Below are 57,671 nucleotides of genomic sequence, written 5' to 3' on the forward strand. Positions count from 1 at the left end.
CCCGTTTGGTATAGTCTGGAGCTGCCCTGTTGTCTTTTCCCGGCAGAAAATATCGCTTCCCTATGTGTTGGCCAAGACGTCTATTGAGAATCTCTCGAATGTGTTCATTGTACGAATAGAGAGATGAGACATAATTATGGACTCTCCGATACACCTCATTTTCCACATCAGTTTTGTCGGCTTCTTTCGAGGTTTTCACCAGCCCTGTGGTCGCGATGTCATCACACATCTCGGCCAAGTCACGGAAATTCCCGTGGACGATGTACGCTGAGGACCGCGCACGGACCAAGTCTCTGTCTGTGATTTCTGACGAGGGTCCATCTGTATGACCCAGTAGTTGGTCAATAGTGTTTGTAGACCCAGAGCCGCTCATTGAAGAAGGATTTAGTCGTCTGCGTGGTGCCGAGGCTCCTCAGAACTCGACCGGGCCATCCGGGTAGATGCTTCCCGATCTTTCTGGAGCTGCTCTTCGGTCTGGCCAGTAATCTCTGCCAGCTCCTCAATCGAAGGGATGTCTTCCAGCACCATTCTATCTATATCCAAATCTGGGACCTACACGAATATAGCTTTCGCCAGCTTGCCACTCTGCGCTATCTCAGCTCAATCTGAGTTACGCTGAATGACGCGCATGCCAGCGATGATGAAGAGCAAACAGGCGCGACAGGAGACTCATCGGCATCCGCTCCGGGGAAGTGCTGGATGAGACAGCGCCGCCCCATTTTACCCTCCTCAATGGATTGAGGGGAAGACTCGTCGAGTGTCCACTACAGCTGGACTCGACTGTTTCCCATCTGATTCGCCATGTCCACACATACACAGTCAGAAGCGAGCCGCGAGCGAGAGAACTCCACGTCGAATTCCCGTTCGGGCGAGGATAACCACCAATCAGTTACTGCATCCATGTCGGTCCTCGACCTCCTGGACCAGGAAGCAACGCACGCGTTTGCAGGGTTGACACCGGCAGACGACGCAGTGTATCCAGACGCTGTTTCACCGGAAACGAGGTGTCTGGATCCGGATCCACAGTCGCTGAAAGACGTTCTCAGCGTCCTCCCTCAAGCGAGTTCGGGTGAACTCTGGGCCACAAACGAGTTCGTCGGTGTCGACGGGACCATCGACATCGAAGCTCTCCGCAACGTCGAGGGTCTGGATATCGATACGCTGGAGACGGCGACCGGTCAGTCACTCTCAGAGATTGCCACGGACGCGTCGTCCGACCCGTTGGTTCGTGTTCGCGATCACCAGGATATCGTCGACGAACGACGCAAAGCGCTGTGCGCACTCGGGTTCGATGTCAAGTTCCGCTGGCAGATCGCCTCTGATCGCTACTCCATCATCAATCCACAAGAGGCGTACCTCCCAATCGTGGGAGCACTCCAGCAACGAGGAGAAACCGGCGCGTTCGGCTGGGCAAGCTACCGCGACTGGGGTGGTCTCCTCAAGATGTTCGTCGTCTGTCCCGGTCTCGAACACACCGTCACGGCAAGTGAAGAACCTGAGATAGAGGAGGATATCGACGGCGTCACCAGCGTCTCTGGGACAACCGAATCAGATCTCGTCGTCTATGGGGGATTCGAGACCGGCTACGATTTCCGGGGGACACAGACGCTGTGGGCGAAACCGATCCTCTACTTCCCCAAGACCGGGACTATCGTCCCCGACACGGGCAAGCGGTACACTCGCCGTCACTACGGTCGGGCCACCGACGCCGACCACGAACGGGCGAACGACAGAGTTCCGATCAACGAGTGGTGGAAGGCGATCTACGACGACATCGCCAACCGCCTGGTGAAGGTCGATCTGGCGATACGTAGAACACGGGCCATCGCCTACGACTTCGGCGAGCTTCCGTTTGATGCGGCTACCTGCTACCGCTACTGGGGCGTCGCCAACAGATATGCCGAGGCCGCTGCTGACCGGGCCACGACGCTGGCGTCTCCATCGTCGCGACCAACCGTTTACAACCTCCAGCTCTCTCTGTTGATCGCACTCCTCGACGAATACGAAGGCTCCTGGGCATCGAATACCCACCAGGAGTACCTCGAGGTCGCTGGCGAACTGCTTCGAAAACCGGCGATGATGATTCAACTGGCGATGAAGGAACACGACCGGCAAATCGACGAACCCGAGGAACGTGTTCTGCCAGCCAGTCAGCAGACGCTCAGCGACGCGCTCGAAGACGTCATCGATATTCCTGGCATCGAGGTAGATACTGAAGCGAATCTCACTGACGGGGCCGCCCAACGACTCCACGACCGGGTTCAGCACCGCCTCGACGACATCGAAGGCTCGTCCTGAGAGCTGGGAATTTACACGAGACTATCGAGAGTAGCTAACACTCAGTAATACAAACCACTAAGAAGACATACGCTTAACCAGAGGAAAGCGATGAAGTACAGTCACCGCTATTTTGCGCTCCCAACACAAGAGATAGCGGAGAGACTGGAAAATCACATCGACATTCATCGCCAAGCGTACAACTACACACGCTATGAGTACACCCACATAGAGGCCGAAAATATTGGATCGGCCTACAAGCATCACGACCGTCTCACCGACTGGAAACACGAATTCCCTGTATTCAGAGAAGTTCATTCGAAGGCGCTTCAACGAACCGTTAAGCGATTCTATCAGAACCTCTCTAACCTCAAATCTAGAAAGGAAAAAGGAATCCAGGTCGGGAAACTCAATTGGAAATCGCCACGGGAGTTCCAGAGTATGACGTATTCGCAGTCCGGCTTCGAACTCAAAAACACGAGTGGCCGAAATGCTACTCTCTGGCTCTCCAAACTCGGAAACATCCAAATTCGATACCACCGTAAAATTCCAGATATGGCGTTGATTAAGGAGGTCACGGTCAAGAAAGAGACAACTGGAGACTGGTTCGTTTCTTTCGGACTTGAGATCGACGATAGTGAGTTTCCAGAGAAACAAGACCTAGACTCCCTCAGCACGAGCAATAGTGTCGGTATCGACCTCGGCATCCTCAACTATATCCACACCTCAGATGGCAAAGCGGTGGGTTGGCTCAACCTCGAGAACGAGTATTCACGACTTCGGCGTGAACAACAGAAACTCTCACGGAAACGAAAAGGCTCGTACAACTACGAGAAACAACGACAGAAGGTCGCGAAAATCAAGCGAAAAATTCGTCGGAAAGTGATTGATTACCAGCACAAACTCACGACATGGCTTGTCCGAGAGTACGACGCTGTGTTCGTCGAAGATCTTGATGTTTCGGGGATGCTTCAGAGCGATGGGAACGCAAAGAACAAGCAAGATGTGGCCTGGCGGCAGTTCATCACCTTACTCGAATACAAGGGAGAATTGTACGGGACGTATATCGTCCAGGTCGAAGCCAGAGGCACGACCAAAGAGTGCGCGTCGTGTAGTGTGGAAACAAAAAAGCCCCTTTGGGTACGCGAGCACTCCTGCCCAGCATGTGGGTTTCAATGTGACCGTGATGCAAACGCTTCATTGAACATCTTACAGAGAGGATTTACCGAACTAGGGCTGGGATGGCCCGAATCAACGCCTGTGGAGACTGCACTCCCTACGGACACTCATTCGGTGTCTGCAAAGCGCGTCGTGGAAACGGGAAGCTTCAAGTGCTGACTTCTTGGGGCCATTCACCAGCCCGAAAGCGGGCGATGGGACTCCGAATTTAAGTTATTGAATAGATGTTCACTCGGTCTCAGAATCTTCGGACTGATCTTCTTCATGAAGTCCTCTCATAGCCTCCTGCATTCTTGGATCAGGAAGAGGACTTAGCCGAGCCCGTATTTCGTCGACTTTGGATTCAATTTCGTACAGCTTCCGATCTGGTAACTGCTCGAAGAAGTGTTCTGCATCCCATTCTTCTCTGAGCATCTGTACGATTGACTCTGCGTATTGACGGTGTTTTTCGTAGTCTGGGTCCCGCTTATCTGGGAAACCGAACACTGCATCGAATTGGATACGTATATCGGCGGATTCGACCTGTGACGGGTTTTGAAGATTGACAGGGTGCCCCGTAGGAGGATGAGGGCCGTAGTTGCTGACAATGAACTTAATTTCGAACTCGAATACCTCCGGTTTCTCAATAAGGATTGTAGAGTCAATTGTGGTGTGAGTGATGGAAATCTCTGTCCCAGAGGGCACTGCGAAGCCGTTGTGGACGAAGTGATCCATAATATTCCGAGGATCGTGTGAGATCTCAGCGAATGGAGTATTTTCTGTAGAGCCGTCGATGTCATCGAGTTCAAGCACATCGATTTCGACGCTGTCGTCGAATTTCCACCTCCTCTTACCAGGGTATGTTTCTACATCGATAAGCCAGGAATCGGAGAACCTGTTGGCGAACTGGAGGAGGAAGCCATATATTGCAACAGTTTTGTGGAGGTTGCCTTTTGTTGGAAGGCTGAGTAAGTGGTCGTGTTCCTCAGAGCTCATATTCTGAAGTATCCTGAAAGACTCTCTCACACCTTCTGGCTGCCGAAGACTCTCTGGGTAGGCGTCTATGTGCTTTTTAGTGTTCACTCTGAACGTGGAGAACCTCTCGGAGATATCAGTGTCTAGGTCTCCTTCAGTGAACAGGATTTGGAGCTCTTGGTCAGAGACCAGCCGGGTTTCGTCTCCTGCTCTGAATCGGTATTCACGTCTTGTTATTTCGGCTCCGGAGCGGTCTACACGGGCGTGTGGTATATCGTCTCCTGGTTCGATCTCCAGTACGAACACTGACCCTTCTGAGACATCACCGCTTTCTGAGCTGTAAAATTGATGGGAAAAGCGGACTGTAGGACTGCAGTCGTCTCGAGAAATTTCTGATATTATCCCGGTAGCTCCTTCTTCTTCGATGTCTGCTCCTTCAGGTTCTCGCGTGCTGTCGTCCACGCCGATAACGAGTTTTCCCCCGTTTCGGTTGGCAAATCCAACAAGGTTTTGTGCTATTTTCTTCCGGTTATTGTGGACTGGGTTGGTCAGTAATTCACCAGATTTGAAATCTAGTTCTGAGCTTTCTGATTGCGACAGTAGTTCTGATAGTTCGTCGTTGTGAACTTCAACCATTGAGGGAGGAAATGTCGCCCAGTATTGAAAAATCTCGCCTGATCGGAAGGGATTCATCGATCTGGAACGTCTGTCATCGGTTACTATGCCAGTGTGTTGGTACTCGGCTTTTCCGGCAGCTCCTTTAGGACCATCACCGCGTGGTCAGGTTCTTTCTGTGACGGTGGGTTCACTGAGGATTCGCCGGACTCCGATGTCACAGACACCCGCACTTTTTCTGGAATGGTAGGTCAGAAAACGCTTCGCCGATTTAGCAGCCGCTAATTAGAGCGATTACGACACCTCTGTCAGTTAGGTAGAAAGTGTTGATAGAGTGGTAACCAGTAAATCCTTGGTGCATGATGTTTTGATTACTGTTTGATGAGTAAGGCCGGATCGAAACTGTCCGCAAAAGAGCGGATCGGCTATGAAGTCTTTTTCTTCACTGCTGTATATGGCCTGTACAACGTATTCTTCTCCCTACCATTGGCCATCAACACCGGTGTCTTCTCGGCCCTCTTTGGGTCGTTGTTTGTCCGGTATCATCTCGTTGTCTCTGATGAAAATCTGGATGAGTCCCGTACTGCACGATGGACTGGGACTGCTATGTTCGTCGTATCTGTGTCGATCGCTTCACATCTCGCATTCGACTCGTTGAAATCGGTGACAACTGGCTTCGGGTCCAATTTAGAGCCGTACCTTGTTCTGGTCGGAGGGGCGGTATCTGCAATGTTCCTGTTCGTGTTGTTCAATCATCCTGCGTTTCGTTATGATGAGCAGCGTCGGGCGACATTCAGGGAGAAGGCTGAGGAGGAGGGTGCGGTTGGTTTAATTGCTCGGATAGGGCTGTTTCTCGAACGTAAGTCAGAAAGCGGTAACTATGAGTTCGACGTTGAGAGTTCGATTGACTTTGAGGAATCAAGGAAGTTGATGAGGAAACAACGAGAGGGTGAGATCACGTCAAGTGAACATGATAAATTGCGTAGGGAAATTAAGGACCGTCGGGATTTCGGGAAGATCATAGTGGTCGGGTTTCACACCGCGATGTCCGTCGCTCTTCTAATAGTCTCAGTAGTTCTGTTTGAAGTATTGACCTCGGTAGAAGCAGTGGAAACACTGGGTATGATCCTTCTCGTGTTCGGGGTGTACTACTCGTTTTCTATGCTCCACACCCGATTCGGGTTGCGTAGGGAGATTTCCCGGGAACTACGGAAGATGCCAATGGAACTGCTGCTGTGCATCCTCGTCACGTTCGGAAGCCTGTCCAACGCTGATTTGATTGGCGGAGGAGGGATTATCATTACTGCCCCGTTCACACTGTACTTGTTGACGAACCGTGGTGGTTGGATCAGCCAGAAAATGGTATTGACCGTTTTGAATTACTTCGGTGATCCCCCTGACAGCGAATACAGCGATGTGATTCAGGAAGTGATGAAAGGAGAAGGATAGCCGGAATAACTGTACTCATCGATTATTATTCCGCTCATTATCCCCTGTATGAGTGTATCTCGGTATTTGACCATAGAACTTTGATTTTGTAGTTCACCTCCAGTTTATCGATGACAAATAGACTGTTAGAGGCTTGTGAGTGGAATACTCGCGTGTCTCGACTCGATTAATAGTATGCCATCAAATCCTCAGACAGACGACTGCAATGACCGTCCGGACAACCAACAAGTTCTCTCTCACCTAGTGCAGCGCCTCCTCAAGCGCGAAGGTGGGACGATCCCGGTCGAACGCGTTACGCTTCGAGTCTGCGATTACGCCGATATCGGTGAGCAAGAGGCCGCTGATCTCCTTGATACCGGAGCAGCGGATGGAACGTTCACGCTCGACCGGGGAGCTGGCGGGAGCACGACAATTATCGGCGTCTCTCCACAGGGGCCAGAACCTCCCGTGATTACGGAAGCATTCGGTGGTCCCGCTGGCACGTCTGGGGGTGACGATTTCGAAGTTCTCGATGTCGTCACGGAGAGTATTGCGACTGCACTCAGAGACACAGGCTACACGACGTTTACCGAGCTAGTCGACGCCGAAGTCGATGATATTGCGAATCTGACTGGCACGCTAACAGAGAGCCGAGCAGAGGCGATTATTCAAGCCGCTCACCGACACGTTCCGGTGGGTGTGTGGCTTTCGCGAGCTGCCGACGCTCGGTACTCCCGACGACTCGATGAAACGGGGAGGCACGGTGTCGCTCGAGTCCTCGACATTACAACTGCCAACGAACCCGTTGGGGAACCACGTTACCGCACAGATGGGTTGTCCCCTGATGCCGTCGACGCACAGTACGTGTCCGATATCGGGCGGAATGCACAGGACCCTGTCCCAACGGGTCTCCACATCCTCGATAACCCTGACCACCCTGACGTACCGAAGGCAGCGACACATCCTGACGCCGGTGATGACGCCCTCCCAGTCGACGCGGCAGGCGACGTCGTCCCGCCAGCAGTTCCGACCGAACCACGGCTTCAACTTCCGCTTGACGAGCTGCTCGCGAAGAAACTCGCTCGTGGGCTGGTTCCAGTTCGGATTGTTGGCCCTCGAGGCTCCGGGAAGAACTATCTGGTCAAGTACCTGTGTCACCGGACGAATCGCGGCTACGTCTCGGTAGACTGTGACGAAACAACCCATACGGAGGACCTCTTCGGACCGCTTACTCCCACTGAGGACGGACTGATCGTACCTCGTAACGGTCCCGCAAAGCAAGCGCTGCTGAACGGATCGGTGCTGGTACTCAACGAGTTCCCTGTGATGCGAGCCGGGGCGGCGATGTCGCTCCATCGTCTGCTCAACGAGGGGAAACTCCTCGTAAAGGCCCACGGCGAATTGGTCGAACCCCATCCGTCGGCGCGGATCGTGATCACGATGAATCCACCGACCCGGGAGTACCGTGATTCTGAGCCGATGAACTCGGCCACTCGTGGCCGGTTCCGAGCGCTGGAACAACCCTACATCCAAGACGTTGACGAGGAGGTCGCGACGCTGGACTCGCAGGTGAATGCCAGTCGCGAAGTCGTGGACCGTGGGACGCTCAGGAAAATTGTTCAGTTCGCTCATCAGACCCGGCAAAACGAGAACTGGCCAACTCTCTCGACTCGGAATCTGACGATTCTCTGTGAGCACATTGAAGACGGTGCTTCACCGAAGGCGGCGGTCAAGAACGAGGTGTGGGCGGTTGCCGAGCCGAATCAGTATCCGGAGGACACCTACGAAACGCTGAACGACTATCTGTGATTATTTCCGAAAACTGAGCCATCGTGGTCGTCGTCTATCGTCAGTCTTGAATGGAATACCAGAGCGCTACTCTGGAGGAACCCACACGTTCTGTAGAATTTCATGAGCCTCAGCCATGACTTGAGCTCGGCGGCGATTATCGGCACCCCTCGCTTCTCGAAGCATGCGCAACACTTGATCTATCTCTTCTTGACTATCTTCTGGAGCTGTACTGATCTTTTCGAGCTCCTCAATAGCGACATGGAAGCACGAATCGCGAAGTGTGAAATCAGGACCAGCGCTTCCCGGTTCATCGTAGCCGGTTGTTCCATCGGCTGGAGCACTGCCTTCTCTGGTCATATCAATGGCCTCTGCGAGATGCTCGTTATTGGTGACGTCTTCTCCCTTTACGTAGTCCATCTACACCACCTGCATTCGTGTTCGGTTGGTAGTAGTGTTAAGCACTCTGGGGATTTACCCCACGGTTTAGACTCTACCCGCTCGTGGGGTAACGCTCTATAGAGAAGTTTATCTCCCGTAAATGAACGAGGAAGCTACGAGCTTCTTGTGTTTCACAATGTTCAACATCACTTCGTCCACCGGGCCTAATGCACAGAGACTCGTCCCTGACGTAGCTGCTCAGGTTCGAACGTCATCTGGACGAACAGAGCGACTTCGTGCATTCATATGTGGGCATCTGCCACCGGGAATCGATGTCGAAGTCGTTCTCACGCCGGCTGTCGAAACCGCTGCGGTCCTTCCCGCCAATCTTGATGCGCTCGTGGCCAGTGACGCAACTGAATTCGAGCGGCAGCAGGCCGCACAATTGCTCGAAAGCGTCGACGCTGAGTTCCTCATCTTAGTGACGACTGACCCAGCATCGATCGACCGAATCCCGGTGAACGATCAGCTGACAGCTGATCACGCCCACCAATTCGGTCTCGCCTTTCACGAACTGCTTCATATTCTCAAGACGGCTATCGGTCCCATTGCAGAACTTCTCGAATCCGAGATCGAGCCCAATCATCACCGACAGGTACACGACCTCATCAATATCATCGAGGACGGTGCCATCGAACAGGAAGCAATCGAGGGAGCAAACTTCAGCGACAACGCCGAGATACGTCTCGAACTCACTCGCCGAATCCACTCGCAAGTCCCCGATGATATCCCGGACGGCGAGCAAGTCCGATTCTCATTCTGGGATGCAGTGACGAGCGCCCTCTACGAGTGGGCAATCTATCCGACGGGTATCACAGAGGTACTCCTCGACGAAGATGATGAGCGTATACTCTTTGCGTCGGAGGCGGATGCGTCGGGATTTGACGCTGTTCAGGAGGCACTCCAGACGTTAGCGAAAGATGCTCTCGCAATCCGGGGCACAGAACCCGACGATGTCACCCACAGCCACGACAAGACGGCATCAGTACGACGAGCACAGTTGGTCGTTGAGACGTGGCAGTCGGCAATCCTGCCCCTCCTAGAGACGCACTCCGAAGCATCAGCACAGTCGCCAGATCAGGACGACTCTGGGGAATCTGATGTAGACTCCGACCCTTCATCGAACTCAGAATCACCCGAAACAGCAGATTCTAACTCTGATTCAGAACAGCCAATCGACGAGGAGGCTGGCGGAGTGCATAACGGGCAGCCGCAACTCGAACGGAGTGCAACCGACGATCCATTCCAAGACGTCCTCAGCCAGCCCTCGATCACGCCAGATTCCCCCGACGCTGGTACGTCAGTACCCGATTCCGACGAGACACTAGGTTCGACCGACAGTGATGAAGACCAACCGTCGCAGACCCCAGAGTCCTCAGACTCTAGAGCGCGGGCACTTGCTCGCTCTATTGAACAACCTGGAACACACCTCGATTCCCCGCAGAGTGGACCGACCTCAACGGAGGAGAACAGGGATGACATTTCTATTAACGGACGTCAGTCGACCATTGGAGACTTCGGCGCTTCTAATAACGACCACGAAGCGGGAGAGACAACCAACTCTCACGAGAGCCTAGAGCAGGATCATGACGGACAAGAGCCACCGATCACGAGTCCCTCACCCGACGAGCAGGTAGACTCAACAGTCGACTCCGGCCCAGCGCACGCTGAGGTACTCGATCGATATCCTGCTGACGAGGCAGACACCTACAGAGGGGCACTCGAAGCGGATCGAGCGGCAGCTCACGACGAAGCAGATCGAGAAGGTATTGACACCGATGCCTTGGAGCGGGAGCTGGAAGATCTTGCCCACCGGCTAGCCCGAGATGGTTCGGACGACCAAACAGCCGGCGGCAACGCAGGAGGACCAGGGCAGCTCGACGAACTGGAGATCGTCCCAATCGCTGACGACCTCGCACCACCAGGCGTGTGGACTGACATCGAAGACGGCGCTGTCCAGGTTGCTGGCACGCTCGAGAAACAGCTCCGTCTCGACCGACAGCGTGGTGTCCGGCGAGGCTTGACCGCCGGCGGATACGATACTACTGCGGGACATCGGCTTCTGATCGGTGACCCCCGGGTCTGCAAGGTCGACACGCCGGGGCGCGAGAAACGATACGCACTGGTGTTGGTTCTCGACCGGTCTGGCTCGATGCGGAACGGCGAGCCTCCGAAGATCGAGGTTGCGACGAAGGCACTAGCGCGGTTCGCCGTCGCCGCCGAAGGGCTGGGGATCGATGTCGCGATAGTCGATTTCATCGACAGCCATGCCCGGCTCGTTAAGCCGTTCTCAGTCGAGACGCGACACATCCAGGCGACGCTACTGAACACGGACTGTGGCGGGGGCACGCCGTTGGCAGACGCGCTCGAACTCGCAAGTCAGCTCGTCGAGGACCATCGCGATGAACCGCTTATCGTGGCCGTCACCGACGGAGAGCCCAGTAGCGTCGACGACGTCATCGAACAAATCCGAGCATCCCCAGCCCCAATCTGTTCTCTCACAATCGCTACTGACACTCAGGCAGGGAATCTATCGACAGATGCCTCAGAACTCGCCACATACTACGAACGGGAAGCGACGATCTACGATGGGGACCAGCTAAACGATCGACTCGATCAGTTCGCCAGCCTTCTCATCGGGTTATAGTTTGGTGAGAAACCAATCGAGTATTTCAATTAACTTCGGTCATGGAAATTTTTGCGCGGGAAAACTGGTCCCAGAGATGCTGGCCGAAATTTGATACCAGTGGAGGATGAGGGTTAGAGTATCGTGGTTACGCAACAGATCTCCGCTGCGGATGTTCGCTCTTGGAATTCTCTCAGTGCTATTGCAGACTCACTCATCGGCCGCGGGCTCGAAAAATGCGAACAATCAGACGACGAGATCGAACTGGTGTTTAAGACTGGATCCTCGGTATTGCTGACGACCGTACCGGAGGGTGAATCACCCGAAGTCGCGTTATCATTAGATCAATTCACAGACCGACACGAGCTCGTGATTGCAGTGGCTCGAGACTGGACGCAATTTGATTTATACGCCCGACATCCAACTGAGACCGGGCTTGGAAAGCCACTAATGGTTCATTTTGGCTTTAATAGAGCAGACATCAAACCAGAGACGAGTGAAGTACGCAGAGTAGTAGAACGTTTGAATCAAATCGATGGTTATGATTCGAGCTCGCTGCCAACTCTCTTTGATGATGAGGCGCTTATTGAAAGGGTTACGACCCGCTATGAGGAGATGGTGAAAACCGTCGTGGAGGCCATTCAAGCAGACCCAGATGTCGATTCTGAAGCTCGGCAGCGATACGCGCAGCGTCTGGTTAATCGATTCTTATACCTCTATCTTCTACAAGAAGCAGAGGTGTTGCCTGACTCATTTTTAGAAAAGCAACAAGGGCAGGCGAGTTTGAAGGGAACACATGCCTACGAGGAAATCTACGCGCCGCTCTTCGCAGGGGAGCCGTCCAATGATGTGGCGAGAGACCTAGATCCGTATCTACAAAGTTTCTTGTTCCAGAAAACGCAGGCCGAAGCAGACAATCGGGTTGCTCCGCCTTCTTCAGAGTCCAATGCCAACGAGTTACTATGGAATATTGTTGGGCTGCTACGAGACTTTGATTGGGAACTTGGCGGGCCGTATGATATTCAGCATACGACAAAAGTGACGCCACGGGTGATAGGGCATGCGCTGGAACGTTATATTAATAAGCAGCATACAGCGGCGTATCATACACCAGACCAGCTTCAGGATTCTCTGGTCACACGAACGATAAGGAAATCGCTACTACATGACCTAAATGAAGAGTTTGATGCTGACTTTGAGTCACTAAGCGCGGTGTTTGGGACAGACACAAGTACATCCTCAGGGGAGCCAAGGTTAGACGCAATAGATTGTCTTTGGAACGAGGTGCTCCCAAATTTTCGGGTGGTCGATCCTGCGGTTGGGAGCGGCTCGTTCATAAGTAAGGCGCAAGAATTTCTTGCAGACATTTACACAGAGTGCCTAGAGCATCTAAATACTGATCAGAGAAATCTGCTTGAAAATACGCCATTAATGGAGCGTTCAGATTCGGATAGTTCCCAGACCCGGCTTCTAGCAGCACAACACAATTTGTACGGAGTAGATCTGAATCCAGAAGCGATCGAGTTGACACGGTTTCGCCTTCTCCTTTCGGCGTTCAAGAATCCACGTGGCGGCCGAATTGAGATGCTGCAAGCACTCGAATATCATACGGAACGTAATTTCTTCACCGGCAACAGTCTGATCGGGATCAGTCAACGACCCCATCCGAATACTGTCAAGGGTCAACAATCACTCGAAGATTTCGAACAGATTACCAATAATTATCGGAATCTGATTCAGGAATATCGCCAATCGTCACGAGACGATATTTCAGATTTGAAGGAAAATATTTTTGAACAGACTGAATTACTGAGTCGCCAACTCACATTGACTCAGTTTGAAGGGTTAGAGAGTCTTGAAGGAAGAGTCACAGCGGACTCTCAAGTTGAGCATACCATTAGTGAACTTTCACCATTTCATTGGATAGTTGAATTCCCCAATATCATGCTTGATGGTGGGTTTGATGCCGTCATCACCAATCCGCCTTGGAACACTCTGAAAGGCCAGAAACGAAAATCGTCATCGAAGAGTGGCCCCAGCGAACGTCGAGCTAACTACGAAGAACATGAATCATCGAACAGTGAGCTTTTCGAAATTCAGTGTGCGTACCTAACTGAGCACTATCAGACCGCAGCTCACGCAGATCCAAATCTGAGCGAACTGTTCGTCGAACGTGCAATGGAGATTGCTGCTCCACAGGCGATGGTCTCTATTTTAGCGCCAGGGGTCCTGTTCCAAGGGTCTAAGCATGAAATACTCCGGCGAAAAATACTGGAAGAGACCAGTCTCCATCGGATTCTGGGCTTCGAAAATCATGGAATCTTCGAAGATTTTGACCGTCGATACGAGTTTGGTATCCTCGAATTCCAAAATACTGGGCCAACAAATGAGCTACACGCTCAGTTCCGCCAAACATCACTGGATGCACTTAGCAGGACCGACACGGAGCTTCCAGTTCTTACCCGAGGTCTTCTCGATTCGTATTCACGCTCTATTCTTGCCTTCCCTCCCGTTGAAAATGAAGACGATGTAAGAGCGCTTGAGACGCTTGTAGACCACAATCATTTGGATGATAAAGAGGGCTGGCAGATCGCGCCCACGCGAGGCATCCATCAAACGCGCCAAGCAAATACCCTCTTTGATGAGCCAGGCGACTACCCAATCTACCGTGGCCGAAATATCTACCAGTACACGCATGACTCCACCTATTATGATGTTGCTCCGCCGAGCTACTGGGGCCTTGATGAATCTTCCGGCGACCAAAGTGCCAAACACGTCATCCGGGAGCGTGAACTGCGGAATCTAACAGGAAACCGCCCAATTGAAATTGATGACCATGGCCTACACTTCGAGAACGGTGAAACAATACAGCGTTCTGAAGTTCCGATGCCTTATGATGAGTACCGAATTGCATACCGTGACATCGCTGGACCATCTAACGAACGCGCCGTTATTGCAACTGTCATTCCTCCGGATGTCCTCACTGTAAACACAATTCACACGATACATCCATTCAGATGGAAAACTACCGATCCAGCAAACACCACACATACACCGGATAATCTCTTCGAACAGCGCTACACCCCTCAAGAGATATTTTGCCTTCTTGGCATCCTCAATAGCACGCCATTCGACTATTTGATGCGATCGAAAATCAAGACACATCTATCAGACTATTTAGTAAAAGAATCACAGGCACCCCATCTCTCGCCAGTCAGTGACCTAGGTGAAACTATATGGACGCTCGCAGCGCGACTAACCTGTTACGGAGACTGCTTTAATCCACTTCAAAAAGAATTGAACGTCGACCCGATTCGAGACGTCGAAAAACGGGCGGCAGCTCAAGCAGAGATAGATGCAGCGGTGTTTCTTGCATACGGGTTCGAAGATCGAGACGTTGTCTGGTCCATACTCGATTCTCTTCCTAGAGTTCGCTCTCCCCGAGTTCTCGATGAATCGTATTTTGAGCGTGTCGTCCGTGTATTCAGCCAGCAGCGGGGTGAATTCTAATGGCAGACGACGAGCCGGGGTTATCAGAATATGTGACACGTGCAATTGAGTTACTACCATCAGACGACGAACCAGTAGTTAGTACGGGGACCGACGAATACGCCCTCCTTGTTCGACGAATCTGTGCACAAAAACAGTCCAACGGAAAGCCGACCGATCTCAAGGAAGGTCATATTGCTGGTCTTGTCGATCAAGCCCTTAGCCGCGCGCAAGGAGAGTCAGATGTCTTCACTGCTTTCGAGCGGGAGTTTGGTAAATTATCGAACGCTGGTGAGGAATCTCTATATAAAATATATTTCCCACTTAACATGCGGAGTGGGCGAAATGAGTCACCACCAGCGACAATCGAAGCAAACGAAACCACTATTCGAAAAATTGAGTCTGACGACTGGGAGAGCGTTATTGAAGACGCCCAAACGGCGGTAACCCAGCAAGCGGCCACCAAGGATGTTCCAGATCTTCTGCAAAATGGTACAGAGACACAGCTATCTCAACGTGAGCATACGTTCTATCTCTTCGAGATAGAGTCGCGAGAGTCGACAGTGGCTTACTCATCACTCCAAGCAGATCTTGATATTATACTCGGGAAACTCAATTTCACAGCCTTTGATTGGGTGCTAGAGGAAACTTCGATGGATGGATTACGATCCGCTGATCGCACCCGTCAAAATGTCATCAATCGGCCAAAAATATTTTTGATTTGTCAGGATGGAGAGTATGACTCATTTAGAACACCGAATAGAGAGCTAGAGAGAACTGGCTTCCGCCTTCCACGAGGTTTCAAAACCGATTTTGAACGAATTCGTCGGTTTCCACTAGCCGGTGATACTGGTCCCTGTAATAAAGAACTGAGTCGCGGGTTTCGAGCACTTCATGCTGGTCTGACAGCAGCTCACAATGAGAGTGCGTTCCTCTACTTTTGGCGTGGTCTTGAAGAGATTACATTCCACGACCGAAGTGACAGTTCAAAAAACGCTCTTGAACGGTGTCTCCCACTCGTACATGATTATCTCCCCATTGCAATCTTGCAATATGTCATCGAGGACTTAGCTAGGAAGCGAAACGATATCGTGCATAGCGGGATTGAGTCGCCTGTTTATGAGCGAGATGTACTTCTACTTCGGCAAATGTTGTATCGATCCCTTGATGAACTCCTTGACCTCCAAAAGGAATATACCAGACCTGAGATACGTGGAGTACTGAATCACGGTCTCGATAATGGCGATAGCTTACAACAAAGCCGAGAAGATTATCAAGAGAATATCGATCAATCGAAAGGATCACTGGAGGAACTAAATGGTGCCCAGCGGTGGCGTAAGGACCGAGCGTCGTTCACTGATGTTGAACAATTGAAACAGTTCTAACCGGAACATCTTATGCCATTGTTTAGCCTCTGATATGAGTTCTCTCTAGTTACAGTTGCACGCTAAGGTCCTTGCGAGATCCATCATACCCGACTGCTAAAATGAGGGGACTACTATACAGGCGGAAGGTTATGCCATGCGTTATGAAATTCCTCAAGCCTATCGTTGATATCCTTCATATCCTGTCTATCGTTATCTTCGGGATTATCTAATATCCGCACAAGTCGTTGGTTGTCGACCCTCTCTGGGTCGTTGAACGCAGTTTGATTCCTAGGGGGCAGCGAATTGATGTCGTCTGAAAATACGAAATACTCCGCCTCTGAGTAGTCATCTAGAAGAGTGACGCAGACGAGGTGATCAAGTTTCTCTGGCTTGATTCGATCAAACCTGTATACTCCACCGAAGTCAGAGTCCCAAGTGGCTGCCTTTACTTCAACTCTATCTCCGCTCTTGAGGAGAATATCTACGTCATACTGGCCGGATTGCAAGGTTGGTGAATACCCCTGCTGAAGAAGTTGATCCATTACCAGCCATTCTCCAATAGTCGATGTAAACTCGGTTCTGGGGACCTTTATTGAATTTCTTTCTAGAAACGTGATTACACTCCGGAGTCGCTGGACTGCTTCCGCGTATTCACTCATAATATCGTCCTGAGCCTCATAATATATTAAATTGAACTGGAAAGTTGTACTGCAGTGCTGGTTGGTATCTAAAAATTACGATCACTGTCGGTAGAAGTACCGCACAGTTGCGTATCCCGCAACTACTGAAGCTATTTCCTGTCCGCTAACGTCCCTTCCTTCGATTATCGCTATGCCAGTCCTCGATAGTCGGTCTCAAGATGACGAATCTCGTCCGCCCTCCTCTCATCAGATAGGCAGTTGGCGTCGGCGTCGAGTTCTCTCGGCTGGCACAGTCACTGTACTATCGGCTCTCTCCGGCTGTCTCAATTTCATCAACCCGTCTGAGCAGGATCCATCCACTGACCGAGAGACGGGTGCGTCCTCGAATCAAGAGCTAGGGAGAGACGAGACAGCTAGCTCAGGAGATGATGGGGGAAGACCTCAGTCCGAGTCGGAGAGCGGTGATGCATCTGGTTCACCGGACACAACTCTTGGGGGTGACCTTGTTGATGGGCCCGTCGATAGTCCGGCAACGAATGAGCATCCCTGGATAGACAATCCCGAGGATGATCTCCGGTTGGCCGACGTCACTGTACACATGGGCTCGGAGTTGATTCGTGATTACCTCCAGGTCGAGGACGACGTATTAGCACTGACAGTAGCTGGCGATCAATTCACTGTCGAAGGAAATGCCCATCTCGAGTGGGAGTGCGATTCATTCGGCCTGAAACACGTCTTCGTGAACGGCCGGGTGGGAGAGATCTATCTCGAACCCGTCGCGAACGATGCTTGCCGCACGAATGAGAACAAAGCTGGACGAGGTCCGTGGCTCGCACCGTTCTCAGTCACAGGCGGCTTCGACGGTGGACGTCCTGACGCGCTGGAGGTCCATCTCGAGGGACAATTCATACGAGGCGATGGACCTCGTGGTGGTGCCTATACCCGCCAGGAATTCTGATTCGACTGGAGACCAAATGACCGGATCAAGGCTCGGATCTGCGCTGGTTTATCGATCCAAACAGAGTGGAGGAGTCGGACAGGATCTGGCTTCTCCACAAAGTCATGGCAACCGAAGAAGAAACTCAGAACGAATCAGTTCGAGCGGACAGGCGGTCGACACTGAAGCGAACAGTCTCTCGGCAGGCAGTGTTCGGTAACGGTGGAATCGCCGTCGACGAGAGCCCGGTCGAATCAACCCTCTCAGATCACGGAATCGAACTCGCACCGTCTCGACCAAGTCGTATCGATATACCTCGCTGCCGAGGCTTCGTCGATGAGAGACCAATTGAGAGCAGTAGCGACGTCACCGAGGGTAATCAGGCGGCTCTTTTCGCAGCGACAAGCCGTGATCAGCGTACGCTAGACGGACGCCTAGCCGCCATGCAACCGCTTTTCGGCTCGTCCACTACGGACGGTGAAGGAGAATAGCCTGTATGAGGCCGTCGCTCATTCTCTTACTACGCGCTACCGAGGTTACCCCACGAAGTCACCAGAATGCAATTCGTGGGGTAACCCGTTGCGGAGGAGTTCCTTTCCGGACCAGTCGGTGTCACTACCTCCACGAGAGAGGCCAATGAGACAGCTGGCACCCACGCAGATCGCGGAAGCGTTACCTCCAGAGAAACTTCTGGAGACCAACCAGCAAAGGCTGATACGAGGTGGAATCGCTTGCATGCACGATATCCCAACTGTCCAGCAGTACGTGGCTTACGAGAATCAGCATGGAAGACGACGCTGGGTTCTCAGAATGCTCGCAAAGCGAGCAGCGGCGCTACGTGAGTTGGAAATAGAGTCAGAGACTGAAGACTGAGACTGTGGGCAGACTGATATTCGTCCCCGACGAATCTGAGTCATACAACGGAGGATTTCGATGGCAACTCAACCAGGAACTGGCAGTGGTCGCGACTTCGTCACAATCTTCAAGACCGGCTCAGTCGATCGAGGCGAGTATCCCGAACTCGCAGATCTACTGCTCGAGGGGCGGACTCAGCTTTCCGCGGAAACGAGCTACCTGATGAAATTCGGAGACGAGTCACACCGCAGTCTCACACCTTTCGACGTTGCCTCGCTCCACGACGTTCCAGCCTACCCGTTACCACAGACTGCACTGGATTCCCTGCCTGCTCACGTTCGAGCAGAACTCGAACAGAACGGTGCCATCCAGATGGTCGCCTCATACGACCCTGAGAACCACCGGTTCGAAGAAGTCGATCTCGCTTGGGACGACCAGGACTTCCTCGAACGAGTCACGGAACTGATCGCCGGGGAACTCTCGCTTCACGAGGCTGTCGACTGGGTCGTTGTCGAGGAAGCAGAGCGGTACACTGTCGCCCAGTGGGCCGAAATCCGAGATGTGACCGGAGATGCAGTTCGGTCGAATATCAACGCTGCTCGTGAGAAGTTGCTCGCTGAGCCCAAGTAGCCTCAGAACCCAGGTATTGGGCAGTCAACATGCAGTCCCGGGTTCGGTGTTAGGCTTCGTTTCTAACGTTTCTAATCTCATAACGGATTGGCCACCCCCAGCGTTTCTAACGTTATTAATACTGCTACCGTTGCTGCTGTTGTCGATATCCCAGCTCTGAATTTTATCTCTCTGAAGAGCGTGGAGGAGCGAACGGTCGCACTCGTTCTTCCACTCCTCTCCACATGGCAGTCACAGACTCATCCTCAATCCAAGAAGACGAACAGGGGCCGATAGTTGATGGCCGTGATCGGCGGGCTCGCGAAGAGAACATGGACGTAGCACTGCTTCGCCAGGGTGGCCTCTATGAGGTCCAATCCGAATCAGGCGCGAGCTACGAGGTAGACCTTCTGGACAGACAATGCAACTGTCCCGATGGTGAAAACCCGTCTTCTCCGAGCCCCTGCAAGCACGTCAGGCGAGTCGAGTTAGAATTAGAGGCCGGTCATATTCCGCGTCCAGATGGACGCCTACCACAGCGAAGTGATGTTGGACGGCCTGAACCCGTATCCAGGGGCTCCGAGGTGCGATTCAAATCACATCTCCTCTCGAAAATCCAGCGCAGAGAGGAGGAACTCGCTCATCTGGATGCAGAGGTACAGGCTCTCCAGTTCGTGTACGATGTCATCGAAGAGCTCTCAGAGGGAGATGACTTCGATCTCAAAGACGCGTTGTCCGAGGAATACGGACCAGCGAGTCAACTGTAGCCTCTTACTCGGAGATCTCCTCGTCGTCCAGTTCTTCGTTGGCGAGTTCAGTGAATTCCGCTAAAGTTACTCAGACTCAGGTTTGAACCGTCTACGGGCCCAAGGGTTAAAACTGAGTATTTCCAACATATGTGTATGGAAGACGTTCCAGTATCAAGCTTGGAACAAAATACTAACCGGGTGCAATTAATAGAAGCAGATCCCGATATCCAAGCATATGGACACGTAACTCCGGATCTATTGGAACGTCGTCTGAAGGCACACGCTCTTCTTGGGGATACCGTATTAATCGGAGGGACCCACGCGCTAAAATCTGACTTGACTTACAAGGTCCTACAACGAAACAAGCCTCTACTAGAAAAAGGAGTAGTCGTACCTACAACAAGTGCATCTCACGACGGCTGGGAGGATATGATTGACCGGAAACTCCGAAAACCACGTCAATACGGACCCATGTGGACTTCGAACAGAGAATACAAAACTGACGAAGATTCTCTATACAACCGAGTTAGTGCGCTCAAAGGGAGTAAAAAGCGCATTATTCGAGATATCAAATCGATGCGTGACATCTACAGTGGCGATCTTGAAACCGAACTCGCTGACCCTAAGTCAACACTATATGCAGAAATCTCGAAACATACAAATCCACGTGAGTTGCGAAAGGCCATTCAGGAGACTAATCACTCCTCGCGGAAGTTCGTCGCCGAACGAGCTCCTGGACCAGTACGGGACTTATTGAAGTATCAGTCTGATATAAGCTATCATCTTACCGGGGCTGCAGGACACCGAGCAGTAGCCACATTTCACCCTTGGGATTTCAACCTCCGGGGGTCTCACTTTGACAAACTGGTTAGGGTCCGTGAACAAGACGATGAACGGTTCCATGAAGTCGTCGAGTGGAGTGGCAACTCCCAAGATAGAAACACTGAATCAACGACCGTTCTTCGTCCTAGGTACACAGAGAACTGGGACCTTCTGGGTTTGAAAACCTTCTTTGAGATCTCAAGCGATATCGACAGGGCTGTGGCTAATCTACCCCCAGAAACAGTCTTGGAACTTCGAGAAAAGCGAGTGACCCGTGACCTTCGCAGAAAATTGTGCGAAGTAATCACGACTCTTGGAAGCACTGAAACCGGGCGCAGCAGTACTCATGGCCTCTGGGAGACAGAAGAGGAGTTCCGAATCGAGCTACAAAATGCACTTGAAGAAGAACACGGCACTGAACAGGATAGATTTCGTCGTGCGCGGAGCATTTTCTCAACTGATCTACGTTCTATGGGAGGGATAGCGAACGCTGCCTCAGCGCTTGCTGTCTGTGAAGCAGCAGAAGCCCTAATCGGGAGCGGAGATGTTTCAACAGTCGCGGGCACTCTTGGCGCAATCTTCATGCAAAACAAATTGGCCAGCACGGTTTTCCCTGAGTTGGTAGAAACTGATTTCCATGACTTCGAAAGAGAATATCGCCACGCAGTATCGGAGTGAGACGAACCTCTGATAACCTATGAAGACAATATATCGATAGATGTCTAGAGTCGAATTCCTTTGCCAAGTCCTCGATCTCAACGATGTCACTAGAACAGGCTGGGAACGAAGGGGTATTGAAAAACCACAGAGGGTCGCAGGCCATGTGTGGGGCGTGTCTCTTTTGACGATGTTGTTCGCTCCTGAAGCAGAAGGTGTTGATCCAGAGAAAGCGAGACAGATGGCGATCATTCATGATATCGCAGAGGCAAAGACAGGCGATATCGCTGTTGGAGAGGTACACCAAGAAGTAAGTATTTCTGAAAAAGTCGAGCGAGAAGAGCAAGCGATTGATGATCTTGTTGAAATCGCAGGTGAGCAAATTCCTGCTGTTGAACATATCCCATCTCTTTGGCGTGAATTCGAAGAAGGAGAGACTTCCGAAGCGAACTTTGTACGTGACATGGATATTATAGAAATGTGTCTTATGGCCTTGAAATATGAGAGACAGAGACGATATAATGAGGAAGTGGCCTCTGATGGGACTTATGAGCGATTAGATGGGTTCTTTGCCACAGCAAATAATGAGATTACAACTAAACTGGGGCGTGGTCTCCTCGATGAAATCGAAATAGAATACAAACAGGCGAAACCCACTGAATAAGTCATTCCAAATTTTATATTCCACCGCCATTTTTTCTGCCCTGTAAATTCTCGTCGTCCTCTTTAGAAATCGAATCGACTTCATCGAGTGCCTCGGTCGCCACATCCCCGAGTTCCCCGGCCTCGATGTGAGAGTACCGCTCTCGAACCATCTCCTCCGAGTTATCGAGATAACGAGCTGCAACCGTATAGCCGAACGCTCTAACGAGGACTTCACCCATCCCGCGCCGGCCACCGTGGGGCGCGAGATAGTCGTGTTTCGGATGGTCAATGTCGATCTCTCCGTCCTCAGAAAGTCGTTGGAGAATCGACCGTGCGCCGTCCGTCGTGATTGACGGCGGGCGAATATCCTCAGCAAGTGCCAGCAGGAGGTCGCGAGCGTACTCCTCACGGCGTTCAGTAATTGCTTCCGGACGTTCCCCTCGGTCGGCGAGTTCATCCTGGACGAGCCCTCCGAGCGTCCGTTGGTCAAACGTCGGAAACACCGGCCAGCGCTCCGTCGGTGGATCCATCAGCTGGCGGTAGCTCCGCAGTGGCGAGATCACCGGGTCGGGGAGACTCGCGGCGTCCCACTGCTGTTTCTTCCGGTAGACGTCCATACTCCCGTCGTCGAGGGAGAGGTCCTCCCAGCGGACACCGCGCCGGCGTGGGTCGTTCGGGTCCCGGAGGAGTTCCCCAACACGGACGGCGGTGTACGCGAGTACGAACACGAGCGCCCGGTCGCGTGCCGCCTTCAGAGCTTCGTAGCGCTCTCTCTGCTTGTCGAGGGGGGCAGTATCCGCCGGGAGTGTCGTGTACGTCTCGATGGCGTTGCGAGCCTGCTCGTCGACGTGACGGGTGAGTTCGTGACGCTGTTCGGACGTCCAGGCCTGCTGGTCGCCGGGCTTACGACCGTCGTCCTCGGGCAGCGGCGCCATCGCACTTGCCCGTTGGGCGTAGTGCGCTTCGAGATACCCCTCGTTGACGCACCAGCCGCACCACGCAGAGATATAGCGATAATAGGTTTGTACCGTGTTCTGCTTGAGTCCCCGATCTCCGGCGAGGTGACGAGCGTACTCTCGAAATATTCGTTCGTCGAGGTCCTCGAACGCCGGCTCTCGGTCGACGCCATCGGGAACGACTCCCGTCCAGTCATCGCGACCGCGGTCGCCGGCGGCCCACTCGGCGAACCGCTCAAGCTCACGCGCTGCGTTCCGTCGATAGTTCCCGCCGTCGCCACCGCGACCCTTCCCCTTGTCTTGGAGATACCGTTCGAAGGAGCTCGCAAGCGACCGATCAGCGCGTTCTCGTGCTGTCATGAGTCCTCGTTCGAGTACTGATACTTCGGACGAACATCCTCGAGGAGCGATTCGATGATCTCCCAGAGGATCAGCGACGGGGTCTCGTGTTCAAACGTGATTCCCCAGCGATCCTCCGCATCGCCGGCTGAATACTGGAAATGCGTTCGTCCGAGATCTGGATGGTCTTCGTCCTGGTGCCAGCCAGCGTGAAATCCCGTGTTCGGGTCGGTGTAGTTGATACGGAACCAATCGTGTGGGTCCTGTCGATACCACTTAATGGACAGTTCCGGCGACTCAGGCCCTGTCGAAGGAGAAAGGCGGGCCGGATCAAAACGGGCCCGCAGCTGCTTGGCCTCGATATCATCAGGAACGAACTCGACCGTCGTGATCTGTGGTACACGATCGAGGACGTCCCGCTTCAGCTGGGCGTAGAGGTTTGCGTTCGGGTCGCCACCAGGATGCGGGACCGACATCCGTCAGCTACTGGCCTCGGCAGGCTCGTTCGTTGGTGTAAGGAAGTCCCATTCGCGGATGGCGAAGCCGACGATGTCGATGCGCCGCTGGAGGTGTTCCCACTCGCGGGCGATCTCACGCCGGCGGTCTTCTTCGTCGGCGTCGAGCCCCTCCTCGGCGAGCGTTCCGCGAAGCTGATTCGGCGACTCGACGTCGAATTCGTCCTCCCAGTCGCGGATCTGCGCCTTCATATCGGCGAGCCGGTCCGTGAGTTCCTCGACAGTGTGCCCGCTATCCCGGAGGCGCATCGCCTCCTGCATCGCCTGGCGGCGGTAATCGGGGTAGTACGTCGTGTGAGTACCGCTGTCGTCACTATGAAGGATACCATCGTCGACGAGTCGTTCGAGGACGCGCTTGGTCGGCTCGTGTGACCAGCCCGCTTCGGAGGCGATCCAGTTGGCCGTCCGCGGCTCCGACAGCTGCCGGGCGGCCATCCGAACTCGGTCTTCACCCGTGGTCTGGCGCTCCATCAGACCCTTGGCGTTCGATTCGTCTTCGGTCATACGTTACTGTTCACACTCCATCTCCATATAGATTGAGGGCCTTCGTTCTATATCGAACTGCTAGATTCCGCTCGTTCTTCGACGTAGCTAAGCGGAACCACAAAAACTCGAAGCCCGGTCTCGGCGGCTCTACCCTGGGGGAAGCGCCGTTCTGAGCCGATTGCAGCATTCGTGCTTACCCGACGGCGTCGGGGTACTTCAAAGTGGTCGTGATTATTCGTGTAATCATGTCCAACTAGAAATTTGCTCTATTTCCTCCAAATCAACGTCTGAAGGCCCTTACTCCAAGAAATCCAGCAAATCGTATTTTAATAAATCGTATATCGCTATACCATTTTTCTGCCGTGCCGGGGACCGGCATTGGTGAATATTCGAGAGCTGGCCCTCGACAAGTACAATTACTATCTGGAGTATCTGGTATGCAAACATTCATTCTATCTAACAACCATTGGATATGCGGTAATCGCACTATGTCCCCCGAGAAACTCCTCCAATCTCTCTTTGACTCCCGGGTTCAAGCAAGTGCCAGGCCCTCTAACCGAGGGCGGCATCCGACGCGTATCCGGGTCCTACAAGCACTCCAAAGGGGGAACCTCTGCATCCCCGATCTCGCAGAAAAGTCGGACGTAACTCGCCAAACTGCCTATCGAGCGGTTGCTCCACTCGACGAAGCGGGACTCGTTCGCGAGCGGAACGACTGCTTCACATTGACCTGCTCTGGATCGAGGATGCTGCAGGCATACCTCCAACTCGATGACGAAGTTACAGTCGACTCGCTCGCCCGCCTCGCACGGTCACCACACCAACAGTGGCTGCTTCAAGCTCTCGGAGAAGAGGCAATGAGAAAGTGTACTCTCGTCGAGCGCGCCCGTAATGAGGGTGGACCCTCTCGAACGACGATTCATCGAATGATCACCAGCTTGCAGGAAGACGGCTACGTCGCTCTTCGATCGGGTACCTACGGACTATCTGAAACGGGTGAGTTACTCCGGGAGTCATTCGAACACCTTCACGATATCGCCGCACGAGCCATTGAAAACCGGAGCTTTGTTCGCTGGCTGCCCGCTGAACTCGATTCGCTCCCACTCGAAGCCCTCGAGAATTTCGAGCTTATCCACAATACTCCGGAGCAGCCTCACAACGTTCTGAACGCGTTCGTCAGCGGTGCTGGAATCGATTTAGAAGCGTTCCGGGGCATGGGCGCCATTCGGAGCCCCGCACTCGATCAGGCATATCGACCGGTCGTGAAGCACACTCCCAGCGTCACCGTCGTATTCACCGACGAGGTCCTCTTCCAATTCCACGGTGACCACCGGTTCGTCGACTATGCGACTCAGTTCGATTATTCTGCGTATCTCGAAGATGGCCTCATCAGACAGGATGCACGACTGTTGTTCGTTCCCGGGCCAATCCCACTTCACCTTGCGATATACGACGATTCGCGCGTGATCATGGCGCCTGCCCCATCGACTGGAGTTACGGAAGCCGAATCGACGGCTCTCGAATCATCTGACTCCTGTATCATCGAATGGGCACTCGGCCTCTTCACCGCACACCTCGAGGATGCTCGACCACCGATTCAGGTATTTCAGGAACACGCGGCAACCCTGAGCGGGGATAAGGACGGACACGAACGCCTGCTTCGATCGTTGACACCACAGAAGAAGGCCAGATGAACTGCAGAAGGGATTGTTCCACAACTCGTTACACTGTCTGTGGAGTTGCTCTATTTAGCGTTGCTCGCGTCTGAATCTTCATGGCCGAAAGACAATCGCAATCTAACACGGCCACTCCCGATGGTCCCTCCGCAGTCGAGAACGAACCCCATCAAGGACCACCGCGTCAGGATGGGAGTCATGGCTCATTCACCAGAGAGAAGTGGTACAGCGTGACGTTTTCGGTGCCGTGGATCGTCCGTGGGGCAGAGACGGGGCAGGATGCGATCAATATCGCAGTTAGTGAAGTCGGCAAGCGCATCACCTCCGCCAGCGATCGAACGAGAAACTGCAATATCAACGTCCAGAGCTTGGGGTGCAACGACTGTAGCAGCAGGACAGACGCCCTGCTGTTGGTCTCGAAGACCGCTCTCGTCGGTCTCCTCGTGACTCTCGATGTCCAAGCTGCGTCTGACGAGGAAGCTGAGCGAACCGCTCGAAGAGAGATCGGCCCTCACTTGGAAGACACACCACTCACCTCGGTCGACATCTCACGAAAGTAGCGCACCAACTGACCTCCAACGCTGACAACATTAGAAACGTTAATAGCGTTATTAACATTTTTGCTATTTCTAACGCTAGTAGTGTTGGAACCAGATAGCAACCACCTCATAGAGCGTGGTCTTAGACCCATTAGAGACGATATTAGCGCCAATAGTGTTAGAAGCGTTATTGACGTTAGAAACGCTAATAACATTAGAAGCGTCAGACATCCGGCTGACCAACGTTTTTAGCGTTAGAAACAGTCGAAACGGATAGAGCATCAGAAATGTCGGAAACCACCCCACCAGAGGTAATCGCAGTATCGTTCCAGAAAGGCGGAACAGGAAAGACCTTCACCGCACTCAACCTCGCGGGTGGCCTCGCAGCACGCGGATTCGATGTCCTCCTTATCGACCTCGATCCACAGGGGTCGCTCACGGCTAACCTCGGCAAAAGGGAAGTCTACGAGGACATCGACCAGCTGTCACTGGACAACGTTCTTCTGGACGTGAACAAGTGGTCGCAGATCAACGAAATCATCCTCTCCGACCACGAGGAGTTCGATCTCATTCCGTCGAACACGACGTTCAACGGGAACAAGACACCACTCGATTCGGCTGATGCCGGTGAGAATCGACTCGGCAAGGTCATCGAGCAGATCGACCACGAATACCATTTCATCGTCTGTGACTGTCCTCCTGATCTCTCTGCATACTCGAAGAATGCGGTTACGGCCGGCGAGAACGTCATCGTCCCGATGCAGCCGCGTTCAGAGATGATTCACTCGGCCAATCTTCTGTTTGACCACTACGAGACGCTGGGGATGATGCACAGCCTCGAAATCGAATATCTCGCGTTCACGATGACCTACGACTCGACGAAGCTCACCAAGGAGAAGCGGAAGGTCATCGACTGGTTCGAGGACACGTTCGACGAAAAGGGCGTCCTCGTCGACGACCGGGCAGCCTTCGACCGAGCGAAATGGAACCAGGCGTCGATATACACGCACAGTGAGGCTGTCAAAAACGACCAGTTCCCCGTGTTCGACCAGGTCGTGCAACTTGTTCTCGAGCAGACATCACCGCCGGATCACGACGTCGACCTCGAACACGCACGGAACATGAGCACGGAAGAACTCCGGGACCGCATCAAGGAGGCTCCTGAAGCATGAGCGATCTCGAACAGGAAATGGAAGAGACGGCCGAGCGGGCAAAGGCACTCGGTGTGAGTGGGGGTCAGACGACGGATCCGTCTGAGTTAGTCGAAGAAGGCGAGGAGGAAGTGGCTGACGAGCAGGACGGCGATGAAGCGGAGAGCGACGAAGTGGAAACAACAGAAGCGTCTGCAACATCAGAAACGTTAGAAACGCAAGACACGGTAGAGACAGAAGACGAAGATCAACGAGAACCAGGCGGCCTCGATGAGCACGTCTATCCAAACCCGGATAAGGATCTGGGGTCACTAATCGACACGTACGAGAATTTCAACGTCTACGTGCCGCCCGAAGTGAAGAAAGAGGTCAACGCATTCTACAAGCAGCTGGACTACGAGTTCTCCCAAGAGTTTGGAGACGAGCTCGACAAGCACTGGGACTTCTACACGGCACTCTTCAGAGCAGTGCTACAGAATCGGGAGATCGTTAGAGAGGAGTTGGGGATGAGCGAGTCTGAGTAGGAGGTAGCGAGGAGGGAACTTACAGAGAACAGCACTACGAAAGCCGAACGGGGGATTCGGTTATATTGAGAGAGTTAAGCAAAGGTTCTCGATCTCAGGAGCAAGCGAGATGACCTGTGCTTTTCGTTGTAACTCCTGCCGGCGTTGATCGATGCGATCTTCGAGTTTCGAGAGTCGATCCCGCTGTCTTCTGATTGCGATGTCCATGTCCGTCCCAGCTTCTGCCTTCCGCTCGTAGTCGGCGATGAACGTCTCAATCCGTTCCCGTTCGGATTCCGCATATGCTTCAAGATCTTCAAGTTCTTGTTGTGTCTCTTCACGCCTCCGTTTCTGGAGCTCGTCTCGACGTGACTCGACTCGTTGACTGATGTATCGGTCAGCAGACGAACGCATCTCACCCTCGTTTTCTAGCAGGACCCGAATCGGCTCTTCATCGGGCGAACCTTTGATGCTATCCCCATCGACAACTCGCTGTCCGAGACGCTCTTGCGGATCATTGTGTGCTGCATCGACGAAGACTGGGAGGATCTCTTCACGAATCACTTCGCCAGTACCGTCCTCAAATCGGACTCGGTAGTTGTAGGTGATCCCAGGGTCGTCGACGAACGGGAGCATCTTGAGACCAACCGCACCCTGTTCGCCGTTGAGGACACACTGCATCAACTCCTGAACCAACCGAGCGTCTGGAGAGATATATTCGATGTCGTCGTGATCCATCGCGAACTCGCGATTGAATGTGAATGGACCATAGGGCTCACCATCGGTGGTTCGACTGAGCTCATCGGGTAACTCGGCCCGAAACAGATTCGTACCGGCTTTCTCGACTTCGCCGCCAAGTGCCCCAATCCCACGTTCGAAGAACTCTCGAATGTCAGCCTCGCTGCCGTAGACGTCCTCGGATTGGTCCATCACTTCTTGGATCTTCTCCCGGCTCTCCTGGTCGAAGGTACTCGTGTCGACGAGACTGCGTTCGTACCACTCCTGGAGCGTCCGCTGTCGTTCGTCGATGAGTTCCTCGAGTTCCTCTTTCGTCGCACTCGCTGGTTCGTCATTCCGGATGGACTCCATGATGAGCGAATCCACGTCGATGTCGTCGAGCATCCCGAGGACGTCAGCTGTGTTTCCGAGCTTCCCCCGGATGTTCTCGACTTTGTCCTGAAGCATCTCGAAGATCTCACCTTCACGAGTATCCTCGAACGTGAAGTTCCACACCTTCACTTCCTTGTCCTGGCCGTACCGGTGGAGGCGACCGATCCGCTGTTCGAGCCGGTTCGGATTCCACGGCAGCTCGTAGTTGACCATGATGTGGCAACTGTGCTGGAGGTCGATCCCTTCGCTCGCCGCGTCAGTCGCGAACAGTAGTCGAGACTGTCCGTGGTTGAACTCGTCTTCGATCTTCGCCCGGTCCTCTTTGTCGACATCACCGTGGATGGTTAGAATCTCGTCAGCCCAGGGTTCGTCCTTCACGAGATCGAGAATGTAATCGAGCGTATCCCGGTACTCGGTGAACAGCAGCACCTTCTCGTTCGGGTTCTCCTCGAGTAGTTGCTGGATGTACCGACGGACTTTCTGGGCCTTCGAATCAACCGGGATTCCTTCGGCGAGGGAGACGAGGTCACGAAGCGTTTCGATCTCCTCTTCGAGTTGGGCGTCGCTCTCGGTGATGGTGAGCCCTGCAAGCTCTTCCTCTGCGTTCTGCTTGTCTTCTTCGTCGAGGTCTTCGCCTTCGAGGTAGGCAGTGGCCTCTTCGGAGAGCGAGGTCGCAGTCGATTGCTGGTCGACCAGGTTCGCCAGTCGGCGGCTTAGGGTGGCTTTGATCGCTCCAATACTGCTCACGAGGCGCTTCTGCATCAGCGCCATCGCGAATCCGACTGCAGGCTCGTTGAGCTGCTCCGAGCGGTTGTAGACGTGTTTGACGTACTCGGTGACTGCTTGGTAGAACTGCCGCTCTTCGTGAGTCCGCTCGACGGGAATCGTCCCTACTTCGCGATTCGGGAAAATCCGTTCACCATTGTCGTCGTAGATCGTTTGCTTGCCGCGACGCATCATCACGCGGTCGACGGCCTCCTTCGAGAGTTCCTGATCTTCCGCGACGAGGAACGGGTCGATGTATTCGACGAGCGAGCGGAAGGCGTCTCCCTTGCCGTCGTGTGGGGTCGCACTGAGGAGTAAGAGCGAGTCGGAATTGTCTGCGACACGTTCCACCATCTTCGAAGTCTTGCTCGGGGACTCGCCACGTTTGGCCGCCTTGTGCGCTTCGTCGACGACGACAACGTCCCAGAACGCATTGTCGAGTTCGTCGCGGAATTCCTCCTGACGCAAAAACGCCATACTCGCGACCATCTGCTGGTGGTCCTGGTTCCAGATGTTCGCCTCCTCACCCAGCCGGCGGCGCTCGCCCTCGACCCACTGTCGGTCGCCAGGCGTCAGAGAGATATCGAAGAAGCGGTCCATATCCCGAATCCACTTCTTCTGGAGATGGGCAGGGACGACGAACAGCACTCGATCAGCTCGGTTGCGTGCAGTGAGTTCTTTGAGGATGAGTCCCGCCTCGATGGTCTTCCCCAGCCCGACGTCGTCAGCGATGAGCGCACGCTGGCGGAGCTTCTGCATCACCCAGTTGACGCAGGCCAGTTGGTACGGCTCCAGGCGAACCAGCGAGTTGGAGATGCTGAGCAGTTGCCCTTGCTCGTGAGCGATCTGAAGCTGGAGGGCCTGCGAGCGTAGGTCGAACCACTCCGCCGAAACGGCGTCGTGATCCGGATGGAGTTGCCCGGCGGTCGCGGTATCGAGTGCGCCGAGCTGTTCTCGCTTCGGCTCGACGTTCACGTCGTCGATGCAGACGGTCTTCACACCGACGTTCTCGACGTAGGCCCTGAGATAATCGAGATCGCCGACGGAGTACGTCTTGATGACCTCGGCGGGCTGATCGTTGAGGAGAATCGCGTCCCCGGGTTCGAGGTCATTCATAGTTGGTTATTCTTGCGTGATCGTGACGAAGTTCAGGACGAACTCTTGCGGGAGGACGCCACCGTGGTAGAAGCGAGCATCCGGGAGCCCCTGATTCCTGAACCGCTGAATCGGGTCGGTCAGGATGCTGATTCTGGCATCGTCGTCGAGGTAGCCCAGGTGCGTGTCTTCGTCCAGCAAGACCCCAGGTGCGTCGTCGTCCAGGTCCGCGCCGGCGACCCACCGGCGAGTCACCTTCTCGGCGTTGCTCGGTGGGTGTAGATCGTCGATGTCGACGTGCCGTGGAAGTGAGACGAAGCCGTGATCTGAGAGGATGTACGCACGGTCCCATTCACCTTTCCGGAGCTTCTCGGTGATGATCCGGGAGATGGCGTCGATGCGGTCGCTGAACAGCTCCTCGAAATCCGTAAGTTCCTTCTCGCCGGTCTCGTCGATGTCGTTCCAGTAGTAGGCGACGCGCGTGTTGCTCCAGCCGACTTCGTCATCGGCGTCCTGCATGATGTAGCTCCAGCCGTCGTTCTCGAGGAGCGTCTGTCGGCGGTGGTTCGTGATCTTGCGTCCGTTCCGTTCGGGAACGAGTTCGCCGTCCTGCAGTTCGATGTTGAAGCTGAACTTGCTGCCGGGGGTGAGCGCGGCCTTCCCGAACTCGGTGTCGGAGGGAAGGGTTCCCACCCACTTGCTCTCGTCAACTTCGAGCTGGGGAAGCTCGCGCCGGATGGACTCCGCGAGTTCGTGGGCGAGGTCGAACCGTAGCGCGTCGACGATGAACAGTGCGACACTCTGGCCGCTCTGGAGGTGTTCCTGCTCCTCGGCGAAGAACTGGTGGGCGTGGTTCTCGCCGACGAACGGCGAGCCCGCCTCGATCTGGTCCTCGACGAGATCGCCCAGATCGGTCAGGTACTCCAGGTATCTGGATTCGACCAGCGACGAGCGGAGACCCTCGAGTTTCGCGGTGGCAGGATGCTCTTCCGGAAGGGCAGTCTCCGGTTCGCCGGAGATAATGAGGTTGAACACGGCGTTGTCGATCTGCCACGTTCCCTCCTCGACGTCGCCGTACAGCTCCACGACATCACCAGTATCGCTGCCTTCCTCCCAGGTTTCGAGTTCGTTCGCGAGCGTCGCGATGTCGATGGCCTGGTCCCAGAGCTGTGTCCACGGAACGTCGCCGTAGGTCGCGTCGAGGCGCTCGTGGCGTTTTTCCGCTTGGGTTGCACACTGCTCGTAGTCGCCGGCGTGGAACGACTGCGTCCACTCGTCCCAGAGGCGGTGTTCGAGCGAGGCGTCGACGGGACAGTCGACGAGTTCCCACGGGTCGTCGTAGGTACGGAGGACGTCGTGCCAGAACCGCTGGCTTGGGTCGAGATAGACGCGAGCCAGTTCGTGCTTGCGTTCGGTCTTGCTCAGGACGGAGCGGAGTTCCGGTCTGGAGACGCCGAACCCGCTACTGGCCTCGGGCTGGTACTCCTGAGGGAGCAGGGATTTGTCCAGTCCCTCGTCGACGAGCCACTCCGCGACGGCCCAGCGTCGCGTTCGTTCGACGATGGTTTGGGCGTCGCTCACGCTTTCGACGGCAGCCACGCCGTTGTCGACCAAGAGATCCCGAATCTCGATCAGGTCGTCGTCACCAGGGAGGCTCTCGGTTCCGTGTTCGAGGACGAACTGGACGGGGTCGTCGTGCCCGTCGAGGACGATCTTCGTCTGGAGGCCCTGGAGCGATGGAAGGCCACCTTCGCCGTTGAGTTCTTCGTAGAGTGTCTTGGCGACTTTCTCCCGGTCGTCGGCGTCTTCGTAGGCTGTTCGAATCGTCGCCGCTTGAAGCCGGTCGTTCTCGAAGCATCGGGCTGCGAGCTTCCCAATGTGCTGTTCGATCACGTCGCCGGTGTGCTCGACGTCTTTGAACCAGTCGACGTCGTCGCTGCTGGCCTGTGGGACGTACCAGACGGTTCGGTCTCGTGGAGCCGATGCGCGAAGTTCTAGCGGCGTCTGTTCGGCGGCTCGAAATTCACAGCCGAGTTGGCTGCTGGTGTTTCGGACGATGTCGCGGAGGTAGCCACCCTCGTCCCACCAGAGGACGACTGGCTCCTCGTCTGGGGCTTCGTCGATGGCACTCTCGATAGCGTCCTGAGCGCACTGGGGGAGTGTCTTCGTCGCAGGCATGATTAGAGGACATCATCATCGACGGTTTTGGGAACTATTTCAGCCTGTGCGAGTGGTGTGATATTGATTTCAACGCCGTGCTTGTGGTTCGGTTGGTACCCCGCAGTTGTGATCTCCGAGAGCGCGCGGTCGGACCAGTCCGACGAAATCTCAGAAGAAACCACCTTACAGTCCTCGGAGATGGATTCGCCGAGCTCGATGTACTCGTCCAGATCACTCGCAAGCTGCGAGATCAGCCGCTGTCGTCGAGAGATCCCGGCGCTGTCAAGACGGGCCTGGTCGGCCTGTTCGAAGTTGTCGAAGTAGTACGTCATGTAGAGGATGCCATTGCTCGCGAAGTGCGAACTTCCGAGGAGGTCGTCGTTGTAGTAGTCAAATAAGTCATAGAGGTGTGCTTCAACGGGCTGATCTGGGTCCGCAGCGTAGGCATCAAACGCTGCCTCGAGATCTTCCAGCGCCTCGATCCACTCCCCACGCTGGTTCTCGACCTTTTCGTAGAAATTCCCGGTGAACAGTTCACCCATATCGACATCTTCCATCGCCGCAAGTTCGTCTACAATCTCAAGACGTTCTTGGGTTCGACGGCGGAACTCAGCAACACGCTCTGCGGCTGCATCGGCGGCCTGTTGTTCCTCGGTCGACCACTGTCGAGGTTCGGGTTGAGCCAACTCCGCAAGTCGATCCTCCAATACCGCTATTTGTTCGAGACCGCTTTCACACCGAGCGTACTCTTCGGCAGCCTCGGCCTGCTCGCTCGTCGAGAGCGAGTCATCACTCCGACGTCGATTTGCGGCGCTACGGCGCTCGCGAAGGAGACTCTTCCGGGGCTCAAGATAACGGTTCTGTAAGCGGTCGAACACTCCTTCATCGAGTTGATGATAATCAACTAGACAGCCAAAGCCCTCGCCTTCCGAGTCGGAAACGAGCCGCTCAGTGGTGAAACGCCAGAGGATGGGCTTTAGGTCGAACTTCGAGACATGGTAGTCGAACAGATCCTCTTCGAGCCACGTCCGGAGATTGGGGTAGGCTTCCTCGTCGGCACTTTGGCTACCGAGTAGACGGTCAATTTCGGCAAGTCGTTCATCGGCATGCTCACCGAAGACACGCTCAAACTCACCTTCAAGCCGCGAAAGTAGGTCATTTTCGCTGTCAATGGCCGAGAGTGGGACGACTCCGTCATCACTCTCGTGGACTGTCCGGAGAGTGAAATGGAGAAGTAGGTCCTTCACAATCTCGGGGAAGTCGTTACCCGGCTCCGTAATGGAGCCGGGATTGTACTCCTCGCGCTCTTGCGGATTTTCGTTAGTACGAAGAGTTATCTCTTGGAGAATTGTCCTGCGTTGTTTCTCGGTGATGTCGAAACAGTTGAAGACAGCTTCATCGATACTGTCAGCGCACTTTCGTAGATTCGCCTCGATTCCTTCGAGATGCTTAGCCGCCGCGATCCCCAATTTCTTAAGTGAATCGGAAGTGTCAACACTTTCATTCGGGAGGTCAATCGATATTTCGTCCCGGAGGTCTCGGTGGGGATGTTCGTATTGCGGAAGAGGATCGTCTATCCCAAGAATGTCGAGAAGTACTGGTCCGTTATAGTACGGTGAAACGAAGTCGTACTGCCTTTGTGAGACGAGATGCCCGACAGCCTCCTGTGAGAGGGGTTTGAGAATCTCATCCTCTTCCAACTCCTCACGCCAGGGTAGCTTGGAAACGTATCCGACTTCCCACTGCCTGTCGGGAGTTTGGCATAGCATAAGATATGTTACCAAGTTACTGTTCGCATATGACAGCACGTTCCAAGTATTTCTTTTCGGAATATAGGCACATCCGGCACGTCCGAATATGGATTCTGGGTGAAGATACCCAAACCTCTTTCCACTTTCTTTCATATACGTATACGTTAGCGCTTCTTTAAAGAAATACTGCGTATTCTGGGGCCGAGACCCTTCGTATCGGCGTATTTCTTTCCCAGATTTTCCCCAACCTACAGTGAGATTCACTTGGGGCAATATCCACGCATCCTCGCCTCCTTTCGCGAAGGGCCTCCAGTAGTCGTAGTTCGGGCTCTCCCAGAAGGTTCGGACAAACCTGTCGTTATTTCCAGTTTGGAGGCCAACTTTCGTCGCTCCTAAACTATTCCTGTTATCTAGACCACTGTTTTCACCGTCGAAAACGGTAGTAGATTCGTATAAGGACCGGAGAGAACGAGGTGCCCAATAAGAAAGGGGGCTTCCTGGGATCATCTCGAATTCAGAAACCGAGCGGGTGTACTTCCGATCTATCGTCGATTCATCATTGTGGAAGGCTGCATTTACGAATTCGTGTTCCTTCCGTTGAGTGTCGACATCGTGGAGTCGGAAGAACGTCCCTGTGGGGTCTTCCTCGCCGCTGTCTCCGACGCGAACAACCGTTCCGGCAGTTCGAACTGTCGCATTATCCAGAACGTCGTTCCCGTACTCTGCCAAGAAGTCGAAAGATCCAGAATCACCAATGAAATCCTCTCTGAAATTCTGGAAGGTCGATTTGAACATGAACGTCCGGGGGACAATCATACTGACTCGGCCATAGTCCGAAGTCAATCGACCACAGGCTTCGAAGAAAGCTATGTAGTACTCTGCAGCGTACCTGTAGTTATCACGGACGTAATCGCGCACTGCCGCTGGCATCCGTGCTTTTGACCCGTACGGCGGATTCATTAGCGCAGTATCGTAGTCCTGAGTTAACACCACCAGTAGATGTAGGAAACTTCGGAGATTCTGCTCGCCAAACGAATCGCTCGTTCGGTCCTCGACTGCTCGCCGAAGCGCTTTCAGAAATGAATTCAGCGACTGGTGAGCACCACCGTTATAGTCACTGAGTTCGGCTTGCGTCTTACTAGAGTCGAATGCTTCCTCAAGAGTCCCGCTCACGTCTAGAAGACTCCCTAGTGCCTCAGTGTGCTGGAATGTCTCGATGACGTTGTCCAGCGCCTCCCGCAAGTCACTCCCTTCGCCGGTGATTTCGTCCAGGATGTCGGCGGCCTCCTCAACCTCGGCAACACGGGCGTCTGCACAAACGATACCGACGTTAGGCATCTCGAACTGCCCATTTTCCGCCTCAGTGCGCGTCCTAGCCTTGAGATAGAGGTTGAATGCCGAGAGCTGACAGGAACGCAGGTCAATATCGACTCCGAAGAGGTTGTGCTCCAGCACCTTCGCCGGGATCTCTGCTCGATCCAGATCTGTCTCGGCCCACCATATGCGCTCGAGAATATCGAAGGCATACAGCAAGAAGTGACCGCTGCCACAGGCCGGATCAATGACACGCAGCTCTCGCGGGTGGTCGAAATCGGGGGCGTCACCGGGCTCCTCGTCCGGGATGAGATACGTACAGAGTTCCGGAACGTTGGGGGCATTCGCCGGCGTAACCAAACGCTCTTTTCGCTCTTCGAGAGAGAGGGCTTCGAGTTCCGGGATGGTGTCCTCTTGGTCGGTCGCTTCAAGATAGAGCTTCCCGAGTGAGTTGTCTGTGAGCATCCTGACGACCCAGTGAGGCGTGTAGAACTGATTAGCAGGTCCAATATCCTCCGGTTCGAGTTTGTTTTTCGCGTCGAGTTCCTCGACGACAGGGCGATTGTAGTATTCGTAGATCCAGCCCAGGATGTCGTCTGCTCGCCAGACCTCATCGGGAATCTCGTCGAGCATCCCGCAGAGTTCCTCGAAAGTGTCGTCGTCAGGGTCAATCAGACTGTAGGTCGATGACCGATCGAAGAGAATCTCAATTTCGTCGGCGAGCTCATCACAGGTATTGTGATATGCAGCGAGAATCGCTTCATCTTCCAGCAGGAATTCTTCGTGGACCAGCGTCTCAGCAGCGGGTGTCAGTCCATTCTCTTTGAACACAGTGACTTCCTCGTCAATGAAGTCACGAACCTCCATACACCGCAGTGCCGCTAGACGATTGACGATGGTGTATCCAACACCAGCGATGTACTTCTCGAATGCCTCTTCCCAGGTGTGACCGTCGACACCCTCTAAATCGATAGCTTCAACGAGTTGCTCAATATCTTCATCCAGGGAATCCCTGTCCTCTGGCTCGTCGTCCAGTCCTTCCTGCGTGAGTTGAAACCGAACGTTGTCTTCGACGCGACTCCGTAGGTCCTCCACGACGTCTTCGAGATGTTCACGTTCGGCCTTGTCCAGTTGCGCCTTCTGTTGGGAGAGAGAATCACTTTCCATGCGAAGATGACCTGTATGCTACTTTCCACTGACAGCAGTGACTTCAATGTTGCCGACGCCGGCCGCAATCTGCGATCAATCGCCAGAACCAGTGGGGTGGGTATCTTCGTTGGAGATGATTGGCAAATCGACGGTCCAGCCATGATACCCTCGACATCCCAGGAGGTTGGTGAACCTATCTCAGCTTCCCTCAGAGCGGATGTTTCTTTGTAGTCAGGATTCACAGGCGTAGTATGTCCAAACCAGATATCGTTGCCCTCGACGATGCCTCCACGTACGCCTATTCCTCACAAATTCGTATCGAGGGGACGGAACTCGAGATCGGAGATTTGCTCCTGGTGTTCGATCACGACGATGAGCAGGCAGTGAACTTCTTCGAGAGAGTCTACGGATTCAACTGGCCCGGAGTCATCACTCACCAGATCGACGGGCCTGTCCCAGCCGATATTCACGAGTACGAGAACCTTGCAGAGGACCTCGCAAACGGGAAGGTCGCTGTCGCGCCAGAGGCCGCACAGACCAGTTTCTTCGTCGACGACAACACGGTTCGGACGCTCTCACTCTATGAGCACTCCTATCGAGATGGACAGCAGCCGATCTTGATAGACGAGATACGCGATCCGCTGAGCCGGTCACCGTCTGAGCAGACCGTCACTCTCTGCACCGACGGTAGCGATGTCGTCGAGGAACTGTTTGAAACGAGTCCCCCTTCGTCAAAGGACGAGGCTGAGGACGTTCTCGGCTTCTTGGAGGCTGCTGGCTACGACACAGACGGCATCCCTGACATAGAGCAGTTCCAGAGATAGCGGCCTCGTCTTTCAACGATAGTCGGGACTCGCCTTTGGGCCAAAACCGAGCACCCTATAGAAATCTCGGACAGTGGTCGTTACTCAGTGTCGTCGATCAAAACTATCGACTCGTCACTGAGTCCGTCCAAGTCATTCTGGACTGTCCGCATACGGTTCAAGACAGTCTTCGCTTCCGAGAGGAGTTCTTCCGACCGATCTTCGGTCGGGCGTTCGTCAGCGTCAACGGCAGCAGTCACTTCGTCGGTGATTGTCGCGTTCGGGAGCTCCTGACGGAGTTCCTCAGCGACACGCTGCAGATCCGCCCAGACATCGTCATCGGCTCCAGGTGGCTTCGGATCATCTGCTTCATCGATGAGCTGCTGTACTCGCTGGAGCGACGGCGGTCGGGATGAACCGAGTAGGGTCTCCACAGCTTCGGTCGTCGGCGACTCTGAATGCTCTGCACGAAGGGTTTCTCCCGCCGATTCGAGCTGTGCCCACGGACTCGGGTCGCCATCAAGAATTTCGTGGACGTTCTCGTATGTTTTGGCCTCCTGTCGGACGCTGGAAGCGACGATTGCTGCTTCCTCTATTTGGTCGCCATCCCACGCAGTCGCGAACACCTCCTCGAGGCTGTCGAACGAAACGTCACTGAACGTGTCTGTGGCGTCATCGAGCAGCGTTCGAACCGACGATTCGTTCTCCTGCACCCACGTCGTGAGGTCTCCACAGATAGCCGTTGGGTCTGATTTGTCCCCCGCCTCACCAGTGATTCGCCGATACTGATCTGAGAGGACATCGACGCGGTGGCCGGTCGCGTCGGCGATCCGGGTTGTCAGCGTCTCCTTCGTGGGCACGGTGCCACTTTCGGCCGTGGTCTGCATTCGCGACGTGATCGTTGCGCTGGGATACAACGACTCCAGTAACTCCAGCGTCTCCGAAAACTGCGCCCAGAGCGATTTCTCGCCATCATCGACGGCGAACAGTTCACGCGCGTCTGCGAACGTCTCTACATCCGACTGGACGCCATCCTCGACGAGATCTGAGGTGGTGATCTCGCCCCCACTGTACGCCGGCGACAGTGCGCCTTCGAGTGCATCCAGGGAAACATCGAACTCGCGAGAGACGCCCTTGAACGTCCGTTTGACGAGGACGCTGTTTTCGTCGACCCAGGTAGCGAGTTCGTCGACCCATGCGTCCGGGTCGTCGCCGTCCGGTTCGTGACCGAGGACAGTCGACACGACCGTCCGGATTTCCTTCGGATTGATCGTATCGACGCCGAACCGCACCTGCAATGAGGTGAGACCGCTCTTTGTACGCACCTGGCGCCCGATCGCTGCTGGATCGGTGACGTAGTCGGTGTCTTGTTTGAGAGCAACCTTCTCGTTGGACGTCGCGAGCGTGATGAGCAACGCTGCCATCGACTCCTGGGGCGTCCCTCGATAGTCTCCGTTTGCCGTGCGGGTTTGCTGGAGTAACGTCTCAACGTCAACAGCGCTCTGTTGTTCGTATTCGTCGATGAACTCCCGACACCAGCCACTGCTACCGATAGTTCGATTCGACGTGTCCACGCCCAACATGACTGCATCGCTATCGGCGAGCGGCCAATCACCGCTCCCTCTGAAGAACTTCGCTAACCCCTTCGCATCGTCAACCTCGACGAGCGGGCGGGACAGTACCTTCCGCGTCGACCCGAACACGGACTGAACTTGGTCTTCGACGACGTCTTCGAGGACACTCGGGCGCTCTCCACGGTACTCGTGAACCGTATGGACTGATGCATTCTCGAGGAGATCGCTCACCGAAGACTCCAGTCGACGTTTGTCGGTTCGATGTTCTCGTTCGAGTTCCTCGTGTGTCTCCGTCTCTTCGTCGAGGACTTTCCCCATACCGAGGACGTTCCGAATCCTGTCGAGCGTCGTCTCGGGCACCTCGATTGCGATGAGAATGTGTTCGCCACCAGCTCGGCCGTCGTTTACGTCCTTCCACGTGTCGACCTGGTCAGTAACCGTCTCTGGATCGTCGGCCAGTACCCGAATCCGAACGGCATCGAATTCCGTCGTCGGCGCTCGACCAACTGGGTCGAGGATGGAGTACTCGTACCGAAGCGGGACGAGTCGTTCGTCGCCGACGTCCGCTTCGTGAAGGCTACTATCGCTCCGGAAGAAGCCGTCGTTCTCTCTGAGGCGTGTCTCCAGCCACGCAGATAGCTGATGTGGAGAAATCTGCTCAGCTTTGGTCTGGGCGCGACTGAGAATGCTCTCCTGTTCTTCCGAGACCAGCGTGTATACTTCGTCACCTTTGTCGTTCGTTTCAGTGAGCACCTTTCGCTTGTCGACGAGCGTGTTCAGCGCCGATTCGGTCTCTTCGACGCTTTCATCGACAGAGGAGTGGACGTCGTCGAGCATCAGCCGACCCAGGTTCTCCGGCGTTGCTGGAACGGCCGGCGTCTGGTTGAGGAGGTACAGCGCTTTCGATACTCGGACCTCCCAGGCGTTCTCATCGCCGTCGAAGGTCGGGATCAACGTGTTGTCCAGCATCTCCTGCACCCACAGCGGAACATAAGTTGTCTCCTCGACGAGGAGGTCGAACAGTTCGTCCCATGTGACGAGATCCCCTTCTTCGGCTGTTGCCCAGTCGAACTTCGTGAACAGCGACCGAACCAACACGAGCAGCGCTCGTCCCTGAATGTAGTCCCGATCCGTCGCTCTCCCCTGGGTGATCAACTCCTGCATCACCTTTCGGAGCAACGTGAGATCGTACTCGCGGAAGGGATACGACTCGACTGGGTCCGGGTCGGCGCTGCCGACTGGTGAATACGTTTCCAGCGACAGATCGGGCAGCGATGAAACGAGTGACGATACTCGCTCACTGCCCGAACTGTCCTTCTGTAGCCACCGCTTCCGGACGATGATTTCCGTGTCAGCGCCTTCGAGTGGGACCTGCTGGTGTGTCCAGTGATCGTCCGCTGGCTCACCGATCAGACTCTCACGTGTCGCCGGAAGCGAGTACTGGCCAGTCGTAACAACGACCGGATTCGGGCCGTGTTGGAGGGCTTCCATCGTCTCCTCGAACTCACGGTAGCGATGCCGGCTATCGCCGACGAACAGCGCAACCTCGTCGAGTCCAAGGAGCAACTCGGTCCGGGGGCCGCCTTCGTTCAGTGCGTCGGTGACAGTCTTCACTCGCTGTACCAGTTCTTCGGGATCGAACGACTCGGGGTCGACATCGTCCTCCGCTTGCTCGATGGATGCTTTGACGCCAGCTTTACTGTCGAGCTCGGTGCCCGCTGTCTCCGTCAACGACGGAAGTGCTTCGTAGAGCCACCGACGTAGGGATGCCCGCTCCTCGAGAACGTCCTCGAACGTCTGGCCGTCGTGCTCGGCGTCGATGAGCGCGTCCCAGACGCCGTCGTATTCCATATCGACGGTCCAGGCCCACTCGAGCAACCAGTTCGGGTCTGTCGGATAACCGAGTTCGCGACCGATCGCCTCGAAGATAAGGAACGGAAGCGGCGGTTCCTTCGAGGCGTCCCGGTCGAGGAGATTCAGGAAGACCGGTTTGAGACGATCGACGTGTGAGTCGTCGATCGAGCGGGCAAGATTGTCGAATCCGGGCCACTGCTGAGCGAGTTCATCACCTAGATGTGCGAATTCCGATTCACTGTCTGCGACGAGCCCGATGAGTTTCAGGAGGTGGGTTTTCCCTGATCCGAAGGTCGCGTGGAGATAGAGAAAGCGTGCTGCTTCTCCGGGATGGGTTTGGATGACTTCTCCAAGCTCCGTGAGTACACGCTTTGCACTTTCAGTCTCGTGGAACTCTGCGACGTCGGTCTCTGCGCGCTCTCGCGCATTGACCTTCTGGACTTCTTCGAGTTGTCGTGTCGGATCGCTACGGAATAGCTCTTTGATACTCATTGTTGGAGATGCACCTCCCGGATCTGCCCGTCAATCTGATGTGCTGGATAGTAGTGCCGCGAGTCGCCGCCGAAGAAACTCAGCTTTCCGCCGACGACATCGCCGGGGAATGGAATGCCGATGGTAGACCTGACGTTGCGACGGTCGAGTTCGTCGAGAAGCTCGGACGCTCGAGTGAACGGATAGAGGCTCCCGAGGTTGAGAAGCAAGACGACGTGCTGTTGCGTTTCCAGCCGGTCGTCGTCGATCTCGTTCGTGATCATCTCCTCGACGAGCTCCTCTGCCAACCGATCCTGCATCGTCTCTTCAATTCGCTCAGCGGTCGTCTCGCCACCAAGTGCCACCGAGAGATTGTAGACCTTCGTCTTCGGGAGGAGTTCGTCGAGCCAGATCGGCTGGACCGTGACTCCGTTATCTACAACTGGCGGCTCTGTTGCGCCCGTCGCCCATCCACTGAGTCGGTCCGCAACGCGGTGTTCGACTGATGGATCGACCGCTGCGATCACGAATGGATTCCGGATACCGGCTTGCCCATCAGCGAACGTACACAGCTTCTCTTTGAATGCGAGATATGGTGAGTCAGTCATCGTATGATCACCCCCGAATCAGCCTGCTCTACATCCAATTCTCTGCTCTCGACGAGACGTTCGAGGCGCTGATCGATTCCCTGTCGGTCGTCCGGGAGAACTCCGATTTGATCCACGTCGTCGGGTGTCCGGTCGCCAACGATTGCAGAGAGGCGATCGAGTCTGGATTCGAGGACGTTGACGTCATCTTCGGTAGCGTCTGTCCGAGGTTGCACACCAGCGATGTCATCTGCCACCGAGGCCAGCGTATCTTCGTCGTCCGAGTCAAGTGCCGTGACTGCCTCGTCTACGGTTTCGTACCAGCGCCGAAGCTCACGAAGCGGCGTGATGTAGGCCCGCTCGAAGGCGACATGTACACTCGACGGGAGTTCCGTTGCAGGAACGACCCACGGATGTTCCTCCAGCCGCTTCACGAATGAATCGAGTCCGTGCTCATCGACGTACGCGTTCCAAGAGCGTTGAAGTTCACTGCTACAGTCGGTGGCAGTCTCCCCAACCAGAACTTTCCACCCATCGGTCGTCCACCAGCTCCCATCGAACGCATGGAGCGCATCACGCTGCTCCGCAACCAATGACTGCGCCTTCTCATCGATCCATTCGAACTCACGGTCACCGACGGCCAGTTGTGCATCGAAGCGGTAGAGCGACTGGAGCCGTCGGTTCCAGACATCTACAACTTCGTCGAGCCATTCCTGTCCGGCGTTCGTCTGTTCAATCGCATCCCCCAGTCCGTCCCCCTGTGACCTGACGACGGTGAGCCGGTCAGAGGTTGCATCGATACGCTCTGATAACTCTTCGACGAGGCTGTCAAGCAAGCCAGCGACGGCGTCCGAACGGATATCCGTGTCTGCGACCAATTGGACGTCCTCTTGGAGACCAGTGAGCGCCGAACGGAGCTGTGTATTCGCGTTCTGGAGGTTAATCAGTCCATCAGCGACAGTCTCTGTAGTCTCCTTGAATCCCCCCTCTTCGAGCAGTTTCCCAATCGGTTCACGTGGAAGGAGTTTCAGTCTCGTCGTCGATAGCTGGCTCTGATCGAGAACGACTTCGTTTGCGAGGGTGTTCCCGTCTTCGTCGACAGGAACGAGTCGGCCTTCACGACAGAACCCCCAGATGATAGCACACAATGCAGGGCGGGCCTCATCGTAGAACGGCTTCTCGTCGGTAATCCCATCGAGGACCGTGTTCATGTTGAGGCCATCGTCCTTGCCCTTCAGCTGCCGGCCAGTGAGCGACAACACGTTTCGCTGAATGCTTTTCTTTCCTTGACTCGCGGAGGGATCCGAGGAGGGAACCTGTATCGTATGTGCCCACGCTGGGAGTGGATCTTCAGTGGAAAGCTCGGCGAGTTCCTGCAGTCGGTCGTCGGTCACCTGGAGCATCATCGGATGGAAGTCGTCCGGGTATCCGACATCGACGGCAGTTTGCACTGCTTTCGTGAGACTCCCGATGTTCGTTCGATCTTTCACCGTGTAGGAGCCGCTCTGCATCGCGCTGACGAGTTTGCTTCTGACAGCACTAGCCCGCCGGTCGAGATCGCGTTCAACAGCAGGTGGGACGGTGTGTGTCGAAATCGCGTCTCGAAGCGCCCACCATTCGACGATGTGCTTCCGAAGGTCGTCGAGTCCGTCAGTGTCGATCTCCCAGTACAGCGTTTCTTCATCCCCATTGTCTGGCGAATGGGTTGGGTGAACACCCTGCACTGCAATGGAGACTTCTAACCCTCCCTCGGCTTCTCTAGTTGTCTCGAATCCGACTCCGTCGAGACTAAATTCGTATGCGACAGGATATTCATCACCTGATTCACTATACGGAACGGATTCCGGGAGGGAAAGATCCTGCATGATCCGTTCCCAGAGATGCTCGTCCAATGCGTGGAGAATAGCATCCCAGTCTGGGTTCTCCTCGTTTGCCTCGGTATCGTCGTAGATGAGGCGCTCTTCCTGTGTGGCGAACCGATATCTCGCACCGGATTCGTCCTCGGTCGGCCGGATGAACTTCTGGAGCCGACCCAGCGACTCCTCGACTCGGTTTTGCGTACTGATCCACGACCGACCGTTGAGATCGGACATCACGGAGACGGCGATGTTCCCCTCGTTCAGTGGGACGATATCGTGGACGTGCTGCAGCAACAAGACCGCTTTCGCCACGTCGAGGTCGAACTCTTCCAGATTGCCATCCGCGACTTCGTCTGCGATACTTCGCCCCCCTTCATGGGACTCATTCTCTCCAACCTCGTCATCGTCGGGCAGCTCTCCGATAACTCGAACGTCTTTCTCGAGGGTCTCTTCCAGCTCTGGTTTGATCAGTTCATAGAAATCGACCAGCGTAACGACGTGGTCAGGTTCTCCGTCTTCAATCCAACTCTGGAGGAGATTGTGCATGAGCGCGAGAATAGCGCGAGCGGTCCCCGAGAAGATCGATTTTGCTGGATCGGGGGCTTCCTGCCTGAGATTGAACAGTATTTCGAGGAACAGCGGAGCGTGATAGGGGAGGAATGGGTAGAACTCGACGAGCTCGTCGTCGTCGATGCTGTCGAGTGGCGGTTTCGTATTCTGCTTGATTTCGTTGTAAACCAGTGATTCGGTCGGTTTTACCGAGGCCTCGTCGAGCACCTCACGAACTCGGGCTTCCCCTTGATCGGACTTCTCGAACAGACGCCGTTTCGCGATGTCGCCAACGTGTTTACTGGGTAGCTGGTAGCGGTGCGGGAAGCGGTCTTTGACGATACTAAAGTCGGCACCGTGAGCGGCGAACTTCGGCTGGACGTCTTCGATCTTGGCTTGTGCGGTCGCAACGAGCTGGATGTCGCCATCGCCGATATCGTCGATATTCTCCGCGAGCGTCTGGAGTTCAGTCAGGCGCTCGAAGTCCGTCCCGATAAAGAGACTCACTTCGTCGAGAAGCAACACCAACTTCACCGGCTTGCCTAACTCGTCCTCCCGCTCTTCACGCAGTTGATTCAGCCGTGTCACCACTTCCTCTGGATCGATATCCGAAGGTCTGAGGTCCGTGTACCCATCACGGGTTTCGTTGACCTCCTCGAAGAGTTTGGGTAGAACCACATCTGCGAGCGCACTGTAGCTCTGGATATCCTTCCAGAGATTCTCTGAATCCCAGTCGTATCCACCGCTCTCGGCAGTAACGGTTTCAAGCACCTCTTGTGCACGAGTCTGGCGGTCAGGCCATGCTTGCGTCGTCCGGAACCACTTCTCGAAATACGCGACGTCAAGCTGCGAGGAGAGTCCAGTCGAGATCTCATCGTCGACGCCGGTCAAATCGGGGTCCTGATGGGCGTGTCTGAGAACGATCTCGCTGAAACTCCGCTGCTTTTGCCCCTGGTATTTCAGGAGATTGATCGAGACAGGTATGACGTAATATTCCTCGTGGATATTCTGCCAGTGCTCACGCAATTGATCCTCGCTGGCATCTTCTGTTACTTGCGTAAGGTCATCCCAAACCTCGCTATATTGTCCTTCGAGCCAGTCGGTGTCGAGCAGTCCGTCGAGAACGGTCAGAAGATGGCTCTTTCCGCTGCCGTAATAGCCGTAGAGCCAGTAGTTTGACCCGGTACGCATATCGTCCGCCTGTCCGAGCATCCGGTCGACGAAGTCCCGAATAAAGCGTTGAGAGTCCGCAGTTACGTGGTATGACTGGATGGCCCGCTCGCGATGATCGCGTTCATCCCTGTCGATACGGACCGATTCCTCGAAATCGTCTGGAAGGTCTTCAAACCAACTCGCATCGACCATCAACTGTCACCTCTTTCCTGTACCCACGAATATGTTTCTTCACTGGGGCGTAGGTCGAGATCACCGTGAAGTTCGAGATATTCCCAAGCGGTGGTGGTGGCAGCACGGTCGAACAGTTCTTCCCAGCGCTGCTCCGGTTGGAAGAGGTATAGCAATCCTCGAGGGGCTGTAATCCAATCTTCATCGCCGATCTCGAACGAATAGTCCAACGCAACGAGAAGTGGTATAGTTCCTACTGAAGGAGAATCCCCTTTTACTGCTTGTTGTCCCTCGAGAACACCGATTTCACGCATTACGGATCTGATCCCTTCGCACCAACGTTCCGTCGTCGATTCTGCGTAATCGAAGCTGCTACCATCGGAATAGGTGAGGTTGCCGAGGATCGTTGAGAGAGTCTCGTTCGAGAAGTGCAGTGGGTTCGGCTCGCCTCGAGCTACACGGGCACTGTATTCGTGGACGACGTACCGAACCAAGCAATCATCGGAAACAAGATACAGGTAGAGGATCTGTGCCTTGTCTCGAGATGTATCACACTGGTCAAACACTTGGGGGAGAACGCTCGGATTCGGGAGAGCGGTTGGTGCATTTTTGAACCGCGATGTCAGCACCCGGTAGATTTTCTGAGAACTCCCCCGTGTGCTCCGATTCGAGAGGCGCTCGTCGAACCAGATCTCCTTTACATCGTTCCAGTTCCCCTTATCTGCGTAGAGCTGAGCCAATTCCTCAGCCCGATCGACGAGGAGACCGCACATCGTGAGATCCATGTTGACTTCATCTGGCGAAAGTTGTCCAGACAAAGATGAGATAGGAGCGTCACCTCCATCGGATATGAGGGTCATACGTTGGTAGACTAAACCGACCCACTTTATATTTCGTCTATGCCCGATATCCCACCGATGGCCCGCTTATTGCCGATGCTGCGGTCAGATTAGCCTATTTGGATTCGGTGACGATGCCCTAAACGGTCTCCAACTGAGTGGCGAGTTTGTCTGAGGAACTGGGATACACTGAGAAGGTATCATTCATCTAATTACTGTTACCAAGAGTGAAGTAACAGCCTTGTCATCGTACAGGTTGTTCGATGGATTCCACGCTTCTCACAGGTCCCAAACATGCACTTCTGGAAGAGCAGGCGTTCCAGAAAGCCAACACCGTTGCTGGTGATTCGCTCGGTAGCATTCTCTATATCACGCGAAACGATGCTCGACGAGGTCACGTCGAAGACGCGTGGGCAGACACATATCGTCCGCTTCGCCTCCGAGCCGAAACGCTCGATGCAGTCGTCCGTGACTGGTACGAAGCTCTCGACGGCCCAATCGCGAGACTCTCCGGGCAGGTGAACCGTCGTCTCACGGAATTTGCTCTCGACCAGGCGACCAAGAGCGAGGGGAGCATTCTTGCGGGCGAGCCAGCATCTGCGGCACTCGCGGACGCGTTCAGTAGTCGCTTTTCGCTGTTCGATGACGCTGGCGTCTCTACGGCCGAAGAACTCGCAACCGAATTCGAGGGGTCAGAGCTCGACGAACGGATCGCGACGGCGACTGTCGACGCCTATCGTTCCTATGGAGAGCTTCAACGCGACCACGTCGACGAATGGACCGCGACACGTGGTGAGATTTTCCAGGCCGTCGCGACTGCCGACGCTGATTTAGCAGACCTCTCGCCAGAACTTGACGCCGTCATACTCTCCGGCTATCACGAGTTCCGACCCGTTGAACGGGCTGTGATCGAGCGGATCGTCGATACGTTCGACACGATTGCGATTCTCCCGCTCCACCAGCACGGTGACGGGGGCGTCGACAGTGTCACCCTCGATGGACTGGAGTTCTACGAGGAGTTGGGATTCGAGCGGGACGTGGTTGAGCCACAACAGGGTACTGCTGTCGACGTCGCCACAGTCACGAACGCGATGTATCGCCACGACCCCGGTGACGTACCGACGCCAGAGACACTCAGGTGGCGGGAGTTACCGACGCCGGAACGCGAGATTCGATTCGTCGCTCGCGAACTCCGAGCGGAACTCGCTGACGGTCGCGATCCGGACGACCTCGCGGTCGTAATTCCAGGCACCGAGGCGTATGCGGGGTACGTCGACGATGTCTTCGAGACCTATGGCATTGCCCACGTGACGACCGCTGCCTCCCAACTGGATCGGACCTTTGCAGGGAGCGTCATCCACGATCTGCTTCGTCTTGCCGAGCAGGAACCACACGCTGAGGATTTGACATCGCTGCTGGCGAATCCACTCGTCGATTTCCTTTCCCGAGCGCAAGTTGACGCTATCACGGCAGCTGCTCGACGCCGCGACACTGTCGCGCTCGATCCGCTGCTCGACGACATCGACGACGACGCGAGGAGACATATTGAAGACCTCATCTCGTCGCTCGGCACGCTCCGTACTGGTGACCTCGAAACAGCGCTCGACATTTTCCGTCGAGTGCTGGCTGACGACTTCGAGCTCGAATCTGCAGTCGAGAACTATGCTGGCGGGACGACACAGGCGACGGAGCAGCAAGCGTACGCCGTCGTCGACGAGGTTCTCAGTTCATTTGAATCGATGCAAGCTGTTTCCAGTGAGCTCTCCCCACTGGCGTTGCTCACTCGCGCGTTCGATGGCGTTCCGATTCGTGTTCCTCAGGGTGCTGCCAGCGGTCACGTCGAGGTTCTGGGGATGCTCGACGCGCGGATGCGCTCGTTCGAGAACGTCTACGTCGTCGGGCTCACGACGGAACATTTCCCCGTCTCACCGGAACGACCGGCATTTTTCGATGAGATGACCGACGCCCATCCTCGGTTCGACACAGGTGACGAGCGCCTTCGAGGCCGCTATCTCTTCGCAACGCTGCTGGCGAACGTCGATGAAGTCACACTCACAACGCCAGCATCGGGCGATGATGAATCGGCAGTCGTCCGCTCACCGGTACTCGAGGAACTCCAACGAGTAACCGGTATCGAACCAGTAGAGGGTCTTGACGAGCGCATCGGCTCCCGTGAAGACCTCCAGCGTCGCCTCGCCGCTCACTCACGTCGGCGAGTTGCTGTCGATCACGCCGGCGAGCAGGGCGACCTCACACCCGATCAGACGAAACGAACTGACCGGGGGCTCAGCTGTGCCGAGAATCGAAGCGCTCCAGATCTCACATCTCACGATGGCCTTCTCGATGCAGACACCGTCGATGCAGTGTATCCTCCCTCTGAGCGCGAACCCTACAGCGCGAGTCGAATCGAACGGTACGTGGAATGCGGGTTCAAGTTCTACGCGGAGAACGTTCTCGACATCGAGGATCCGGACGACGTCGAAGTGACGCCGACACCTCTCGAGACCGGTAGTTACGTTCATGACGTTCTCGAACGGTTCTATGTGGAGCTTGCGGCGGAGTCGAGCGAGGAACTCGATGTCAGTGCATACGAGAGAGACGAATTGGAAGACCGTCTCCTCGATATCGCACTCGACGAACTGGCGGACGCCGACTTCGAGTACGATGGCCTGTTCTATGAACGCTGGCTCACTGAGTTGTTCGCCGGATTGGGCGACTCAGAAACGAACCCGTACGCGGGCAGTTCGAGACCGCACGAAGCACCCGAGAAAGGGTTGCTCGCGACGTTCATCGAAGAGGAAGTCACGCGAGGCGGCGATACCCGACCGCGCTGGTTCGAAGCCCCATTCGGTGACGGGTTACCTGATTCCGACACTGGACCGTTCGAGGTTGAACATCCTGACGGGTCGACCGTTTCGATCCGTGGGTACATCGACCGCGTCGACGAGGCCGGTACCGACGAACAACCGGAATTAGCGCTGTACGACTACAAGACGGGACGCGCACCGTATATGACCAAGACGACGGGCGGGACGAAGTTCCAGCTCCCGATCTACCTCCTCGCTGCGGAGGCCGTCTTGAGTGAAGACGATCTCGATGACGCTGCGCTATCCGCGACGTACTACCAGGTCCGGCCGCCAAACGACGTCAAAGTCCCACGCGGTGTGGAATCGAAATTCGATTCACAGGCAGCGCTACGTCAGTTCCTAGACGAGGTCGTGCCCGAATGGCTCGGTCAGATCGACGACGCCATCGCGAATGGCCGGTTCCATACGACGCTGTTGTCGAGTCGGGGAGCGAACTGCAGCTACTGTGACTATCGTCGCGCCTGTGACGTCCGCCACCATCGGAAGCGCGAGCGTGTCGACCACGCACGAGGAGACGAGTCAGCGTATGTTCCGTTACGCGTCCAGGACGATGCGGACCTCGAGGCGGTGATGAGCGATGACTGATGAAGACGATGCAATTCAGCTGACCACCGAACAGGAAGACGCACTCGTTCAGGACCGGAACGTGGCCATCACCGCCGGCGCTGGGACCGGCAAAACGACGACACTGACTGAGCGATACGTCACCATTCTCGAAGAGAATCCGTCACTCACCCCTGAGAACATCGTCACGATCACGTTCACGCGAAAGGCCGCGGCGGAGTTGACCGAACGCGTCCGGACGGAAGTCTACGACCGGCTCGCTGCCGAGGATTCGCCTGATGGATACCATCGGTGGCGAGACGTTCTCGACGAACTCGAAGACGGCTACGTCCACACGATACACGCATTCTGTACCCGACTGTTACGAGAACGTGCCGTCGAAGCGCCAGTCCCACTCGGGTTCGACGTTCTCGACGAGGACGGCGCCGCAACCCTCCAGCGAGAAGTCGTCACGGAGTTCCTCGAAGGAAATCAGAGCGACGAGGACGTCGCGCTGCTCGCCCAACTCTGGGGACGAAGCCAACTCGTCGACGTATTGACCGGGTTGCTCGATGAGCGCCCACAGAGCGAGGCCGTCCTCGAACGCTGGCGAAATGCTGACGTCGAGGAGTACGTGGATGTCCTCTGGGAGACTGTCTGTGATCTGGACGCCGATGACGCTCGTGAGACGCTCTACACACACGGCGTGCTGGAAACCCTGCGAGAGCTGGCTGACCGGCTCCCCGCGGGTGCCGACGTTCAGGACGAGGACGGCTTGCGAGCGTATCGGACCTTCGAGGACATCGCGACGACGCTTCCGGAGTCTCCCTCGGAGAGTGATCCCCGCAGGTGCCAGCGCGCGATTCTCGACCTCTACGAGGTGTGTGAGAAGAAGAGCGGTGGACTCTACAGTAGTTCAGGCTACGTCGTTGGGTCTCGGGAGGACTGGCACGAACACGGTGACGTCTACGATGATCTGAAAGACGCTGTCGACGTGGTAATCGGGGCTGTCGAATCCCACGAGGACGCGGTCGACACGACGCCGGGCGAACTCGAGGAGAACAGCGCGCACTACGCGCTGGCGCTGATGCGTGTTTTCGATGAAGTTTTGGAACGCTACGAGGCCGGAAAGGACCGTCGAGATGCGCTCGATTTCCCCGACGTGATCGAGACCACGATTTCGTTCCTCCGTGAGAATGAGGAGGTTCGTCGCCGTCTTCAGGACAAGTTCGAGGCGGTAATGGTCGACGAGTTCCAGGACACGGACGACCGGCAGTGGGAGCTCGTGAAGCACCTCACCGGCGTCGACGAGGAGACGGCGACGAACGTGTTCCTCGTTGGTGACGAGAAACAGAGTATCTACGCCTTCCGCGGCGCTGACGTCACGACGTTCGGTGCAGCACGGGACGAACTGCAGTCTGTAAACAGCAGTCTCGGGCTGGACGAGGTTCCCGACAGCGAAGTCGAGAGCCCGACCTCCCTCGAACTCTCGGGTAATTTCCGGACGCTTGAGGGCCCTCTCATGTTCTTGAACAGACTCTTTGATCAGTTGTTCCAGCCCGAAGACGAAGAACATGCGCCGTTCGAAGCGCCGCCACAACCGCTCACGGCGAGACGAGACCGAGTCGAAGACATCGAGGGACTCGACGGCAGTATCGAATATCTCGTCGTCCCTGACGATGCAGAGACGGCGGCGACGCTCTTCGGTGACGACCACCCAGTCGCTGAGGGAGCGTTGGACCATACAATCGAAGCAGAGGCACAGGCACTCGCAGCCCGACTGACGACCCTCTTTGACGACCCACCGCTCGTTCAGGACACGGATACTGGTGAGCACCGTTCCGCGACCCCTGACGACGTGGCAATCTTGCTCCGTCGGCGAACGCACCTTGACCGGTACCAGCGAGCCCTCGAAGAGTACGACATCCCGTATACGGTCATCGGCGGTGTCGGGTTCTACGATACGCCCGAGGTGCAGGCGCTCACGAATCTCCTCCGGGTACTCGGTGATCCGACGGACGACATCTCTCTGTACGGTGTGCTCCGATCACCCCTGTTTGGGTTTACCGACGACCGGCTCGCCCCCGCAGTCGCACGTGCAGACTCGATCTGGACGGCCTTGGAAACGTCCGATGATCCACAGCTTACGGACGCGTTCGAGTTGCTATCGAGCTGGCGTACGCTGAGTGGGTGTGCGGAGCCGGGAGAAGAGGGCGTCCTTTCGTGGAATCGCGTCCTCACGCGCGTGATCGACGATACCGGGTACCTGACGAGTGTCAGTGCCGACGAACGCGGCCAGCAGGCAGTTGCGAACGTCGAGAAGTTCCGTGATCAGGTCCGAACTTGGAGCGAAAACGGTGTCCACACGGCTGCTGGGTTGCTACATCGGATCGACCGGCAAGCAGAAATCGATCCACGTGAGGGTGAAGCGGACATTCCTGGCGATGCCGAGGGCGTTCGAATCATGACGATTCACTCCTCGAAGGGACTGGAGTTCCCGATCGTTACAATCCCGGATATCGGAAGCAGTCTGAACTTCGGGCGAAGCGTCGACGACTACGGCTACGTCCGACTGGTGGAGGGAACTACAGATGCGCCACCGCTTCCCGCTGTCGGCGGTCCGCATCCCAGAGACGCCTTCTCGATCGAGAAGACTGCCGTCCACGAATACGCAGATCGTCTCTCACTTCCACAGGAACGAGCGGAGGCGAAACGCCTCCTCTACGTCGCTTGCACCAGGACTCGCGACCATCTCCTCCTGTGTGGAACGCACGACATCGAGCGTAGCGAGTCTGGAGACATTGAACTCGGCGAGCCGGCGGCATTCGATGAGGCTGACCGCTGGCGTGACTGGCTTCAGCCCCATCTCCTCGAAGATGGCGAACTCCTAAGCCAAGCTGTCCAGAACGGCGACACTCAAGGTCAGCTCGGTGATGCAGGCTATACCATCCGAACACCATCCCAACCGACGGACTGGGCATCCGACGAAGACGTCGACGAGACGATGCCGGAAATCTCGATTCCGTCACCCCCCGAACGCGACACTGGGGTCCGAGTGACAGCGACGACGCTCGTGAACGAAGTGGCCGAACGCTCCGGTGACGGACACACCTACGCAGCGGGTGAAGAATCACCAGGCCTCAGCCCGACCACGTTCGGAACTGTCGTCCATAGACTGAACGAGCTTCGCCCGCCGAGAGACGAGTGGGAATCGTTCGTCGAACGAGTGAGTCAGATGGCCGGTGAAGAACCGACAGCGGACGACATCCACGCAGCAATCGACCACGCAGACGACGCGATTCGGTTCGTCGACGATCTCGAGGCATCGGTTACTGTCGAAGCAGTCCACGATGAGTACTCGGTGATGGCACGTCTGGACGGATCGAGAATCGTCGGCGATATCGACCGCCTGCTCGTCACGCCAGACCGGTATCACATCATCGATTACAAGACCAACGACCTTTCAGCAACGACATCGAGGAATCTGGCGACACATTACCGGCCACAGATGCTCTCGTACGCGCTTGCGCTCTTCCAGCACGATCCGAGCCGGCGTGTTCAAGCCTCGCTCAGATTCACCGACGCCGGCGTTGAGGAACGGTTCGAGTGGGAGGCAGACGAATTGGAAGACGTCAAATCCGAGCTACGTGAGATGGTCGATCTGATGATGTAGCCGATTGGCTGAGAGTAGAGTCCACGTCTTCATCTCTCAGTCGGATTCTATTTCGAAGGCTGTCTCAAGCAAATCGGTTAATTCTTGAAGCGCCGGGACGACGGATTCATCGACTTGAACCGTGACCCGATCGGTTTCCTTGGGATGTTTCTTCCCCAGAGAGAGGACGACGTCCCCATCTGGAGAGAGCGATGCTGAAAGCCACGCCGTTACTCGGGGAGATCCTGCTAGCCAGGCGGTGGTGAGGTCGTGCCAGGGGTGTTCGCGCTCTGCCTCCGATGGACTTTCTTGACCGAACGCTTTCGGCTGGAGTGTCTCTACAAAAGACCGTAATTCCGCACAATCGCTCTGTTCGAGCTGGACCGTGACTCGATGCGTATCTGCGTTCCATCCCCAGTCCTTCTTTCCGAGTTGGAAAGTGAGATTCCCTGTTGGTGAGCGAGAAATCGTCACCCACGCCCGTCCCTTCTTACGAATCCGGCGCTGTGCGACGGTTACCCACTCTCCGGACTTGTCGAATGAGGCCCAGAACTCACCAGGGATCGGGACTTCCATAGACACAGAGACCGACTTCTCCTGCCAGAGCCATCTCGTCACGTCGGGATAGCCTTCGGTTCCAGTCCTACTCGGGAACGCATAGGGCCAGACGGTCAGCATTCCGGACAGATCTACGTCGTACTCGGTGAAGTCAGCTTCATCGAGCCATGCGACACTGTACTCCCGGTCGAGATAATGCTCCGTGACCGCCTCGATATCCTTTCCGTGATTTCGATACTGAGCCTCCACAGCAATTCCCTTCCCATACGGATGACAGGGCTCGTTGAAGGTCACCAATACGTCAGCAATTCGGTCACCGACGCCCGATTCCAACTCTACTGTGGCGTCGGGGAAATCGTGTTCGAGACGAGCATAGGCGATTGACTTCATCTTCAGATGCTCATCTGACTCACCAGGGCACTCGCCGGTCGTGGCGAGATCATCGAACGTGACCTGCCCTGATTTTGTAGAGATCTCAGACCTCTGTTCCTGTTCGTGGTGACGAAAATGCCGAGAAATGAAGGCGTTGCCCCGTTCGTGTGATTTCACTACGGCCATCGGTTGTTCGCAGACAGGGCAGGAGACGGTCTCTCCATCGTCTACTTGTGGAGGAATGACTCGAGTGTCGTCGAGGAGGGCTAAGTAGGGCATCAGACTCGTTTTAGGGAATAGATTACTTGGCAGACGTAAAGACAGTTTCTGCGACATGCGCCGCGATGGTATCACCCGCGATCGGTCGCAACGTACTATCTTCCAGCACCGGTTGAGCCGTAGATCTATATGCAGGAGTCGACTTTTACACTTCGATGACGGGGGGTGCGGCACGTGTGGGGAAGATTTCGGTAGAGGACTGCGGGAGATGTGCGAGTTACACATCGATGACGGGGGGTGTGGCTGACAGATTATTTGGACGACAATATCACAGCAGTATCCAAATCCAGCCGAACCGCTCGCTGTTACACTTCGAACACGGGGGGAGAACCACAGCAATGTACTTCGTCACCGGTATTGAGCCGAGATAGCCCAGAATGCCGAATATGAGGAGTAGCCCAAATGACGCCGAGAGATATACATCGACGGAGGTTAATCTTTTTAATACCTCCGTCACACAGCAGAAGTATGGCCGGCAGCAATCAGGGTGGCACTGATCAATCTACGTTGGAAGATGAAGCGACGCAATCACAGACAGAAGACACGTCCGACGCCACTCAGGACAATACTGCTGCCGACAACGCGTCTCTCGATCTTTCCGAAGACGATGCTGACGGAAGTACACAGCAATCGATCCGGGATATGCTCAACGAGGACGGTGGCGGGTCAGTCTTCGTCAACCGTGACCTCGTCGAGCCCGACACCATCATCGACGAAGAACGGATTGTCGGTCGCGACGACCAACTCGAATCGGTCGTGTCGTTCCTGAAGCCGACACTGCAAGGGAATCGGCCGCCGAATATGCTGCTCTACGGTCCTGCCGGTACTGGGAAGTCACTCATCATCGGTGCCGTGACGCAGCAAATCGTCGAGCTCTGCAAATCGAATGGTGAGAGCTTCGGTGTCGTCGACATAAATTGCCAGCCGATCAATACCCTCGATCAGGCGGTCTACGAACTCGTCCAGACAGTCGCGAAGGACGTCGGCGCAGAAGTGGGCGTGCCCGAAACTGGCGTGTCGACTAAACGCAAGTACAGACGTCTCTACGAACTCATCAACACCCACTACGACTCGGTCATCTTCATCCTCGACGAGATCGACCTCCTGGTCGGACGCCGTGCTAACGACGAACCCGCCTACTCGAAGCTGCTCTACCAGCTATCGCGAGCGAGTAACACGAATGAGATCGAGGGGAGAGTCTCCGTCGCGGCGCTGACGAACGATCCGAAGTTCATGGAGGATATCGACGGGCGAGCCGAGAGTTCGTTCAACCCACGGGACGTGTACTTTCCGGACTACGATGCCAACCAGTTGCGCGAGATACTCCAGAATCGTCGTGACGCCTTCCGACCGGATGCGCTCTCCGATGACGTGATTCCTCTCGTCGCTGCCTTCGCAGCGCAGAGTCACGGGGATGCTCGGAAGGCAATCGACCTGTTCCGTGGCGCCGGCGACCTCGCCGACGAGCGTAGTGACGACAGCGTCGAGGAACATCACGTCCGCGAATCACAGGAAGAGATCGACAAGGACCGTTCGCTGAAGCTCGTCGAGGGACTCACGACGCAGAAAAAGATCTCGCTGTACGCCACTGCTGCCGTCGCGCATTACTCGAAGCGCTCTGGAAGTTCTGTTCCGAGCCCCGTCGGATTCAAAGTGTATCAGTGGGTGACGGACGAGCTCGACGCGGACCAGATGACTCGGGAGACGTACGTCAAGTACGTCAAAGAGCTTTCCACATACGGCTTGATTTCGACGTCGAGGAAGAGCCGCGGTCGCGGTGGTGGGATGTACATGGAGTTCACCTTCACGGGTGACCCCACGGGAATCATGAAACGGATCACGGAGGACACCCGATTGGAGAGTATTGCCGAACAAGAGGAACTTCTCCGAACGGTGGTCAACGCACAGCTGAAGGACTTCCACCAGAACTGA

35 protein-coding genes and 1 pseudogene are annotated in these 57,671 nt (G+C 55.3%); 21 read left to right on the forward strand and 15 right to left on the reverse strand.

What is annotated here, in order from left to right; genetic code table 11:
• Positions 1-384 precede the first annotated feature (384 nt).
• Positions 385-543: a hypothetical protein gene (locus DVK01_RS21925; RefSeq protein ID WP_158598782.1), complete on the reverse strand. Its 159-nt coding sequence runs from the start codon at positions 541-543 to the stop codon at positions 385-387.
• Between the two features lie 357 nt (positions 544-900).
• Between DVK01_RS21925 and DVK01_RS19205 the strand changes: the two genes are divergently transcribed.
• Both DVK01_RS19205 and DVK01_RS19210 read left to right on the forward strand, forming a co-directional pair.
• A complete protein-coding gene (locus DVK01_RS19205; protein WP_121538295.1) occupies positions 901-2,298 on the forward strand; it encodes a hypothetical protein in 1,398 nt (465 codons plus the stop codon).
• A gap of 90 nt (positions 2,299-2,388) precedes the next feature.
• Positions 2,389-3,615 (forward strand): RNA-guided endonuclease TnpB family protein, encoded by a 1,227-nt coding sequence (locus tag DVK01_RS19210; protein WP_121538297.1) that lies wholly within the window; start codon positions 2,389-2,391, stop codon positions 3,613-3,615.
• Between the two features lie 69 nt (positions 3,616-3,684).
• Here DVK01_RS19210 and DVK01_RS19215 read toward each other — a convergent pair whose 3' ends face one another.
• Positions 3,685-5,046, reverse strand: coding sequence for a helix-turn-helix domain-containing protein (locus DVK01_RS19215; RefSeq protein ID WP_158598783.1), 1,362 nt, complete (start codon positions 5,044-5,046; stop codon positions 3,685-3,687).
• Between the two features lie 360 nt (positions 5,047-5,406).
• Between DVK01_RS19215 and DVK01_RS19220 the strand changes: the two genes are divergently transcribed.
• Positions 5,407-6,474: a hypothetical protein gene (locus DVK01_RS19220; protein WP_121538301.1), complete on the forward strand. Its 1,068-nt coding sequence runs from the start codon at positions 5,407-5,409 to the stop codon at positions 6,472-6,474.
• Between the two features lie 174 nt (positions 6,475-6,648).
• Complete coding sequence (locus tag DVK01_RS19225) at positions 6,649-8,262, forward strand: AAA family ATPase (RefSeq protein WP_121538303.1); 1,614 nt, start codon at positions 6,649-6,651, stop codon at positions 8,260-8,262.
• Between the two features lie 66 nt (positions 8,263-8,328).
• On the opposite strand, the gene DVK01_RS21690 is transcribed toward DVK01_RS19225, so the two are convergent.
• Positions 8,329-8,661, reverse strand: a complete 333-nt coding sequence (locus tag DVK01_RS21690; RefSeq protein WP_147435192.1) for a hypothetical protein — start codon at positions 8,659-8,661, stop codon at positions 8,329-8,331.
• 361 nt (positions 8,662-9,022) lie between these two features.
• Here DVK01_RS21690 and DVK01_RS19235 point away from each other — a divergent pair, with 361 nt between their 5' ends.
• The 3 genes from DVK01_RS19235 (at position 9,023) to DVK01_RS21700 (ending at position 16,182) form a co-directional block, all read left to right on the forward strand.
• Positions 9,023-11,329, forward strand: coding sequence for a VWA domain-containing protein (locus tag DVK01_RS19235; protein WP_158598784.1), 2,307 nt, complete (start codon positions 9,023-9,025; stop codon positions 11,327-11,329).
• A gap of 123 nt (positions 11,330-11,452) precedes the next feature.
• Positions 11,453-14,818 carry an Eco57I restriction-modification methylase domain-containing protein gene (locus DVK01_RS21695; protein ID WP_147435193.1) on the forward strand — a complete coding sequence of 1,122 codons (3,366 nt, stop codon included), beginning with the start codon at positions 11,453-11,455 and terminating at the stop codon, positions 14,816-14,818.
• On the forward strand, positions 14,818-16,182 hold the full coding sequence (locus DVK01_RS21700) for a hypothetical protein (RefSeq protein ID WP_147435194.1): 1,365 nt from the start codon (positions 14,818-14,820) through the stop codon (positions 16,180-16,182). The genes DVK01_RS21695 and DVK01_RS21700 overlap by 1 nt, the downstream gene beginning before the upstream one ends.
• A gap of 113 nt (positions 16,183-16,295) precedes the next feature.
• On the opposite strand, the gene DVK01_RS19255 is transcribed toward DVK01_RS21700, so the two are convergent.
• On the reverse strand, positions 16,296-16,823 hold the full coding sequence (locus tag DVK01_RS19255) for a hypothetical protein (RefSeq protein ID WP_147435195.1): 528 nt from the start codon (positions 16,821-16,823) through the stop codon (positions 16,296-16,298).
• Positions 16,824-17,403: 580 nt separating this feature from the next.
• Here DVK01_RS19255 and DVK01_RS19260 point away from each other — a divergent pair.
• The 5 genes from DVK01_RS19260 to DVK01_RS19280 all read left to right on the forward strand — a co-directional run bounded on the left by DVK01_RS19260 (position 17,404) and on the right by DVK01_RS19280 (position 22,098).
• Positions 17,404-17,763 carry a hypothetical protein gene (locus DVK01_RS19260; RefSeq protein WP_121538315.1) on the forward strand — a complete coding sequence of 120 codons (360 nt, stop codon included), beginning with the start codon at positions 17,404-17,406 and terminating at the stop codon, positions 17,761-17,763.
• Between the two features lie 912 nt (positions 17,764-18,675).
• On the forward strand, positions 18,676-19,227 hold the full coding sequence (locus tag DVK01_RS19270) for a hypothetical protein (RefSeq protein ID WP_121538319.1): 552 nt from the start codon (positions 18,676-18,678) through the stop codon (positions 19,225-19,227).
• 563 nt (positions 19,228-19,790) lie between these two features.
• Positions 19,791-19,973 (forward strand): hypothetical protein, encoded by a 183-nt coding sequence (locus DVK01_RS19275; protein ID WP_121538321.1) that lies wholly within the window; start codon positions 19,791-19,793, stop codon positions 19,971-19,973.
• Between the two features lie 135 nt (positions 19,974-20,108).
• A complete protein-coding gene (locus tag DVK01_RS21705; RefSeq protein WP_147435196.1) occupies positions 20,109-21,455 on the forward strand; it encodes a hypothetical protein in 1,347 nt (448 codons plus the stop codon).
• A gap of 40 nt (positions 21,456-21,495) precedes the next feature.
• Positions 21,496-22,098 carry an HD domain-containing protein gene (locus tag DVK01_RS19280; protein ID WP_121538323.1) on the forward strand — a complete coding sequence of 201 codons (603 nt, stop codon included), beginning with the start codon at positions 21,496-21,498 and terminating at the stop codon, positions 22,096-22,098.
• Between the two features lie 13 nt (positions 22,099-22,111).
• Here DVK01_RS19280 and DVK01_RS19285 read toward each other — a convergent pair whose 3' ends face one another.
• The 3 genes from DVK01_RS19285 to DVK01_RS19295 are packed head-to-tail and all read right to left on the reverse strand — an operon-like array spanning position 22,112 to position 24,393.
• Positions 22,112-23,395 (reverse strand): phage integrase SAM-like domain-containing protein, encoded by a 1,284-nt coding sequence (locus DVK01_RS19285; protein WP_121538325.1) that lies wholly within the window; start codon positions 23,393-23,395, stop codon positions 22,112-22,114.
• Positions 23,392-23,850, reverse strand: coding sequence for a hypothetical protein (locus DVK01_RS19290; protein ID WP_121538327.1), 459 nt, complete (start codon positions 23,848-23,850; stop codon positions 23,392-23,394). Before DVK01_RS19290 ends, DVK01_RS19285 begins: the two co-directional genes overlap by 4 nt.
• Positions 23,851-23,853: 3 nt before the next feature.
• On the reverse strand, positions 23,854-24,393 hold the full coding sequence (locus tag DVK01_RS19295; RefSeq protein WP_121538329.1) for a hypothetical protein: 540 nt from the start codon (positions 24,391-24,393) through the stop codon (positions 23,854-23,856).
• Positions 24,394-24,863: 470 nt separating this feature from the next.
• On the opposite strand from DVK01_RS19295, the pseudogene DVK01_RS23030 reads away from it, so the two are divergent.
• From DVK01_RS23030 to DVK01_RS19315, 5 genes and pseudogenes are all read left to right on the forward strand, one after another.
• Positions 24,864-25,073: pseudogene (locus DVK01_RS23030) on the forward strand (winged helix-turn-helix domain-containing protein); the annotation flags it as partial.
• Between the two features lie 159 nt (positions 25,074-25,232).
• Entirely contained in the window at positions 25,233-26,069 is an 837-nt protein-coding gene (locus tag DVK01_RS19300) for a hypothetical protein (protein WP_233562815.1), read from the forward strand.
• Between the two features lie 80 nt (positions 26,070-26,149).
• A complete protein-coding gene (locus DVK01_RS19305) occupies positions 26,150-26,611 on the forward strand; it encodes a DUF555 domain-containing protein (RefSeq protein ID WP_121538333.1) in 462 nt (153 codons plus the stop codon).
• 266 nt (positions 26,612-26,877) lie between these two features.
• A complete protein-coding gene (locus DVK01_RS19310) occupies positions 26,878-27,762 on the forward strand; it encodes a ParA family protein (protein ID WP_121538335.1) in 885 nt (294 codons plus the stop codon).
• Positions 27,759-28,265: a hypothetical protein gene (locus DVK01_RS19315; RefSeq protein WP_121538337.1), complete on the forward strand. Its 507-nt coding sequence runs from the start codon at positions 27,759-27,761 to the stop codon at positions 28,263-28,265. The genes DVK01_RS19310 and DVK01_RS19315 overlap by 4 nt, the downstream gene beginning before the upstream one ends.
• 60 nt (positions 28,266-28,325) lie before the next feature.
• Here the strand turns inward: DVK01_RS19315 and DVK01_RS19320 are convergent, their stop codons facing one another.
• From DVK01_RS19320 to pglX, 3 genes are read right to left on the reverse strand one after another with little or no spacing between them, the layout of a single operon-like run.
• Positions 28,326-31,235: a helicase-related protein gene (locus DVK01_RS19320; protein ID WP_121538339.1), complete on the reverse strand. Its 2,910-nt coding sequence runs from the start codon at positions 31,233-31,235 to the stop codon at positions 28,326-28,328.
• Positions 31,236-31,241: 6 nt separating this feature from the next.
• Positions 31,242-33,392 (reverse strand): BREX-5 system phosphatase PglZ, encoded by a 2,151-nt coding sequence (pglZ, locus tag DVK01_RS19325; protein ID WP_121538341.1) that lies wholly within the window; start codon positions 33,390-33,392, stop codon positions 31,242-31,244.
• A 2-nt stretch (positions 33,393-33,394) separates the two neighbouring features.
• Positions 33,395-37,606: a BREX-5 system adenine-specific DNA-methyltransferase PglX gene (pglX, locus tag DVK01_RS19330; RefSeq protein WP_121538343.1), complete on the reverse strand. Its 4,212-nt coding sequence runs from the start codon at positions 37,604-37,606 to the stop codon at positions 33,395-33,397.
• A gap of 233 nt (positions 37,607-37,839) precedes the next feature.
• On the opposite strand from pglX, the gene DVK01_RS19335 reads away from it, so the two are divergent.
• Positions 37,840-38,412, forward strand: coding sequence for a hypothetical protein (locus DVK01_RS19335; protein WP_121538345.1), 573 nt, complete (start codon positions 37,840-37,842; stop codon positions 38,410-38,412).
• Positions 38,413-38,492: 80 nt separating this feature from the next.
• On the opposite strand, the gene DVK01_RS19340 is transcribed toward DVK01_RS19335, so the two are convergent.
• From DVK01_RS19340 to DVK01_RS19355, 4 genes are read right to left on the reverse strand one after another with little or no spacing between them, the layout of a single operon-like run.
• Positions 38,493-42,311, reverse strand: coding sequence for a hypothetical protein (locus DVK01_RS19340; RefSeq protein ID WP_121538347.1), 3,819 nt, complete (start codon positions 42,309-42,311; stop codon positions 38,493-38,495).
• Positions 42,308-42,898 carry a BREX protein BrxB domain-containing protein gene (locus DVK01_RS19345; protein WP_121538349.1) on the reverse strand — a complete coding sequence of 197 codons (591 nt, stop codon included), beginning with the start codon at positions 42,896-42,898 and terminating at the stop codon, positions 42,308-42,310. Before DVK01_RS19345 ends, DVK01_RS19340 begins: the two co-directional genes overlap by 4 nt.
• A complete protein-coding gene (locus DVK01_RS19350) occupies positions 42,895-46,650 on the reverse strand; it encodes a hypothetical protein (protein ID WP_121538351.1) in 3,756 nt (1,251 codons plus the stop codon). Before DVK01_RS19350 ends, DVK01_RS19345 begins: the two co-directional genes overlap by 4 nt.
• Positions 46,650-47,489, reverse strand: a complete 840-nt coding sequence (locus DVK01_RS19355) for a BrxA family protein (RefSeq protein WP_121538353.1) — start codon at positions 47,487-47,489, stop codon at positions 46,650-46,652. The genes DVK01_RS19350 and DVK01_RS19355 overlap by 1 nt, the downstream gene beginning before the upstream one ends.
• A 242-nt stretch (positions 47,490-47,731) precedes the next feature.
• On the opposite strand from DVK01_RS19355, the gene DVK01_RS19360 reads away from it, so the two are divergent.
• Complete coding sequence (locus DVK01_RS19360) at positions 47,732-50,920, forward strand: PD-(D/E)XK nuclease family protein (RefSeq protein ID WP_121538355.1); 3,189 nt, start codon at positions 47,732-47,734, stop codon at positions 50,918-50,920.
• Entirely contained in the window at positions 50,913-54,551 is a 3,639-nt protein-coding gene (locus tag DVK01_RS19365; RefSeq protein ID WP_121538357.1) for an exodeoxyribonuclease V subunit beta, read from the forward strand. The genes DVK01_RS19360 and DVK01_RS19365 overlap by 8 nt, the downstream gene beginning before the upstream one ends.
• A 36-nt stretch (positions 54,552-54,587) precedes the next feature.
• Here the strand turns inward: DVK01_RS19365 and DVK01_RS19370 are convergent, their stop codons facing one another.
• Entirely contained in the window at positions 54,588-55,739 is a 1,152-nt protein-coding gene (locus tag DVK01_RS19370; RefSeq protein ID WP_233562816.1) for a hypothetical protein, read from the reverse strand.
• Between the two features lie 642 nt (positions 55,740-56,381).
• Here DVK01_RS19370 and DVK01_RS19375 point away from each other — a divergent pair.
• Positions 56,382-57,671: an orc1/cdc6 family replication initiation protein gene (locus tag DVK01_RS19375; protein WP_121538451.1), complete on the forward strand. Its 1,290-nt coding sequence runs from the start codon at positions 56,382-56,384 to the stop codon at positions 57,669-57,671.

Source organism: Haloarcula sp. Atlit-120R (assembly GCF_003665885.1).
Classification (GTDB): Archaea; Halobacteriota; Halobacteria; order Halobacteriales; family Haloarculaceae; genus Haloarcula; species Haloarcula taiwanensis.

Bases quoted from the DNA above. Each gene is read 5' to 3' on its own strand.
- DVK01_RS19345 (WP_121538349.1), bottom strand. From the start codon at position 42,898: ATGACTGACTCACCATATCTCGCATTCAAAGAGAAGCTGTGTACGTTC.
- DVK01_RS19360 (WP_121538355.1), top strand. From the start codon at position 47,732: ATGGATTCCACGCTTCTCACAGGTCCCAAACATGCACTTCTGGAAGAG.
- DVK01_RS19315 (WP_121538337.1), top strand. From the start codon at position 27,759: ATGAGCGATCTCGAACAGGAAATGGAAGAGACGGCCGAGCGGGCAAAG.
- DVK01_RS19350 (WP_121538351.1), bottom strand. From the start codon at position 46,650: ATGGTCGATGCGAGTTGGTTTGAAGACCTTCCAGACGATTTCGAGGAA.
- DVK01_RS19220 (WP_121538301.1), top strand. From the start codon at position 5,407: ATGAGTAAGGCCGGATCGAAACTGTCCGCAAAAGAGCGGATCGGCTAT.
- DVK01_RS21705 (WP_147435196.1), top strand. From the start codon at position 20,109: ATGGAAGACGTTCCAGTATCAAGCTTGGAACAAAATACTAACCGGGTG.
- DVK01_RS19370 (WP_233562816.1), bottom strand. From the start codon at position 55,739: ATGCCCTACTTAGCCCTCCTCGACGACACTCGAGTCATTCCTCCACAA.
- DVK01_RS19270 (WP_121538319.1), top strand. From the start codon at position 18,676: ATGGCAACTCAACCAGGAACTGGCAGTGGTCGCGACTTCGTCACAATC.
- DVK01_RS19260 (WP_121538315.1), top strand. From the start codon at position 17,404: ATGGGCTCGGAGTTGATTCGTGATTACCTCCAGGTCGAGGACGACGTA.
- DVK01_RS19295 (WP_121538329.1), bottom strand. From the start codon at position 24,393: ATGACCGAAGACGAATCGAACGCCAAGGGTCTGATGGAGCGCCAGACC.
- DVK01_RS19300 (WP_233562815.1), top strand. From the start codon at position 25,233: ATGAGAAAGTGTACTCTCGTCGAGCGCGCCCGTAATGAGGGTGGACCC.
- DVK01_RS19210 (WP_121538297.1), top strand. From the start codon at position 2,389: ATGAAGTACAGTCACCGCTATTTTGCGCTCCCAACACAAGAGATAGCG.
- DVK01_RS21700 (WP_147435194.1), top strand. From the start codon at position 14,818: ATGGCAGACGACGAGCCGGGGTTATCAGAATATGTGACACGTGCAATT.
- pglZ (WP_121538341.1), bottom strand. From the start codon at position 33,392: ATGCCTGCGACGAAGACACTCCCCCAGTGCGCTCAGGACGCTATCGAG.
- DVK01_RS19310 (WP_121538335.1), top strand. From the start codon at position 26,878: ATGTCGGAAACCACCCCACCAGAGGTAATCGCAGTATCGTTCCAGAAA.
- DVK01_RS19355 (WP_121538353.1), bottom strand. From the start codon at position 47,489: ATGACCCTCATATCCGATGGAGGTGACGCTCCTATCTCATCTTTGTCT.
- pglX (WP_121538343.1), bottom strand. From the start codon at position 37,606: ATGGAAAGTGATTCTCTCTCCCAACAGAAGGCGCAACTGGACAAGGCC.
- DVK01_RS19225 (WP_121538303.1), top strand. From the start codon at position 6,649: ATGCCATCAAATCCTCAGACAGACGACTGCAATGACCGTCCGGACAAC.
- DVK01_RS19320 (WP_121538339.1), bottom strand. From the start codon at position 31,235: ATGAATGACCTCGAACCCGGGGACGCGATTCTCCTCAACGATCAGCCC.
- DVK01_RS19280 (WP_121538323.1), top strand. From the start codon at position 21,496: ATGTCTAGAGTCGAATTCCTTTGCCAAGTCCTCGATCTCAACGATGTC.
- DVK01_RS19375 (WP_121538451.1), top strand. From the start codon at position 56,382: ATGCTCAACGAGGACGGTGGCGGGTCAGTCTTCGTCAACCGTGACCTC.
- DVK01_RS19255 (WP_147435195.1), bottom strand. From the start codon at position 16,823: ATGAGTGAATACGCGGAAGCAGTCCAGCGACTCCGGAGTGTAATCACG.
- DVK01_RS19290 (WP_121538327.1), bottom strand. From the start codon at position 23,850: ATGTCGGTCCCGCATCCTGGTGGCGACCCGAACGCAAACCTCTACGCC.
- DVK01_RS21690 (WP_147435192.1), bottom strand. From the start codon at position 8,661: ATGGACTACGTAAAGGGAGAAGACGTCACCAATAACGAGCATCTCGCA.
- DVK01_RS19335 (WP_121538345.1), top strand. From the start codon at position 37,840: ATGTCCAAACCAGATATCGTTGCCCTCGACGATGCCTCCACGTACGCC.
- DVK01_RS19205 (WP_121538295.1), top strand. From the start codon at position 901: ATGTCGGTCCTCGACCTCCTGGACCAGGAAGCAACGCACGCGTTTGCA.
- DVK01_RS19365 (WP_121538357.1), top strand. From the start codon at position 50,913: ATGACTGATGAAGACGATGCAATTCAGCTGACCACCGAACAGGAAGAC.
- DVK01_RS19340 (WP_121538347.1), bottom strand. From the start codon at position 42,311: ATGAGTATCAAAGAGCTATTCCGTAGCGATCCGACACGACAACTCGAA.
- DVK01_RS19285 (WP_121538325.1), bottom strand. From the start codon at position 23,395: ATGACAGCACGAGAACGCGCTGATCGGTCGCTTGCGAGCTCCTTCGAA.
- DVK01_RS19305 (WP_121538333.1), top strand. From the start codon at position 26,150: ATGGCCGAAAGACAATCGCAATCTAACACGGCCACTCCCGATGGTCCC.
- DVK01_RS19215 (WP_158598783.1), bottom strand. From the start codon at position 5,046: ATGGTTGAAGTTCACAACGACGAACTATCAGAACTACTGTCGCAATCA.